Raw genomic sequence first — 57,000 nt, forward strand, 5'->3', positions numbered from 1 at the left:
AGGTCGTCGGCGACATCTTCGCCTGATGCCTGGCATCTCTTTGTCTCTGATTCAGTCAGTTAGTTAGTCAGTCATAGTTAATTGGGGTTCAGTACGACACCCGGTCGCAAGACCGGGTGTCTTTTTGTTTGGAGCGGGGCCGCGATGCTTTGCGGAAGGGCCGAGCAAGGAGGCCAGATTTCCGCGTCCGCCCGGGGTTTCAGGAAAGTTGGGGGATGGCCGCAGGGGGGGCGTGTCGCCCGCCAGTGCCGGGCATTGAAACTTTGATCCGTGAATCTTGAATCCCCATTGCGGACGCTTGAGCTTGATGCCATGGACGTTGTCATGAAGAAAAAAGCACCGGCCAAGCCTGCAAAGCAAAAGCTCGTCTATCAATTCAGGGTGTCGCTGGATGAATCCAAACCGGCAATCTGGAGAAGAATTCAGTTGTCGGAAGCCTCCACGTTTTGGGAGCTTCACGTGGCCATCCAGGATTCCATGGGGTGGATGGACTGCCACTTGCACGAGTTTGAACTGGAACAGGCCAAGGGAGGTCGCTTGCGGATTGGGGTGCCCTCGGAAGAGGTCGAAGACGATGTCCAGCCAGGGTGGAAAGTGAGCGTGGCGGATCATTTGAGCCGCCCTGGAGATACGGTGAGCTACCTGTATGACTTCGGCGACGACTGGAGGCATACGATCCTGCTGGAAGGCATCCTGCTGGAAGAGGCAAAGGTCGAGTACCCCGTGTGCCTCGACGGAAAACGGGCATGTCCGCCAGAAGACTGTGGGGGTGTGTTTGGCTATGAGAATTTGCTGGAAGCTCTGGCGGATGAAGACCACCCTGACCATGAAGAATTGACAGAGTGGATGGCGGAGAACGTGGAGAGCGCCAAAGCTTTCGATCCGGAAGCCTTCAATCCTGCCAAGATCAAGTTCGGCAATCCTGCCAAGCGATTGAAACTGGCGACTGGCGGAAAGTAGAAATTCCCGGTTTTTTTGAGAGCGGTCGTCCGCCCGCTCTCTGCATCACACCCCATGGGACAAAGTTGTTGCCTCGTCCTCATGGGGTCTGGGTTGGAAGGTGGAATGGGACGCTTGTCCAGCTGATGCCCGTCCCTTTGAAAGGCATTCTTGATCCAGCCGGCCGTTTGCTTAGCGCCGTCTGCGACGCATCAGCAGAGCCATCGAGGTGATGGCGAGGAGGATGAGGCGGGAAGGCTCAGGGACGACCACGATGCTGATGATGCCCTGCGTATAGAGTTCGCTGGTGTCCCATTTGAGCATGTCGTTGAGTGTGGGCAGGATGAAGTTGTCGAAGGCGGAGATCGTGTGATCGGGGTAGTTGACCAGGGTCCAGTCAATGAGCTGCCAGGAGTCGCCGAGCTGCCAGGTCGAGGATGTTCCTGTGACGTCTCGAACCTCCAGTGTGCCGCTCAAAATGACCTCGTACACGCTGACCAGTACGAGTCGATCATTGTTGGACGTGGAGTTCAGGCCAGCGGTGCGATCAAAGATGTCGAACTGGATCGTGCCGTTCAACGAAATGAATCCGCTGATGGACTGCCCATCCCCACCAGCTTGGAGCGCCAGGGTAGAAGCGACACCGCCGGAGGTTGCATTGGCATTGTGGGTGGTGCCGATGATGAGTCGTGCCCCGGTCTCAACCGTGATGTTGACAGGAGCGAAATGCGGTTCAGCAGGACTGGGGGCAAGTCCAACGAATCCGGTGCCCCCCAGAGCGGCACCACTTTTGACGAGCACGGATCCGCTGCCTGTTGCGGAGCCAACGGTATTAGTGGCAAGCAGGGTCCCGGTCTCGACGGTGGTATTGCCGATGTAGGTGTTGGCGGCAGCGAGGGTGGTGGTTCCGGAGCCTGTCTTGGTAAGGCCATGGCTGCCTGAGATAGCTGTGTCCACGATGATGTTGCCAGTGCCTCCTATCCCAGTATCGGCGGCGAGCTGTATGCTCGTGACATGTGCTGTCGCGGTGGCGCTGCCACCGTTGAAGGTGACGCCAGGGGCTTCAGTGTAGCCGCTGCCGTGGTCTGTGATGATGAATCCGTTAAGGATGAAATTTCCATCCACGGCGGTGGCGGTGGCTCCGGTGCCGCCGGTGATCGTGACGGTGGGTAGCGAAGTATAGCCGGTGCCCGGATTCACCACGTTAATGCCGGTGACGGTGAAGTTACTGGCGTTTCCGGTGCCAGTAGGGTTCGTGCCTGCAACCAGTACAGTGCCGCCGGTGAAGGAGATGCTGGGGGTGTCTGTAAAGCCGCTGCCGGGATTGGTGATGGTGATGCTGATGACGCGTCCAGCACCATCGAGGTTGGCGACGGCGGTGGCTCCGCCATTGAGAGTGACGGTCGGAGCGACGCTGTAGGTGGTGGTGCCAGCGGTGATGGTGTACGAAGCGGTGGTGACGCCGAGAATGGGCACGACTACGGCTCCTGTGCCACCGCCGTCAGTGACCGTAGCGGCGCGGTTCGTGAGGCTGAATCCCGTGCCGCCACTGGTGAGGGCAAAGCTTTTGTTGCTAAGTCCCAAGCTCGCCGCGGCGGTGGCAGTGGTTCCACCAGCTGAAGGTGGCGTGATTGACACGGTGGTGCTGGCAGACCAGCCAGTGGTGGTGACGTTGGACAGACTGAGTGCGGCCACGCCGCTGCCGATGTGGACGGCGGTGGTACTATTGTTCACCAGCGCGCCGTTGTTGTTGACTCCGGAACCAGAAATCGTGAGTACCTCTTGGATGACGGACTGGCCATTGAGGTCCAGGGTGGCACCCGACTGGATGGTCGTACCTGCGTGGTCGCGGCCCAGTGAGGCGCCGCCACCGCCAAGGGCATGTGCATTGCCCAGCGTGAGCGTCCCACGATTGATGGAGGTCTGCCCGGTATAAGTATTGGCTTGGGTGAGAAGGAGAAGGCCGGTGCCGTCTTTGATCAACGAGAGGTTGTTGTTGGTCCCATTGTCAGAGGTGCCGGTCGCGGAGCCGGTGCCACCCAGAAAGCCGCTGTAGGTCTGGGAATCCTCGTTGTTGATCTGAAGAATGCTGGTCGTGGAGGTGCTGCCGCCTATGACAGCGTTGCGTGTGCCTGTGCCCAGGGTGCTCAGGCCCGCGATGGTCTGGGAGAAGCCGTTGAGTTGGAGGGCGCCCGAATTGGCTCCTGATCCGAGGACGACGCTGGTCCCGGTGGGCAGGCGGTCGTTGCCGGCATCGGTCCTGAGAATTCCGTTTTCGATGCGGGTGATGCCGCTGTAGGTGTTGCTCCGAGAGCTGACCGCGAGGACTCCGTTTCCGGTCTTCACGAGGGACCCTGTACCACTGATGTTCCCAGTGATCCGCAGGGTGGAGAGACTGCCGATGGCGGTGCCATTGTCCACCTGGATGCGGGAGGTGGTCTGAAGCACGATTTCGTTGGAAAGCGTTGAGGTTGGGTCTTTGCCGTAGTTGGTGGTGGACTGGTCGCTCAGGCGGATGGCACCATTGTTTCCAAAACCGTCACCGTTGATGATAATGCGTCCGCCTGCGATGTTGGGGAATGAGTCGGCACCGTCGTCGTCGATATTATAGGTGCCTCCAGCCTGTACGGTGATAGACGATACGCTGTCAAACTGCGGGCTGTTCATTCTCAACGTGCCGTTCTTGATAACGATATCTCCGGTAAACGGGCTCTCAGAGCTGCCAACAGTGAGCATGCCGGGGCCGGTTAATGTCAGGGTGCCGGTGCCTGCGAGGCCGCTGCCTTCCATGGATTGATTGACCGCCAGGTGGAGGGTGCCGCCTGCTGAACCGATAGTGATGACACGGTTGGCGGCGTTGAGTGTCCCAAGCGAGCCTGCGGAGAGAGTGAGCGTGCCTCCGTTTAGGAAGACATCGGCGGTGGCGGCACCCAAGTTGCCAGTGGCTGACACGGAGACGTTGCCGCCGTTGATGTAAGTGGCACCCGTGTAGGTGTTGGTGCCGGTCAGGATTAGAGTGCCGTTGCCGGATTTTGTCAGGCTGGCCACATTGGCCGCCAGGAGTGTGGAGTGAATAGTGAGTGTGCCAGTGGTGCTGTGCTGATGCACAAAGAGCTCGCCCCCCATCGCGGACAGCGTTCCTCGATTGGAGGTGGTGCCGATGCTGGAATTTCCGGCGCTGGATGTCATGAGCAGGCCGCCACTCTCAAGGACGAGAGCTCCGGGGGAAGATGCGTTGAACGTCAAGGCGGACGCGCCAGTGATACGCAAGGTATGGGCGGTTGTTCCGCCGCTTGCAAGGGTGGCGCTGGAACTGATGCTTGCATGCGGGCCGGCACCAAAGTCTGAAGTGTAATAACCTGAACCAAGCCGGGTGATGCTGCCGTTTTCATCTACGAGGGCCCAATCGCTGCCCTGAAAGGTGGCGTAGCCACCAAGAATGCCATATTCGTTGTTCAGGCTGGCGGAAGTGATGTTTGCCCGCCCGCTGCCGCTGCCAACAGTGACGAAATCAATCGTGCTGCCAGCGCTGCGGGAAATTTCGCCGATGTTCAGCGTCGTTTCCTGGTTCAGGCCGGAAGTTACCGTGAGCCGCGCACCGCCACCGGAGAGCCGTGCGGCGCTGCCTAAAACTAGTCCGCCGACGGTCTGGGTAGTGGCAGCATCATTGCTGCCCAGAATGCTGAAGGAGCCACCGCTTAGGGTCAGGGTGGTGGTAGCGCTTATTTTGTCAGAGTTTGTTGTGGTGTAGTCGAGGGCGAGAGTGCCACCGTTGACAGTGGTGGAGCCAGCGAAGGTATTGCTGCCGCTGAGGACTACGGTCCCGGCACCATTCACGGTGAGGGTGTCACCGCTTCCTGTGCCATCCGTGGCACGAACAATGTTGCCAATGATGGCAACGGTGCCACCTGCGGCGGAGGAAACGACAAGCCCCTTCGCAACTCCAGCGTTGGTCCCGAGTATGATGTTTCCACTGTAGGTGACGGTGCCAGTGGTGTTGAGCCCGCCTATGACGGCGTTGCCTGTATTGCCTGATTGGAGGCGGATGTTGCGCCCCATGGTGACGCCTGCACCGTCGATGAGGAAAGCGGCATTGCCGCTGCCAGAGGTTCCCCCTACAAGAACGTCACTGGAAGCGTTTCCCAATGCACTGGCGGTGCCGCTGAGCGCGGTGGCACTGATCACCAAGCGGCCGGTGGAGACGCTGGTGGTGCCGGTGTAGGTGTTGTTGGATCCGGCCACGACGAAGGTGGTGTTGGCTCCTCCGACTGCCAAGGTGCCAACGCCACTCATGACGCCGGAATACTGGTAGTAGCCAGCCAGAGTGGAGGTGATGCCGGAGCCGTTTTTGATGTTGCCTTCTCCAGAAATGGCTCCCATGGTTTCCCCGTTGGTGCCGAAGTCAAACGTGGCACCTGCCAGTACATTGAGTACGGCGGAACCGGAGAAAAGGTCCCCGCCGCTGGAGCCGTTGAAGCGCACGGTGCCGGTGCCACCAATGTTTATGGTGACATTGTTCAGGGCGCCGACGTTGCCAAGGTTCAGGAAAGTGGTGGAACTGTTGTTGATCAGGTTGAGGACGACCCCAGTACCGGTGCCAGTGGACGCGTAGGTGATGTTGTCTGCCAAGGTGAGAGTGCCGGCACCGTTGTTGACATAAGTCACCTTCGTGCCGTTGGTATAGGTCTGAGCTCCCGAAAAGAGCAGCGTGCCGGTACTGTTGCGTGTTACAAGTCCGTTGGTTCGCCAGATGACGGGAGCGGAAATGGTGGCATTGCCTCCACCCGAGACGTTGATGGAAGGGAGGGCCGGAGTGGTGTCTGCGACGAATTCCAGAGCGTCTGTAATGGGAGATGCGTTGAGAGTGACAGTGCCGGAGGAGTTTAAGAAGTTGAGCTGATTCAGAGCGAAGCTACCCAGATCATTCGTGGTTGTGAAGTTGGAGGATCCCAGGAATGTCAACGTAGTGGATGAACTGCTCGTGGGGCTGATGCCGCTGCCCCAGCGATAGCCCTGGCTCCATGTGCCGGTGGTATTGCTCCATGTGATGCTTTCGGCCTTGGCACTGCAAGGTTGCAGCAGCTGCAGAACCAAAGCAATCAAGCAGACCCAAGTCAGCGCATGTGACATTGTAGTCACACACGAAGTGGCAGGCGTGAATGAAAGGCTGAGTGTGAAACGACGATCTGATGGGGTGGTGCCTCTGAATTGCGGCCGGCAGGTAGGGGGAACAAGCATTGCCCTTCCGCAAATAGGGAGCGCTCGGGCGCACGCATCCGACGAAAATGTCACCGCCCTGTTAAGGAATGGAGGAAAACAAAATGTGTGAAAACTCGAGGAAGCAAGTGAGGTCGAGCTTGTAGCGCTATTTTGGTGCGTGAATGTGGTTAAAGAGGCGAGCTTGAAGCTGCTTGTGAAATTGTGTCTTGAAATGACGTTATTGTGATCCGGCGTCTCTCCGAGGTGCGATGGTCTCTGAAACCGATCTGGTGCCAGTAGCGGTGTCGGTCTTCCGAGAAGGTGTCGTTATTCACTGATTTCTCATGCTCATTTCACAGCGTGTTCATGCTCGTGTGACTTCATTGTCACATGAGCAGCTGCCATGAACATTCATCGACTATGAACTCAGTTCGAGAGGTCACGCGCCGGTTGATGGCTGCAATGGGATTGATGGCGTCGATGACGGCGGTTGCCGGTCATTCAGTGCTGCTTGTGGGCGCTGATGCGGTGATGCGGGGCCTTGGATACAAGGGAAGCTCGCAAACGGGGTGCGAAGAAAAGCGCTACTCGCCGGATTTGGCCATGGGGGGAGGAGACAGTGTCATGAAGCGGCTCTTCGGCTTTCTTGCCGCCGCAGTTGCCATTGCTACGGTTGGCGTATTGATCGTGGGGGGCACGTTGAGCATGGCATTCCTCAGTGGCAGGACACTTGTTTTCAGCAATAGAAGGGGGGAAGATCGCTGATGTGATCTTGAAGCCCTGGCAAAAAGAGGCTGCTATCCAATGGTCTGGAGATAACAAAAAAGGCATCTCCGGTGATCCGGAGATGCCTTGATCAATGAAAACGGCTGAGCTCGGAGTGCCGTTAGAACGGAAACTCGAATCCGTTGACGAAGAAGCTACCCGTGATGCCGAAGTTCAGCTGGATATCGCTGGTGAACGGGTTGGTCACGATGTTGTCCTGAGTGCCGAATACCGAGAAGGTGGCGGCCGCATCCTTGAAGAAGTCGAACCCGTAGTCCACATCACCAAAGATCAGGTTGTTGTCGAGTTGGGTGACCGCAACCGTGGCCGCGCCTTCTGTGGAGATCTGAAGGAAGGTCGAGTCAATGTAGGCGTCTTCTGCTACGGTGTTGTTGTACACCTTGATGTTTGCAGTGGCACCGTCCCCGACAAAGACGTCGATGGCGGAGTCACCGATGTAGTCGGTAAACTGGTTGCCAGCGACAGTGAGATCCAGAATGCCGTTTGAACTTTCGCTGCTCACATGGGCGTCGATGACGTCGTCTGAGAAGTCGCCACTGAAGAGGTTGTTCTCGAACTTGGCGATCAGTTTTCCGGCAGAGGTCCCGTAGACGTTGAGAGCGATGGCATCTTCGTCGAATTCAGCCTCTACAATGTTTTGGGCAAAATGGATGCTGAGCGTGGAGTCGTCATACTGCTCGACATACATCAACTGATCGATCTCATTCGAGAAGAGGTTGTTTTGGATGTCCGCAGTGAGCGTGGATTGGTCGTAGGAGTAGAGATCGAATTGAGTTTCCCAGACCTCGCCGAGGAACTGGTTGTTCTTCACGGTGAGGTTGAACTTGGTATCGTCCGATATTTCAGCTCCGAACATGTATTCCACATCACTTGAGGAGGTGAAGACGTTGTTCGCGAAGGTGGAATTCAGCGTGACGTCGCCCTCTGTCCAGGAGATGAAGGGGATGTAGAAGTTGCCGGTGATCTCGTTGTTTGTGAAGTTGGTCGTAACCAGGCCGGATCCGTAGGCACCTGTGGTAAAGATGGCGTAGCCCTCTCCCGCGAACAGGTTGTTTCGTACGTCGAGGGTGACGTTCAGCGTGTCGGAGAGCGAGTCGGCATCTGCAATGAGGCCGATGGAGTTGAACACGTCGCGGAATTCGTTGTTCTCCACTGCGAAGTGATGCGGCTGGTCGTCTTGCACGTAGAAGGTGACGGCACCTGCTCCCTCCTCAAGATCGAATTCTCCCATGTCGGAGAAGAGGTTGTGACGGATGAGGGCGTTGGAAGTGTTGATGCCGAAAACGGCCACACCGAATTCTTCGATGCCGCTGCGGAAGTCATAGCCTTCCACGATGAGGGTCGGGCCAAAGAAGGAGAGGATGCCGCCGTACAGCACGGGGCGGTCTGTATTGCCGCCGAAGGTGCGGCCGTCGACCCCGACGATGGGCAGGTAGCTGCTGGTGAAGCGGGTCATTCCGGCGGTTATGGCATTGTCGTTATAGTCAATGCCTGTACCACCCTGGGTGTACACGCTCCAGAGGCGGGAGGTGCCAAAGCTGTTTTGAGCAGCGAGGCCAGTACCTTCCGTTACGGTATCGAAGGGCTTCTCAGCCGTGCCGTCGGCGCCGTTTGTGGAGGTGTCGCCAGCCTGGATGCCGTTGCCCACGGGGCTTCCGTTGTTCACGAAGACGATATCATCAGCCAGGACGAGCTTGCCCGGGGTCTGGGAGACCACCTTGGTGACCTTCTGCACACTGGTGAAGGTTTTCGTGTCCACATCCACGGTGTTGGCCACCTTGATGGCGGCATTCTGACGATGTACCGGCTCAGCCAGACGCTCGGCCAGATGGCGGCGGCGGGGCTTGAAGGAGTCGCCAATGCGGCCCCAGAAGCCTTTGCCATCGCCCAGATCCCCAGCTCGAAGGGAAGCTGAAGTTGGACACCTGCGGTCCAGTCGCTGCCGGTGAGGCGGTCGTCCTCGTACCAAGTACCCGTGAGGATCACGGCGGGCACGGGGCGGACTTCCACGCCGGCCTTCCAGCCTTCCACATTGCCGGTGCCGCCGGTCTGCGGGCCGAAGGGCTGGTTGTCAAAGCTGTAGTAGCCGCCGATGAGGCGGAGGTCGAAGTATTTGTCGAGCCCGGGTACCAGTACGGCTACCTCGGTGTCCCAGCCCTCCATGCCTTCTTCGTAGCGGCTGAAGAGACGCTCGATGGTGGTGGTGGTCGTCGTCGTCGTGCGCTGCGTCCGGTAGGAGACATCCTGAGACACGGTGTTGCCGGTCGCGTAGGGGTCGCTCAGAGCACTGACGGAGGTGGTATCGCGACTGGAGGAATTGCGCAGGATCTCACGGGTGCGGGTCTGCTCGGCCAGCTGCTTGTCGGAGAGGGGGATGTAGTAGTTGCCGCGAACTTCGACGTAGCGGGTGCCAGCCTCGACGCCCACGCCGAGCTGCCAGAACTGGTTGTTGGCCTCAGTGTCGAGCATGTCGATGAAGACATTGGCCCCGACGAAGAAGCCTTCTTCCAGGAAGCCGGCCTGGGGCGCATCTTTGCGGTTGAGTGCAGAGACGGGCTGGGAGCCAAAGAGGTGCCGCCAGCCGAGACCAAGAGAGGCGGCGATCTCGCCACCCTCACCCCAGGAGGTGTAGGGTTCAAGGTAGATGACGTCGCCGGAGAGGGTGGCGTCCGCACCCAGAGTGCTGAAGACGGGGGCGACGATGGAGAAATTGCCCTCAGTGTACACGTCGCTGGTCTTCACGCCGCCGGTGACCGTGCCCAGGTACATGGGGTGATTCTCCTGGACGGGGACCAGGTTCGGGTTCTTGACGGGATTCTTTTCCAGAGGACCGGCGAGCGCCAACAAGGGAGCAGCGGAAACCAGCGAGCCCAGGAGTTTCGCCCATGGGGCGAGCTTGGAGTTCTTTCGACGTGGGTGGGAGGGAGCCATCGGTGAGGGGAGTTGAGGTATGAACAAGCAATATCTGCCTGAAGCTGTGCTTCAGTGGTTCGCGCAGATTGCGGGAACTAAATGTCTCAGCACCAAGCACCCATCTTGAGTGGGCACAGAGGCAAACGCTTGCACTGGCGTTATTCTGCATAAAACCAGCGAATGCATCAAAAATGTGCCCCAGCCATCAAATTAATTAGTGAGGCTGTTCGAGAAACTAGATGCTTGAATCAAAAGTGAGTAGCATGGGGGAGAATGAACTGCCTGAAGGAGAGTTCTAGGAAGCAGAGACAGGGGGCAGGCCACGTCTCAAACCTTGGATAGTTGATGATCGAAAATATCTTGGCGACGCCTATCAAAGGGTACGGGGCGGAGGCTGCCTTCATGCCATTGCCAAAGCTTGCGATGATCTCTTTGCAGGGTAGTTTCTCGAATGAACTCCACCTCTACAGGCGAAGCGCCCCTTATCATTGCTAGACGGATGTCGCTGATGGATGTTTGTCCGTGGGCAATGTGGACGATGCTGGGGCTGACGGTGGTTTTGTTGGCGATGCTACTATGGCGGTTGACCAAGGATCGGACGACGGCTCCCGGGGCGTTTTATTTCGGTTTTTGCGCTCTGCTCTTCCTGCTGCCTTGTGCGGGTGTGTTGTATGAGTTGGGAGCCTATATTGCTCGCTTTCGTTGGACCGAGGAAGGGGTGGTGGATCCAGATGTCGCCCGCCACTGGGAGGTGTTCCTCTCCACAGCTTATTACTTTGTCGCCTTCGCGGCGGTAGCTGCGTCCTTGTTTGTCGTGCTGGGCTTGGTCGTGACTGGGGTGCACCGGCTGGTAAGGAAAGCCAAGACTGCTGAAGCGACATGAGTGCGGGCTGTCTGCGTATCCGGGTGTTAAGTGATCTGCACCGCGAGTTTGGTCCGACGGAGATCCCGCCGATGGGGGAGGGCGAGGATCTGGTGGTGCTGGCGGGCGATGTTGCCACCAAGCAGAATGCCCTGCCATGGATTCGTGAGTTCTGCGGAAGCACTCCTGCGGCGTATGTGTGCGGGAATCACGAGTTTTACGGCGACAAGTACCCGCGTGTGATTGAGCGGCTGCAAGAGGCGACGCGGGGGACGAATGTGCACGTGCTGGAGGACGGCTTCTTTGAAATGGACGGGTGGTTCATCTATGGCTGCACCCTCTGGACGGACCTGGCATTGATGGGGCCCTGGCAGGAGGGCGCGGCCCTGGCGGCGGAACAGATGAACGACTACAAACGGGTGCGAAACTCTCAAAAGGGGTATAGGAAATTGGCGCCAACGGACACCCGGGCGGCGCATCTGGCCAGTGTGGCAAAGTTGGGGGCGTTTTTTGAAACGCATGATCCGCGACGGACGGTGGTCGTGACGCATCATGCCCCTTCGATCCTTTCACTGCCGGAGCGACGCCGTGCGGAGTTGATCAGTTGCGCCTATGCTTCGCACCTGGACGACTTGATCCAGCGCCACCAACCTGCGCTGTGGGTTCACGGACACGTCCATCACAGCAACGACTACTTGATCGGAAGGACACGGGTTGTGGCGAATCCACAGGGCTACCCGGAGAAGGTCAATCCCGGATTTCAGCCCTGGATAATGGTGAACCTCGAACCCGGGACGGAAAGCGGACGGTCCTGTTAAGCGCGTGCCCGCAGCTGAGCTGGGGGCCCTTGCCTCAACTGACAGCGATGCTGCAGAGCTTGGGCCCGAGGTCGGGCAGGCGTTGGGAAGCTGTGTTCCAGGAGGGCAGGGTGCTGGGCGAGGGAGGGGTGGGAGGGCACTCGCTGGTGACCTCTTCGATCATCTTCGCGAAGACGGTGATGGCTCCCATCTCCTCGGCGGAGGTCTCCTCAAGCCCGTTAAACATCGCCTCATGGGCATAGCGGGTGAGGAGCATGCGGGCGATGGCGAGGTAGGTATCGGCCAGGCGCTCGAGCTTGCGGGGCTCTGCGGAAAAGCCGAGGTCGGCCCACAGGTGGTCCAGGAGGGCCCGGGTGACCTCGCGGGCCATGCGCATGAGGCCGCTGGTGGCATCTGGGATGCCCGTGACGGGATCATAGCCCAAGTGCTGGTGCTTGTGCTCGAAGTTGCTGCCCAGGTCCACCTGGCAGAAGCGCTGGGCGGGCGCGTGGCGGAAGACATCGCAGAGCATGCCGATCTCAAGGCCCCAATCGGCAGCCAGGGGGATCTTGCGGAGAAACTCGGAGTCTGCGGCGAACTCACCGGAGAGCGGGTACCGGCACATGGCGAGGAAGCGCAGCAAGGGCGTGGATCCGAAGATTTCCCGGAGAGCCTGGATGAGGGGGAAGACGAGGAGCCGGGTGACCCGGCCATACATGCGCTCCCGCACTCGGCCGTAGTAGCTCTTGGCAAAAACGTAGCCCATGCCGGGGTGAACGACGGGCAGGCACAGGCGCCAGAGCATCTCCCGGTCGTAGTTCAGGATGTCACTGTCGTGGCAGGCAATGACCCCGCGGTGGCCAGTGGCGTGGAGGGCGGCGACGCCCATCCAGACATTGCCCCCTTGCCCGGACCACTGCGGCGGGTGCCGAGGGTGTCCACCTCACGGTGCAGGCTGGTGAGTTCCGGACCATCATTCCAGAGAACAGTGTGACGGAGGTTCGGGAGGCTCTTGGCGTAGAAGGCGCGGGCGCGGTCATACCCACGACGGTTCATGCCGTTCATGGTGAAAATGACCTGACTGATGTAGGGCACCCCGGTGAGCTGCTTCAGCATGCGAGGCAGCGCGGGACGCTGTAGCTCGGCGTAGAGGGCGGGAATAACCAGCGCGACAGGTTTCTCCACCGAGAGCTCCTTCAACAGGGCCTCACGCTCTTCCAAAGCCGTCTCGGCAAGGTGATGCAGCGTGGGGAGCAGGATGGGCTGGTGGAAGTCGGGCACGGGGAGCGCAGTGAAAAGTAAAAAGTGGTAAGTGAAAAGTAGGGGAAGTTTCCAGTAGTCAGTTCAAAAGGTGGAAGCAAAGGATCGTCGATCGTCTTCTGGCGCAGCCAGCTCCACCACTTTTCACTTTTGACTTTCTACTTTTCACTAGGAGGAAGGCTGTGCCCCTCGCTGCTGAACGCTGATCCCTCGCCGTCTGCGTCTGTTTCCCCCTCGTTCGTATCCTCGATCTCACGACGCCATTTGCGGGAAACCCACGGGCGTACCAGACCGTAGAGGAGGTAGGAGACAAAGAGGACGGTGGGCATCCACTGCCAGGCCTTCACGGTGAAAGCCAGCACGATGATGCTGATGAGCACCCAGTGGAAAGAGCGGCGGGTGCGCCAGTTGATGGACTTGAAGCTGGGGTACTCCAGGCTGCTGACCATGAGGTAGGAGAGCAGAACCATGAGGGCGGGCAGGGTGTACTTCCACCGTCCGATCTCGCGGTCCATACCGTCCAGCCACATCAAGGTCATGGTGAGGGAGACGATGACGCCAGCCGCTGCGGGAATAGGGCACCCTCGGAAGGAGGTGGAGGACTTCTTCCCGGTCTCTGTCTCGATTGCCGCCAGGCAGTTGAACCGGGCAAGGCGCATGGCTCCGCAGACGAGGTAAATGCAAGCGATGAGCCAGCCAAGGCCGCCGACTGTCTTTTCAAACTCGGCCAGCACGATATCATGCACAAGCAGGGCGGGGGCCATGCCAAACGAGACGATATCCGCCAGCGAGTCGAATTCACGGCCGAAGTCAGAGCTCTGACCGCTCATCCGGGCCAGGCGGCCATCAAGAAGATCAAACAAACACGCGACGAGGATGAAACCGATGGCCCACATGTAACGCTGATGGCCCGTGTCTGGCTGGAAGCGGCCGACGATGTGGAGGATCGCCATGAATCCACACAGCAGGTTCCCAGCCGTCATGAGGTTCGGCAGGACGTAGATGCGGGGCTCGCGGTCGCGGTCGTCGGTGGGGGACGTGGACATGGTGGCCGTGACTGTAGCGCGTTTTTTGGACAGGATTGACAAGATTTTTAAGAGATTAACAAGATCAGGACGGGATTGGAGGGGGGAGGCGGAAAAAGTGCCTGTTCAGGAGCTGTCTTAAACTAGCGAAGCGTCTCAAATTCCCTTGCTCGTTGCCTCTTTGGCATGACGGGCGTAAGGTCAGTCTATAATGAGCACCGCGACTGTCGCCGATCCTGTTTCCTCTGATGTTGTAGCCGACCTGCCGCCGCTGAGCGGGGCGACCAAAATGGGCTCGTTGCTGGAATCCTACCCGGGGGCTCAGCGGGCGCTGTTTGCCAAATATCACATCGGCGGGTGCCGGAGTTGCGGTTTCCAGCCTGGGGAGACCCTGGCAGAGGTGTGCGCCCGGAACGAGAACATCCCGGTCGAGGAAGCGATTGCCTTCATCCAAGAGAGCTACCAGAGCGATGCGAGCCTGCAAATTTCCCCCGAGGCGCTGGTGAAACTTCTGGAGACGAACCCGAATACGAAGGTGCTAGACGTGCGCTCTCGCGAGGAGCACGAGGCTGTGGCCATCCCTGGATCCCATCTGGTGTCACAAGAGTTGATTCAGGTGATTTTCGACCAGTGGAACAAGACTGACCCCGTGGTGATCTATGATCATCAGGGCAATAGTGCCATGGACGCGGCCGCGTACTTCCTGGGCCATGGATTTGTGGAGACGAAGTGTCTGAAGGGCGGGATTGATGCCTACAGCCTGGAAGTGGATCCTAGCATTCCGCGTTACCGTTTGGAGATCGAGGACTGAGCCTGTTGCGCAGGAGGCTCCAGATTGCCAGACGCCAGAGATCAGACTGAGCCGATCGGCAGCCAAGCAAGCTCTGGGTTTTTCCTGCGGTTGGAACTGCCAGTTATTACAAATCTTCCATGATGCTGCTGCCGGTCAGGTCTGATGTCTGGTAGTCTGCCTCTGGTGTCTTTTTTACTATGAACGAAGAAGTTTTGCAGGATGCCCTGGCGAACCCCCAGAATGTGGGGGAGATCCCGGATGCGGATGCGGTGGGTACGGTGGGGAGCCCGGACTGCGGGGACATGGTGCGCATGTGGATCAAGTACAAGGAGCAGGACGGGAAAAAGGTCATCGACAAGGCGACCTTTCAGAGCTTTGGCTGCCAGACCGCGATCGCCGTGGCGAGCCTGGCGACGCAGCTCATCAAGGGCAAAACACGGGAGGAGGCACTGGATCTGAGTGCCGAGGAGCTCTCGAAACCGCTGGGACCGTTGCCGCCGATGAAGATTCATTGCGGGCAGATGGTGGAAGGGGCTCTGAAGGCGGCCCTGGAGGCTGAATCTGCGGAGAAAGCCAGTGCGCCAGCGCCGATAACTTCCGCTCCCGTGGAGCAGGCTCCGACGCTTCATGATGCCCTGGCGGCAGCTGGGAAGAAGCAGGGGGCAAAGATCAAGATCGTGAAGATCTAGCTGGGGCGCTTTCCGCTACGGCCGCCCGGTTCCGGGCCACGTACCCCCAATACGGTGCCGAAGTGCGCGGTCAGGCGGCTCCAGCAAGCCCGCGGCCTAAGCTGTGCGACCACTTTTCACCTTTTACTTTTTACTTTTCACTGGTTCGCAGCTTCTTAGGGATTCTCGCAGCCTGACATCACCCCCTTTCCCTTTCCCACACTGCCATGCACACTGACATAGACCTGAATCGAGAAGTTGAAGCCATCCAGATCCCGAGCGGGGATGCCATCCGCCTGCCAGCTGGGACCCGGGTGATCATCACGCAGTCCCTGGGGGGTACCTACACGGTGGCGACGGATCACGGATTGGCCCGCATTTCCTCCAAGGATGCAGATGCTCTGGGCATCAATCCTGAGGAAGACAAAAAACAGGAGACGCAGAGCTCCTCGAACATCCCTGGTGATGCGAGCGATCTGGAGATGCAGGTGTGGCAGCAGCTCCGCGGGGTCTATGACCCGGAAATCCCGGTGAACATCGTGGATCTGGGGCTGGTGTACGACTGCTCCGTGAGCAACGAAGATGACGGCAAGACCAAGGCGCTCGTGAAGATGACCCTCACGGCTCCCGGCTGCGGCATGGGCCCCACCATCGCAGCCGACGCCCAAGCCCGCATCATGACCATTGAGAACATGGACGATGCCGCCGTGGAACTCGTCTGGGATCCGCCATGGAACCAGAGCATGATCTCCGAAGAGGGGAAGATGAAGCTGGGGATGATCTGAGGCGCAGAGCGCCAGATCAGTAAAAAGTAGCTAGTAAAAAGTGAAAAGTGGGGAGCTTGAGTCGCAGGCTCCCCTTTTTCATTTTTTGGTGTCAGCGACGGGACGGTTGAACCCCGGATGGTCGCGATCTCCCCAGCCTTCGAGCACCTTCACAGGATGATCTCGACTTTTTACTTTTCACTTTTTACTTTTCACTCATCGTTCTGTCCCGCTCAACACTCTCTCCAGTCACCTCATGTCATCCCCGACCATTGGTACCCCCTTCACCTCTTCCGCAACTCGTGTTCTCATGCTTGGCTCTGGGGAGCTGGGCAAGGAGGTGGTGATCGAGCTGCAGCGGTTCGGGTGTGAGGTGATTGCGGTGGATTCCTATGAGAATGCCCCTGCCATGCAGGTGGCGGACCGGGCGCATGTGGTCTCCATGTTGGATGCAGAGGCGCTGCGGGCGGTGTTGGTGGCGGAGAAGCCGAATTTGATCGTGCCTGAGGTCGAGGCGATCGCTACCGACGTCCTCGTGGAACTGGAGGCAGAGGGCTACAAGGTGGTGCCCACGGCACGGGCGGCGAAGCTGACGATGAATCGTGAAGGCATCCGCCGTCTGGCGACGGAGGAGCTGGGGCTGCGGTCTTCACCCTACAAGTTCGCTGCCACAGAAGATGAGTTCCGCGCGGCGGTGGCGGAGATCGGCATGCCCTGCGTGGTGAAGCCCATTATGAGCAGCTCCGGCAAGGGGCAGAGCGTGGTTCGCAGCGAGGCCGATCTGGCCTATTCCTGGAAGTATGCCCAGGAGGGCGGCAGGGCTGGCAAGGGCAAGGTCATCGTGGAAGGCTTTGTGGACTTTGACTATGAAATCACCATGCTGACGGTGCGCCATGCCGGTGGCACGTCCTTCTGCGAGCCGATCGGGCACCTGCAGATAGATGGCGACTATCGCGAGAGCTGGCAGCCGCAGCCCATGACCGGGGCCGCGTTGGCGGAGTCCAAGCGCATCGCCGAGGCCATTACGACCGCCCTGGGCGGGTGGGGCATCTTTGGCGTGGAGCTCTTTGTGAAGGATGACGTGGTGTGGTTCAGCGAGGTTTCCCCGCGGCCGCATGACACTGGCCTGGTCACGATTATTTCTCAGGACCTGAGTGAGTTTGCCCTGCATGCTCGCGCCATCTTGGGGCTGCCCATCCCGAACATCACCCAACACGGCCCAAGCGCCTCCGCGGTGATCCTCGTGGAAGGGCATTCCAAAGACGTGCAGTTTGGCAATCTCACTGCAGCGCTGAGCGAACCCGACACGGCTCTGCGCCTCTTCGGCAAACCAGAAGTGAAGGGCAAACGCCGCATGGGCGTGCTGGCCGCCCGGGCGGCGAGCATCGAGGCGGCGCGCGAGAAGGCTCGCAATGCGGCTGCGGCCGTGGATGTGCGGCTCTAAGTGGGGGGGGCACTGCGCGTTGCGATTGTAGACTCCGCAATGGGTGTTGAGAGGCTTCGCTGGTTGAGTTGGCGCGTGCGACGACAGAAAGTAACTTCAAACATCGTGTTGATGGGGCGGTGCAAACAGCTATGTCGCAGCAATATCCAGACACAATCACGGTACAAAAGTCACTGACGGTGACGGTCCGACCTGCGTCGGCCTCCCTGGAATTGGAGGTTCGAGGTGAGTCCTATTACTCTGGAAGAGAGGCCTTTGCCAAGGCAAAGGAATTACGGTTGTTGGTTGAGGAACTGAAGTCTGCCGGGGTGCCGGAGGACAAGGTGACGCTGCAATCAGTGAGCCTCTCCTCAAAGAGCGGGAAACTGCTGAGCTCGTCTGAGGTGTCGTATCTGCTCAAGATCGTTGACGTGACGATGGACAAGCTCAGTGTGGTGATCTCGGTAGTTGCCCGGCAGAAGAATGTGATGCTGGACTGCGTGCAGTGGGACTATTCTGGCCTGGAGGCACTTAAGGACCGGCTCTATGGAGAGGCGGCTGTGCAAGCCAAGGCGCAAGCGGTTGACGTCGCCGCGAAACTGAACGTGGCGCTCTTGGGAGTCTATGAAATGACGGCGACGTGGCAAGAGCCCGCGGGCAGCAGTCATACGCAAGGCATCTCAGGGATGAGGCTGAGCAAGACGACGCGCGTTCGAGAGCCGGAGGATCTGGGGTTGTCACTCAATCATGAGGAATCGCTGTCCCTCACATTGAAATGCAAATTCCGACTCGGGAGTTTCCGAGACTGAATGGAAGAGCCTGGATAAAGGCGGCAAGAGTGGAGGCCATGCGTTAAGTGCGGTGGGTGTTGGGATTCATTGTAACTGCCTTGAGTGCCGGATCATCGAAAGTGGAGTGATTCAGAGTTCAGATTTTTCACCTTTTGAATCTCATGATTGCTCTCAGTGAATACTCTCCTCAGTTGCCTGATAGCGCGAGCTTGAGGGACCTGTAGCGGGCCACGGAAGCTCCCATTCACATGCTGTGGGCAGGGTTGGTAGGTTGAGGGTTCCTGGACTGCCTTCCCTGGGCTACCTGTTAGAGTCGGTCGGTTTTAGGAAATGACCTCGGCAGGTGAGAGTGGCGTCGAGCCGCCAGCACTCCAAGACGCTTCGCGCCGGAGAGTGCGATGAGTGGATCGAACTTCCGGATAGAGTGGAGGTTCAGATTTCTAACAACCAAGAGCCGTGCTACTTCGCCACCTTGCAATAGGCCCGCACCTTGGCACGGCAGAGCAACGCGAATTGCACGATGGTCCACACCACTGCGACGAGGAACCCGACAAACAGCGAGACGGTCATCGCCACCTCCATGATTTTTTGTGCCGTCGCATCGCTTCCGGTGTTTTTCATCGCTTCGGCCATGGCTGGGCCAGACAGGTGGGTGTGGCTGATCCAACCGTTCACTCCGGCCACCACTACTCCAACCAGGGCCATGGCCAGCGTAAGTTTGCGCGCCCACTCGCGTCCGCGGATGAGGCCGATGGCGGCTGCCAGGTTCGCGGGAACGAGGAGGAACGAGAAGCCCAGGAGACCTTTGTAGTAGGTGGCGTAGGCGACGTCATTCTGCATGATGGTGACCACGGGATTCGCGGCGTACATTTCCGGCTTCACCAGCATCATGACGCTGGTGATCAGCCCGTAGATGCCAAAGGCGGCGAACGCGAGATTGAGAATGCCGAGAACGAGGAGTGTCTTTGGCTTCTCGATGGGAAGGGTGGGAGGTTGCATGGGGAACGTGAGTAATGGGGTTGCGGGGTTGTGGGGTGAAAGCGGCTGCTGCCTGGTTGTTCTAAAGGCAGGCCTGGCGAACGCGGGGACGGGTGAGGAGGATGATCTGCAGGAGACTGTAAATGAGCGATAGAGCAAAGAGCGTGATCAGCACGACCTTGAAAATGGTGCCCAAGGTGCCGAAGACCGCGTTGAGGAACTCCAGCTTTCCCTGGATGGAAGGATCTGTGGAGGTCACGGGCGCGGGGGTGTCTGGGGCTCCAGGCAGGGGCAGAATGCCGGTGATCACGGCCATGCCGCCGATGCAGATGAGCGACTGCAAACCCGCGAGAATGACGGTGGTCTGCCGTGCCCATTCCCGCAACCGGATGAGCCCGATGGAGGCGACGATCTGTAGCGCGACGACGAGACTGCCGATGCCCAAGAGCCATGTTGTGGCGGCTGATCCAGAGGACCCGGACAGAGGATTTTGACCCGAACTGATGAGGGGAAAGAGACTGGAGCCAATGCCGGAGACCGCGAAGCACAGATTCATGATCCCGAATGCCAGGGGCGCTTTTGGGGAACGGGGGGCGGCAGCCAGCGGCGTGGCTGTCGCCTGGACGGTGTGGAGAATGGGCAGTTGCGGAGGCGACTTTGGCTGGGGGAGCGGAGGGGGCGCGTCTGGGGACATCGGGCGTTTTTTTAAGGGGGGAACCTTTTTGGGGAAGGCGGGGGACTTAGGAATGATGGGTGTGAAATGGAGAAAAGCAACGGGGGCGTGAAGGCAGAGGGGAGTGGGTGAGGGTCCAATAGCCCCGGAAAGGCGCACGATGGAGGAGCTGTATTATTTCTCTTGTTCGATCAAGGAAGGGGATTAGCTTGGAAAGCATGAAAGTGCTCCTCCCACGTGTGTTGATGAGTTTTTTCCTGGCCGCTGCAAACTTAATCCCGGTCTGGGCGGAGGGGCCGCCGACGGTATCCCGCGAGTCGAACGCGGAGGGGGTGAGGGAGGTGCAGATAGGCGGAGCACGCTGGAAGCTGGAGTACCGGGGTGTGAACGCGGACGGAAGCCTGGTCGATGTGACGGGCGTCAGGCTAAGTGGAGGCGAACCAGCAGGCGACATGTCCTTTCATGCAGGCCGGGTGTCGGTGCTGGGGGATCGGATTGAGATAGGAAATAACTTCAAGCTGCAAATGGGCTCGGCGCTGATCCAGAACACTGAAGACCAGGCGGGCGAGGTGCTGATCTACGACCGGCAGTTCAAGGTCAAAGGTCGCACCAAGACTCGGGTGGGGGCCGGTGGCGGGCGTGAATAATGGATGGAGCGCCAGTCAAGGTGCAAACTTCAAACTTCAAACTTCAAACTCCAGCCGCCCGAAGAACTAAGAACCTTTCCCGCCCCACATCTTCTTCTCCCACGCCTTCTGTTTGCCTTTGGCTTCACGAAGGAAGGGGGCGAGTGGGGCGAGATTCATGATGAGGTGGTTGAGCCAGCTCAGCGGCCACTTGAGGGGGCGCTCGAAGTCAATGAAGAGGACGACGCGATACCCGTTGGTGTCGTTCCAGACTTCGTGGTTCCAAGTGTCGTCAAAGATGAGGCACTTGCCTTCCTCCCAGGTATGGATCTGATTGGCGATGCGGATGCGGCACTGCTCGCGAGGCTCGGGCACGAGCAGGCCGACGTGTAGGCGCAGGACTCCGGCCCAGGCACCGCGGTGGGAGGGGATGTGTTTGCCCGGGGAAAGGATGCTGAAGAAGGCGGTGGTGAGCCCGGGAATCTTGTCCAGTAGCTTCATCGTCTCCGGGCAGCGGGCGGAGTTCTCCCCGCAGTCCATGCCCACCGCCTTGAGGAAAAAGGTCTTCCAGTTGTCGTCTGCCTGGATGTCGCCTACTTCCTTCATGATGTCCTGGAAGCTGGGCATGGCGTCACGGTACTTCATGACCTGATCGAGCTCGGTACGGACGCTTTGCCAGTCCGCCTCCACGTCGTCCACCCAGGGGAAGTGCTTGTTGCTGTACACCGGGGGATCTCCCAAGGGCGAGAATCGGGCAATAACGTCCTCTAACCAGTCCTGTAGGGCCTCCAGCTTCTGGCCCAACGGAGTCGCCGCGGGCTTGATGCGGTGGGTGCGGTCGTACGCCTGCAAGGGGAGGCTGCCGAGCGCGTGCTGCTTTTTGTGATCGGCGACTGCGGTATCAGCGGTGCTGGCTACGGTTGGCAGAGAGGCGGGAGCAGGAGCGGACATGGGAAGATGCAGACTGGGGAATTAGGAATTCGGAATGAAGAATTGCAAATGAGAATGGATGAACGGTCGGAGGGAGGGAGTAAGCAGCTTTGCAAACCGATAATACGGTGGATGAACCTTGGAGGGATGGATCCCAAATTGAGCCGGGCCTTGCGGAATCCTCCCATCGGCTGCTTGTCCCCTTCTTTTGGTTTGACAATTCCAGCCCGGAGGGCAGAATCCCTCCCACGCAGGTCCCCAAAAAGGGCCTGAAGTGAATGCGGGCGTAGTTCAATGGTAGAACACGAGCTTCCCAAGCTTGATACGTGAGTTCGATTCTCATCGCCCGCTCCACAAAACTCTGTGGGCAAAGAATCAGATTGGGAACGGAATGCCCCTCAGTCCCATGCATTCAGCCGCCGCCTTGCGGTGATGTTCATGCGGTGAACAAAGTTGGCGACTTCTCGCCGGTTCGTGCCGTTTCCTGTGCAGGTGGGCATGGGGCCAGTTTTGAAGACGGCTTCTGTCAGTCGTTCCAAGAGATCGAGACTGACGGTGGCGTGGAGTTTCGGGGGATCGGAGTCGCCCGCGGAATTTTCAGCGGGGGTGGCGCAGAGGCTATCCCACATCACGGCACTTTCCCACTCATGTGCCAGTGGGGTGTTGCGCAGGATTTCGCGAATGAAGAGGGCGATCGGTCGGTTGATCGCGTAGGTGACGGATTGCATTGAATGACTGAGCAAGGGAGTCGGATCGGTCAGGCGCGTGCCAACATGGATTGGCGGCCACGACGGGAGCCACGGAAATGATCGAACAAGAGCGAGGCGCGAATGTTCGATACGCTTAGTCGACGGCTTCCCAACAGACGAGGGAACTGGCGGGGATGACGAGCGGCTCCTGGCCATCCGTCTCAAAGCGCAGTTTCTCATGGAGCACCTTCACGCGGTGGGCGAGAACCACGCGGAGCGTCCCATCTGTGAGTGTCAGTTCGTAACGAGTGAGTTCTGGAGTGGAGTCAGGTTGAATCCCATCACTGGACATAGACCGTCGGACGCCGGAGGTTCAGCGGTGTATGTAAGATACCCTGTGCGCTGGGCCTCCTAGGCCGGGCGCAATAGTAATGCAGGGACCGAGCAAGGGAAGGGGATTTTTGGTATGGTTTCTAGAACCAAGGGGGGAGGGTGGCGACGATCTCCCAAGACTGCAGTCCCAGTGAATCACCGGTCCGACCAGCCCCACCAGTACCAAGCAGGCGACTGCGGGTCACGACGCATCTGAGCACCGGGGTGCAGAATGAGAGAGTGGCTGAGGTGGTAGTCCCGGGGGGAAGTGCCGGGCAGATAGGTGACGGGAACGGTGAGATACCAAGGGCTGGCAAAGGCTGGGATGTTGGGAAGCTCAGCCGGGTAGGGATAAGTGCCGTGGTGGGTGATTTCCTCGAGCTCAGCGGCAAGGCGATCGCCATGGACACGGGCCAAGTGTTCCTGTAACCGGCCTAGGCCGAGTGTCGCGGCGATGGCAAATGCGAGTGTGAGAACGCTCGGGGCGGCTACTTGCAAGGTGGGCGAGAGCCTGTGCCAGAGTGTGGACGGCCAAGTGGACGGGATGGCGAGATCCGCGGAAGCCGGCGGCGGTGGCAGAAAGTCGCGGGCAGCAAAAATAGTGGCGACCAAGACGACGATGGCGGCCCAGATGGCCACGGGGATGTTGACAAACGGGTGGCGGTGAAACAACAGGGCGGCACCCACCGCAATGGCAAAAAGGGCAGCCCAGGCCTTATAACGGGACATCCGCTCTGGAGAGTTGGCGGGCGCCAAGGATGGCTGCAACTTGGAGGCTTTGCGGCAAAGGATGTGGCAGCTGAAAATGAGGAGGAGGGAGACCGTGGCAGTGGTAAGGTGCGAATGCGTCCAAAGGAGGTGGCTGCGCAAGTCATCATAGATGGTGTAGCCCTGTAGGAACATTGAGAACTCGATCATGACGATGCCTGAAATGGCGAAGCCAAGCGCATAGTAGCACCAACGTCTGGCGAAGTGTATGAACTCAATGGCGCGAGCTGAAAGGGCTGTAGGCTGAAGGAGCGCTGAGAGCAGACAGGCAGCGGGAAAGACCAGGATAAGTGCCGCAATCCCGAGAGCCACTTGATCAGGGATGCCCGTGGGCACACCGCCGGCAAAGAAGGGTTGCATGGCAATTGGGGCGCTGGGTTAGGCGGCTTTCCGCCTGAGGGAATCGGGATGGTGGAGATAAAACAAGAAGAACAACCCGGCGACGGTGATGGGGTAGTACCAGCCCAGATAGCTATTCAAGAGGATGAAAAGAAAGCTCAGAGAATCCAGATAGGACCAGATGGAGAGAACAAGCGCCGCGGTGAGGAAGAGGGTGATGAGGACAAGCGGGCGGGATGGGCGATTCTGAGACCGGTGGGCGAGGAAACAAGCCAGGCCGGCAGCGAGGACGTTGGTGCCGGAGAAGATGCGCAGGTCGAGCAGCAGTGCCTGGAGGGTGTTTTGGTAGTGGCTGTGGATGTGTTCCTTGATGGCAGCAATCTTGTCGGAGAGGGGAAGGGTTTTCTTTTTGATCGCCGCAAGGGCCCGGTCAGCCGTGGACCTAAGCGTCGGAGTGGAATCTTCTGGTGTTGGTACGGGTGGGGTTGCGGTGACGTTGAGGATGTAGTCCTTGGGGTTGGTACGGAAGCTGGCGATCTCGGTTTCGATCATGACAACCTGAGTCGGGGTGAGGAGCTTTTGGGCCAGGTCCGTCTGGAGGGCTTTCTCGGTCGCGTCAATGGCGGGCGTGACGAGTTGCTCAGTCCTTAAGGAGACGTAGTCTTGCGCATACGCCTCGATGCGCTGTTGCCCGATGAAAGTGTATGCGAAACAACTGGCAAACAGAACGGCGAGAGCCAAATGCAGGGTCTTCAGAACAGGCATGTGGCGAGGGGTTGGAGCTAGGGCTGGGCCTTCGGCTGAACCGGCGGGGCTACGGTGCCGGCAGGAGCGGCGGGACGGTTGCGTTGTTCCTTGAACTTGGCGGCGTCAGCCGGAGGCATGGCCATCACGACGGCTTTGTTTTTGAGCGCAATGCGTTCGGGCTCGGTGAGTTTCTGACCGAGCTTCTGTGCGGCGGCGGCTTCGAGCGCGGAGAGTTCCGGAACGAAGACCAGTTCGTACCCCCGCGGGTTGGGGAGCTTGCTAAGATCTTGATAAGCCCCCACTTGGGCGAGGCGAAGCGTGCCGTCGTGGGGCTCGTCGAGCTTCGGGGACGAGAATCTGGCCTTGGGGGCCTGGGAGACCGTGGTGACAAACGCTCCGACTGTGAGCCGGGCGGGTAGGGGCGGAGTCCCCGGCGGAGGTTTGATGGGACCGAGGGCTTCGTCAGGGATGGTGATGTCCAGCGCTTCCTCAGTGGCCATCACGATCTCGACAACATCAAGATCATCAGCGCCGAGGGCGGCGAAGGTTGACTCGGGTTTGATGCTCTCAGGGCGAAGGCCGAGTTGCCGGGCAACGATGGCTTGCACCGCAGAGAAGGGGGCGGTCGATGCAGGCTCGGACTGGGCAGGTGTTGCCGAATGTGTCGGAGGAGGGGGCCTTTGATCGCAAGAAGCCAGACTGGCGGCGAGGATGACCAAGGGCAGAGCGATGGGGGAACTTCGTGACATTTGAACTGGGGCAAATTTTTGGACCATTAAGGATCCATCCTTTTTGCATCAGTTTACCTTGAGCGGGACGGCGTTTGAAACACAAAAAGTGGGACGCGTTTTTGCCATGCCGCGCTGGGGGGGGCAGCCTTCCGGCGAACGCTTCGCGGTCGGATTGATGCCATTTTGATGCATCAAGCATATCCAGGTAGAGAGAGTCGTCCAGAATACAGCGTTCTGATGCCTGCTGTCCCGCCTAGTTGAAATCAGCGCTGCCTCCGATTCCGGCGCAGAATCAATCCCAGGGCTGCCACCAAAAGCAGCAGCCCACGCGTTGGCTCGGGAGTCACCACGAGGATGCCGTATTGGTTGAAGAGGTCAAAGTTCCATTCCCAGTTTGCATCGGCCAGCGTTGGCAGGAGCCACATCTGTTCAGCCGTCAGCACGCCGGCGTTTAGGACGCCAAAATCCAGCAGGTGGAAGGCGTCGCCCCAGGTGGGCAAGTAGCCGTTGAGTGGGTTGAATTGCAGGCTCTGTGCGACAGACAGGTTCAAGGCGCCAGTGATCTCCAGATGGTCGTGATTGCCCACTTGTTCCAGCTGCGCGGCAAACTGCGTGGGGATGGCCTCCACGGCTGTGCCGCCCACGTTGAAGGTGGCACCGGCCACGTCAAACACCAGTTTGGCCCCGGCATTCACATACACCGTGCCCGCCACTTCCAGGGCTCCCACAGGGGAAGCTGCGCCTCCGCCCGCGGAGAGTTCAGCACCTGGGGCGCCGCCATACAGAAAGACGTCCCCTGTGATCCTGCCTGTGCCACCTGCCCGGGCCCCCGCGTACACATCCACGTTGCCGTAGAAGTTCGATGTATTAACCAGCAGTGTCCCTCGCAGGACTTCAGCCACCCCGATGGAACCGGTGCCGGTGGTGGTGGAGGCCACGTGTGAGGTGCCATCCAGGATCACCGTGCCTGTGGGGGCTGCTTCGTAGTACTTGATGGTGCCTCCGCTGGTGGTGGGATTGACCAGTTGATTCACATCCATGCCCTGCTCGCCCGCGATCGCGATGCTACCTTGAAATGTTACGCTGCCTCCGCTTTCTGAAACCAAGTTAACGGAGCGGTAATCGCTCTCCAGGATCCGGATGTCTCCGGTGAAGGTGGCGTCATACGCATTGCCGTTGTGATTGATCTGGCCCACGCTCAACTTGTCAGTGTAGTCGGACACGGTGTTCATCACTGACACATCGCCATTGAAGGTGAAGTCACCCCGCAGGAGGAAGCCTGACTGGTGCGTGCCTGCCAGCAGCGTCTCACTCCAGGAGATTTCTGAGACATTTTCCCAGGCCACTCCGCTGGAGTTGGCTGCGGCGAGCACGATCTCAGATCCGTAGCGTGCGGTCACTTTCCCACCAAAGGACATGTCTGCCCCTTCAAAGATCATCTGCTGGTTGGTCTGAGCAATCAGCCAGAGTGATACGACGGTAGGAACTGCAGAGCCTCCTGTCAGATTGCCAGTGAACCGCAACTGCCGCTGCGCGGTGCCGCCGTGCAGGAGCAGGGCCCGTGCTCCGCTGAGAGCGGACAGGGCGATGTTGTAGCTGATGGTGGTGCCTCCGTTGGCGGCGCTGATCGTGCTGGCCGTCAGGTCCCATGTCACCGCTCCCGTGTCGGCAAAGTACAGAGTCTTGTTTCCGACGCCGAGGCTGTCTGCATAGGCTTGGGCTACGTAACCCGCTATGATGTAGACATCGCCTGTGAACGTGTTGTGCCGGTTGAAAAGGATGCGGCCGCCGCTGGAAGTGGTGTTGCTGGTAACGGTCAGGTCTCCGTCTCCGCTGATCAAGCCATCCAGCGTCACCCGGCGGAACGTGCTGGTGGAACCCCCTCCGACGCGGGTGAGCGTGAGGTTGTCCTCCAGCACCAGGTCTGCCCCCAGGGTCAAACTGCGGTGATCTGTCACCGTGCCAGTGCCCAGCATGTTCAGCGTGAGAACCGGGTTCGTTCCGCCTGCAGTTGCTTGAAACACCAGTTTGGACCCCGCCGTTCCCGCAGCCGCCAGTTGTTTATCTGTGACCCCGTAGTCCGCGCCCGAAACAATGAGGCTGTTGATGTAGTAGGTGCCATCCAGCGTCAGTATGTCTCCGTTGCGGTCGAAGCCTCCCATGCTGATGCCTGACGGGTTGCCGGACGTCGTGCTCGGTGGGCCGCCTGACCAGTTTCCCGCCGTGGCCCATGAGTCATTGACCGTGCCCTGCCAGACGGACTGGTCGTGCGTGAAACCCACCGCCACGGAAAAACTGAGGGTGTTGAGAAGCAGTTGCGCAATCGACAGGTTTGAAACCTTGCGCTGAAGAAAAGCTATGAGCCGGCGGGAGTGGGTTCTAGGCATCATGTTATTTTTCCGGGTTGATGATGCTGTTGTCTGTAAGCTGGATGCGTGCCCCGGGCCAGTGATGGGCGCCGTGACTGGGGGCCAAATTGTGGACTTTTGTCAGATCATTTTCATACCATTAAGTGCGTTTATAGGATGTGCGGGACAGGGCAGGGATGCTCCGACGCCCGCCGCAGGGGGATCGTGCGCAACAGGAGATGGTTATTAGTTGACGGAAAAACAGGGCCTTGTGGGATAAAAACAGGTTTCTGGTGGCTCCTGAGCACCGTTTGCGTGTGGTGGGCGGGATGGAGCTGTGTGTTATGGGTGGGAACCTGTTTTGGCCCATGATTTGGCCGGATGGTGGCTGAAAATGAGCTGAAAATGCTGTGTGGAATGCATGGCATCTGGGTGCCTGACGTCACATTTGCATCATTCTGGGTCCAGATTGGATAGGTAAATATTATTCATTTCGGCACGCGTCCAGCTATGATGGAACGCGGTTTCAAACTTCACCCTCATATGAAACTGAAGATCCACGAATCCCGCTGTGCTGCGCCAGGCCTTGAGCCGGTAGCCGCCCCGTCGCCACCCTTCATCATGAAGGTCACTGAGTCCGCCACCCCTGTTGCGTCTGGTGCGGGGTTCCGCCCCTTTGCTGGACTGCGGAGAAACCGTGCTGCCGGTTCCACTCTGGTGGAGATGGTCGTCACCGTGGGGCTCGTGGTCTCTGTGATGCTGCCTCTCGTAGGCATGCTGACCATGGGCATGGAGACGAGCCTCAAGGCCGGCGTCAACACCATCGGCTCCCGCATTACCAACCACCTTTTGGGTGAGATGCAGCAGGCCCGGTGGAAGGATCTGGACAACTGGGGGAGAGACACCCTCTACTTCAACGATCAAGGCCATCTCGTGAAGGATGGGGAGAACAGCACGGAAGTTGCCTTTGTGGCCAAGGTGCACATCGCGCCGCCTGGACTCACTCTCACCACCGGCAATGCTCCTGTGAGCAATGGGATGCAGCGCAAGGTGACCACACTCATCTCACCCGCCGGTGTCCGCCACGGGGAGCGCCTGCTAACGGAGGCGCTCACTGCGCTGGAGCAGGGGAAACCTACTCCAGCCTCCGTGAGGGTGGGGCACGGGCTCATCATCAATACCGGCAAGGACGCCTGACCTCCACCCCACATGATGCCCCCGAATCTCACCTCCCGGGGCCCGCAGCCCCCTCTCTGTCCCCATATGCACCGCCTGCCCGCACGGGGATTCAGCCTGGTGGAGCTTCTCACCAGTCTGGCCATCTTCTCCATCGTCCTCGTTGCCATGGGCGAGATGGTGGGCGCCGTGCTCAATCAGTTGCGCATTGGGGAAGCCCGTTTTGGTCAGTTTCAGGAGTCACAGGCCGCCTTTGACAGCATCACCCGGCGGCTTTCCACCTGTGAGCTGAATCCCTACTATGATTTCCAGTACCCAGGCTCTCCGCCGGACACGAGTGCCGTGCCCACCCGATATGATCTGGAGTCTGACCTGCATTTCGTGAGTGGCCCCGCGGCGAGCGGTCCCAATGCTCTGCTGCCCACGGGTCCTCATCCAGGACATGCCATCTTTTTCCACGGGACCTTTGGTCTTACGGACAATCCCGCCTGGAGCGAGTTGGGAACGCTGTTGAACAGCTGGGGATATTATGTGGAGTTTGGCGATGACGATGGGCAGAGAGCGGCCTTTCTGAATGCTGGCTCCACATCGCCGCGCCGCCATCGCTTCCGGCTCAAGGAACTGCAGGTGCCTGCTGAAGCCTTGCGGACCTATGCCGCCGGACTGAACGTCCAGACCAATGCTGCGGGACTTTACTCCTGGTTCCGTATGGCAGCTGCCGCCGGACAATCCCACACCCTGGCAGAGAATGTGGTGGCGCTCGTCATCAGTCCGCTGAGCCCGGTGCCGGAGACTGGCACTACGGAAAAAGAGACGGACGTGGCGCCAGATTACTTTTATGACACGCGAGCCTATCAACATGCCGCCACGAGCAGCGCCTTGATGCAACGAACCCGCCATCAGCTTCCGCCCCTGTTGCGCGTGACTCTTGTTGCCCTTGATGAGCCCTCCGCTCAAAAGCTGGCTGAGGCCAGCGGCAGTGACATGCCCGAGCTCCTTTCGACTGGAGCCTTTCATGATGCGACGAAATTCGATGCCGATCTTCAGCAGTTCGAAAGCGCCCTCACGGAGCGGAACCTTCGTTTCCGCACCTTCTCCACGACCATCCGGCTGCGCAATGCGCGGTGGAATGACCTCCCGTGAGCTTCGTGGTTTTCCCAATCCTCTTCTCCAAAAAATCATGAACTCCGATCTGACCGCCAGGGCTGGCTTGAGGCTTGACAGGAGGCGGTGTTCTGCGCGCCGGTCGGCCGCATTCACCCTCATCGAGCTGCTGCTCGTGGTCACCATCATGGCGCTCATGCTCTCCCTCACTGCAGGTGTCTCTCAGGGGGTGGTGAACTCCATGAACTTCCGTCAGGCCATCCAGAACGTGAAGACCCAACTGGATACGGCCAGACAGACCGCGATGACGAAGAATCGCCCCGTCATGGTTCGCCTCACTGAGGAGCGGGATGATCTGGGGGTGCTCTCCTGGCGAGGCATCCAGATCGGGATGGTGGAGGCTGTCACAGACCCTTCCGCCAGCGGCTACCAGCGTCCTGTGCCCGGCAGCTATGAGCCTGAATTCAAAGCCGTCTCGCCGCCTGAGCGCCTGCCTTCTGGCTTTGTGTTTCATCCTTCAGATGCCTACTCCACCCTGCTGGGGGATCATTCCGCAGTGGCCAGCGGCACGGTGACGGGGCCAGATGGAGGATCAAGGAAATATCAAGAGTTTGTCTTTCTGCCGGACGGGCGTTGTGCCCTGCCCGCCAGCCAGTCGTGGACGTTGACCCTGGTGCGTGAAAGGGATGTGAGCGATTCGGCAAATGATTTGCCGGCCGACTTTGCCACGATCCAGATCGACACCCGCACGGCGCGTGCCCGCATTTACCGTCGCTAGGGACGGCCTGTCATTTCCTACAGACCAACCACTCGAACCCCGCCATTGCAAAAACCCCCCTCACACCTGCTGCCGATGACCCCCCGTCCATCAGGAATGACCCTCCTTCCGGTCCTCTTCATCATCGCCCTCATTACCATTGTAGTGGTGATGTTCTTTGGTCTCTCGACAGTGCAGTATCAATCCTCCACCCAGCAGGCCGCCGCGCAGGACGTGGGGAGCCTGCGGGACATGGCGGTGAACCTGGCCATCGGCCAGCTCCGCCAGGGGACCACAGAGAGCAATGCGGTCTGGATCTCGCAGCCTGGCGCCGTGCGTACTTATGCCTCCAATTCCGGGGCTCCCTCACGCATCTACAAGCTCTACAGCGCAGGGGAGATGGTGACCTCCGCATCAGGGCTCACGGCGGCCGCGCTCAATCTGGAGACAGACGTCCCTCCCTCCTGGCAGAGTCTGCCGGAAGTCTACGCCGACCTCAATGAGCCAGCGATACGAGATACCGGTGAGCTGGCGTTTCCTGTGCTCGACCCACGCGCCATGGAGAGCAATGGTGCCGTGCCGCCACCCGGAGCAACCACCCCGGAGGGGTTTCGTTACACCGCGAGCCTGGCTGTGGGCGGATCCGCCGTGGATGGGGTGCATCTGCCCGGCACATTCCCGGAGGATCAGCGGGTTCCCATGCCGGTGCGGTGGATCTATCAGCTGGCCAATGGCACTTATGGGGTGCTGGATCCGGCAACGAAAGAGTTTGTTCCCTTCCTGGATCAGGGAAGCGGCACCACACCCAGTGTGGACAATCCCATTATTGGCCGCATTGCCTTCTGGACGGATGACGAGACGAGCAAGGTGAATGTCAACACCGCCAGTGAGGGCATCCACTGGGACACGCCTCGTGCCGCCACTCCGGAGGACGTGGCCTATGCTTCACAGACGCCGGTTCGCAACGAGGTACAGCGTTTTGGCGGGCACCCCGCATCCACCAGCCTGAGCAGCGTATTCTTTCCCCATGAGCGCCTGGTCCCCGGTGTGGGGCAGGGGAGTGCGCGGCTGCAGCAGATCTATGACATGGCGCCGCGGGTGAACTACCGCAGTGGTACGGGAGTGGGTGCATCTGCCACCGGCATTCTTGGGGGGAGCGCCAGTCCGGTTGCGTTTGACAAGGACCGCCTCTACGCGAGCATTGACGAGTTTATTCTACAGGCTCCTGGAGCCAGTCCACCCGCCCAGAGGACCATGCAGCCGCTCCTGGCTGCAGATCCCTCCAGACTCGCCCGTTTGCGTTTTTTCCTCACTGCTGAGAGTCGTGCGCCGGAGACCACTGCTGCGGGCACACCACGAATCTCCCTGTGGCCCACCAGCTGGGATCCTGACACGAGCTCGAGCCGGTACACTTCGTTTGACCGTCTCGGCATGTTCGCCGCCACCCTCGGCGGCAAGCCTTACTACTACCGGCGCTACCTCAATCCCAACAGTGCGCTCACAGAGTACGGATCTTCCAACAGCACAGGGGCCAACTTGGAGAATCTGCGTGGCAACGCTGATTTGTCACGCTATCTCATTGCCCTCAGCACCCTGACCAAGCAGGGCTACACCGGCTCGCTCAAGGACAAGTATGGTCAGGCCAACATGGCCGCCGGCCTGATCTCGATGCTGGAGTACGTCCGCCAGACCAACATACACGACACCACGCTCTCCACCACTGGCACAAAGGTGCAGCCATATGATCAGGGGGTTTGGGGGTCAACGTCCTTTCCTGGAACCGAGACGCACGGGCAAATCATCAATGTGGCCTACACTGCTTTGCCTGCGCCCGTGGTGGATCATCTCAACGAAGATTCCCAGATTCGGGCCAATGCGCTGAACCGCATCTACACACTTTCCGAGTTTGGTCTCGTGCTGAGTCTCGCGGCAGAGAACCCCAGCTCGGGGCCCAAGTACAATGAAACACTCTGCACGCAGCTGAAGGTGCCTGCGGGATACAAGGCCATCCAGATTGGCACGGCATTTGAGGGCTTCTGCCCCAGCCAGGGATATTCCATGATCGCCCCGTCCGCAGGGATTCGCGTGGTGGGACTGGACACCCTGCGCATGGTGACCAGCCAGTCTGGGACTGCTGGCCGTGCCGCCGGTGGAGACGTCACGGGCCCGCAGCCTACCTACACGCAAACGGCCTTCAACACTTGGGGGAGATGGAATCACAGCGTGCCTCACCTTTGCTACCTCACCGGCATGGCCATGCCGGGTGCTGCGGCCAAGGTGTCGAAGGGGGTCGACTGGTGGATCGGCTGGGGCGGGTCCGGCGGACGTAGCCTGTATGTGGATGCCCCCACCAAGGCGGGCATCGGCACCACCGGCGCCTATGTCACGAACATCACCTCCATTGGCGAGGCGAATTTTTACTTGCCGCAGTTTGGCGAGACTGTTTCGAACCAGACGCAGGCCAGTTTTTACAGCCGGGGTTATTTTCTCGTACCCAGCGCGGACACCCACGTCACTCTGAAGTCCGCCACAGCTCTCCAGCTCTACAGCGGCTATGTGAACTACGGTCCCAGTCATGCGTTGATCCGGCACTACATCACCATCCCCACGGGCATGGTGGTGCCTGTGCCCAAGGCACCGGTGGCATTGCTGCCCACCTGGCGGGAGCGCATCGCCGCCGCCAGTGCCAATCGTGCGCGTGCGCCGGAAGTCATTGACCGTGGCGATGTCGTCCGGACCTGGACGGTTCGCCACGGCGACTATCGGCTGGTTTCCATGCGGGAGAATGAGAAAAGTCACAACGAGACCCACAAGCTCTTCCTGCCTCATCCGGAGTGGAATCCGGGCGAGGCTGGTGGTGAAGCGCAGAACAAGCTGCAGATCCATTCCTTCACCAAAGCTGGCGGCGAGTGGGAGCGTCAGCAGCAAGGGGATCCGCGAAGCACAAATTCAGCAGTGGCCCAGCCGGTGGATGCTCGGCCGGCCCGTGGTCTGGCCGCTGGCGTCACGTATGCGGAAAAGACCCAGCCCGACTTCACCCGGCTGCCTTCGTCGCCTTTGTACTTTGCCGGGAGGCCTGCGAGCTACCCCTACAGCCTGGATCCCAGTGACACACGGGATTGGGACAACGGCACCGGTATCGCGCCTGATGGAGCCTACTGGAACAAGCCAGATGACGTGGCCAAGATCGCCGATGGCACGATCCCGCCCTATTTTTCCTCCCGGCCTTGGGATGGAGTGCGTCCGGAGGAGCTCAATCAAACCAGTGCGCCCAACCAGCTTATTCCCTCCGCCGTCATGTTTGGCTCCATCTCCTCAGGGGTGGTCACTGGTTTGCCTTGGACCACTTACCTCTTCCGGCCGAACCTCTCTCCCACTGGGCACGTGGGGGAGAAAGGCCAGTCTGTGGCGGGCAGCGATCCGAACGCGCCGCCGGATCACACAATCTTGGACTGGTTTTGGATGCCGGTGTTGCAGCCCTATGCCATCAGCGAGCCCTTCTCCACCGCGGGGAAGATCAACATGAACTACCGGATCGTGCCCTTCACGAACATCCGTCGTGCCACCGGCCTTCATGCAGTGCTGAAGAGCGAACGGCTGCTGGCCATCCCCAATGATGCCGGGGCCACCTACAAGGATTATGCCAGCGCTTCCGCCAACACTGGCTGGCGGCACTATCTGGATGTGGACAAGACGCTCCTCCAGTGGGACCTCAAGTTCAACAGCGGCGGCTTCTTCAAAAATGCCAGCGAGATCTGTGAGCAATTCCTCGTACCCGAAGGGCAGGGCATCTCAGCCACCAGCACCAATGCCTTGCGGGTGGAGATGACGCAGTACTGGGACAATCACCGCCTCACCGGTGACAACACGCTGGAAAGACCCTATGCCAATCTCTATCCACGCCTTACCACCCGGTCAAACACCTTCCGCGTGCACTATCTGGTTCAAAGCCTGAGGAAAGCCCGAACGAGTGATCCGCTCACCTTTGATCCTGCCAAAGATGTTGTGACGGGGGCAGCTCAAGGGGACGCGCTGGTGGAGCGCGCCATTGATCCCAGTGATCCTGCGCTCTCCACCAGCCAGTATGACTACATGGCCAAGCTCAATGCAGGAACCTTCACCACGGATCTTGATTCGGGCGCGCTCAAGTCCCTGGATAGACTCTATACCTGGCGCGTCCGGCAATTCCGGAACTTCGCGAAGTGAGGCTCGGCCCGCTTCGCGGGAGACAGAAGACTTTAAGACTCAAGACTCAAGACCTGATGTGACGCCTTTTTTGGTTGTGGTGGATCGTGTGTCTCTTTTGGAGGGGAGTCCAGATCGCCGCTCCTTGGATCCTTAGGCGTGATCACAGTGAACCGGCGACTGGGTGCAGCAGACTCTTAACCTGACTCTCCAATCGCGGGCTCATAGCCAAATTCTACTCCAGCGGCGGCAACTTCGCGCTGTAGTGCACAGCCCGGTGACGGTTGTCGTCGTAGGCAAAGTGCAACCACTGCTTGTCCTTGCTCACGAAGCCGTCCGGGTAGTTGATGTTGCCCTTTGGTCCATCGCTGGATTCAGGCACCAGCACGCGCTGGTAGGGCCAGGTCTTCAATCCGTCAAAGCTGATCCACAGGGCCAGCGGGGTGCGGCGCTTGGGATTGGGATTGTGCACCATCGCGACGGTGTCGCCGCCCAGGGGATAGAGCGTGGCCTTGCTGCCGGGATTGGGGACGTCCGTTTTTTCGGCGAACTCCGGCCAGGTCCGGCCCCCGTCTTTGGATTCGGCGTAGTAGAGGACTCCGCCCAGTTTGTCGCCACGGATGATCATGGCGATGCGTCCGTCGCTCAGTTCTGCCAGATTGTTCTCCGCCCAGCCAAAGTATTTGTCATCTGTGGTCAGGCGGATGTTGCCATGCTCGGTCCAGGTCTTGCCGCCATCGCTGCTCATGATCACACCGTTGCGGGGATTCGTGAAGGCGCGGTCAAGCGGGGCTTTGTCCTGCTCTGCCTCCGGCCCGACGTAGTGCTGGAAGGGGAGGAGGATGCGGCCGTCCTTGGTGATGATGTGATTGCGGATGAAAGTGCGCTCTTTCAGGCGGCCGGGCACCTCCTGAGGCTTGCTCCAGGTCTTGAAGGAGTCGTCGCTGGTCAAGAACCACGAACGCCAGTCATTCGCCCAGTGCTTGGAGTGGGTGGAGAAATAGAGGGTGGCCCGTCCATCGCGAATCATTAGCTCTGTCGGACCTTGACCGATGGTCTTTCCTTCGCGGGGAAAGCCCACGTCAAACGACTCCAGCGGCGTCCAAGTTTTACCTTGATCCTTGCTGCGGGTCACGCCGGTGTAGTTGAGCGGGGAGGGCTCGGTGTCGCCGCCGGCCAGGATGAAGAGAATCCAGGACCCGTCCGGCAGTTCCCGCAACGTGGTGTCACAGACCATGGAGTTCGGTTTGATCCCGTCATAGGGGATGGAGGAGCGGTCCTGCTTGGCGTCCTCAGCAGCCTGGACGGTCCAGTCCTTGGCCTGCAGGGGGCTCAGATGGGAAAGAGGAAACAAAGCAGCGGTCAGGGCCAGCCGCGCCAGGCTGTGGAGTGGGTGAGAGTGCGGTTGAGGATTCATGTGAGGCTGATACGGAGCGTGAGAACGTTTTGCGCAGCTGTTGGCGGGGTAAGTGGTGTTATGGTAACATTTTGGCTGCCGGTCCAGAATCAGAGGGGCCGGCATGGTGCTTCTATGTAATATTTTCACCTTCCGGGACTGGGGTTGTTTCGCTACGGTGGTGTGTTTGTAAAAAAATACCCCCTGATACATGAAGCGCCGCTCTCTCATTGCATTGGCCAGCACCTCGCTTGCACCTCTTTTGGGGACGCAGTCAGCCGCTGCTGAGGATAGACCCAAGAGTGGAGGAAACGACGGAGACACATCGCCGGTCCGTCTCTCCAGCATGGACTGGCTCAAGCGCGCTTTTGAACCTGGTGACTTCGTGGTGGCCTACTATCTGCGCGATCCGGAGGACGCAGACAGGCGCCCCAAAGTTCCAGGCGCGGATCCGTTCGACGGTGGGGATGCCGGGGCATGGGCAAATGAGCATGGTGCCAGCTCACCAGCACCCACTACGGCCCCGACTGTAGAGCCGACCCGGAACTTGGGTTATCGTATTCTGAACCATTCCGGTCCGGGACCGGTGATGGTTGATGTCGCCGCGCTGATCAGCCGCAAGGTGAAAGAGGCGCGAGTGCCTGGGCCGGAGATCGCTCCATTGGTGGCCGCGCTACTGGACAGCCAAGAGCTGCTCACCCTTAAAGACTGTTACTCGCCGCGGCATCTCGTCCTTTTCTACGATTCCCTGGGCAGCGTAAAGGCTGGCTTGGAGATCTGCTTTTCCTGCGAGAGTTTTCGAGTCGTGCCAGTTTTCCAAGAAGGCGTTTCGCAAACGGGTGATCTCCTTACGGTCGCCCGCCTCTTTGACAAACTCGGTCTTCCGTTGGGACATGAAGGGCTTACCTTGAAAGCTTATGAGGAATTCATCCTCGGTGAGCGTGCTGAAGCGAAGTCGTCTGCAACGCCCGAGGCAGAGGAGAATAGAGGGGGCGCGCGATGAATTTCAACGAACCGCGCAGCGCCACCGGCTTTGGCAACGTCTGGTCTCCGCTGGTTTCATTGGCTGGTGCGGCTGCGGTCTTGATCGTGGCAAGCATTCCCATCGTGCCCAAACCACTGTCCCAGCTAAGCGGTCGCAATGCCTGCGTAGCGGTCTTTGGCCCCGGATCTCAGTCCACGGGGCGCTTTGTGACGGCTTCTCACGAAGATTTGGCCGATATATTCCTCCAGGAGTTGCTGGCTCCAGGAAACTTCGTGATGGCCTATTCGATGCATGATCCAGTCGAGGAAAAGGGTTCCCGGTCGGACTATTCGATCCGGAACTCCAATGATGAACTCAACGTCCGTGATCTGGTGAGCCGTGTGGCACATCAGGTGCGACTTCGGAATGCTGTAGCCACCAGTGTCATGAAGTCGCTGTTGGTCAGTCGGCTGGAGTTGGATCCCGCAGCGTGCTTTTCTCCCCGGCAGCTAGTGGTGTTCTATGATCCTTATGGTTCGCCGGTAGGGGTCGTGGAGCTGTGCTTCACTTGCCGGAGGTACACCCTCGCCCGGCCCGGGGTGCGCACGCTATTCTTTGGGAGAGGGGACCTGCTGGCTGTGGCTACCACCCTCAAGGAGGCCGGATTGGCCATTGGGCAGGAAGTGCCTGATTTGGCGACTTACGCTGCGGGACTCCAGCGGAGCAGGGACAACTGGCTGAAATGGACGGATGAGGCCGCAGCTGAAGACGAGGCCAGCCATCAGCACTGGCGTTGACCCGTGCCCAAGCAGCCGCCCGTGTACGTATTAGACCGTCCATCCGGACGCTTGACCGCAGAAGATATAGTGAACTTTCTGGTTGAAGGTGGATGGCATTTTATCGTCCAATCTCGCGTGCCCGGTACATCCTTATCCTGAGGCCCTTTCTCTAAAACACCCATCTTGAACCTCTTGAGCAACTCTATGAAAAGAACCCAATATTCCTTGCTGGCCGCTCTCACAGTTGGCCTCGCTTCCTGCAGCAGCGGTCCCAACGCCCAGACCGGTACGGTGCTCGGCGCTCTCGGTGGCGCCGCGGCGGGCGGCATCATCGGTCACCAGAGCGGTCGCGGCCTGGAAGGTGCCGCTATCGGTGCAGGCCTCGGCGGCCTCGGCGGCAACATGATCGGCGGTGCGCAGGATCAGCGCAACTATGAGCGTCGCGAGTACTACCGCCGCGGCGGTGGCTACGGTGGATATGGTGGCGGCTACGGCGGGTACTGAGTTGCCCTCCAGGCTTTGCCGTGTCGACCTTGTGAGGTCGGAGTGCAGATGCCCTTTTGGTGGCCGTCCTCCCGAGGACGGCCACGTTTTGTTTATCATTCCGGTCTAGCCCTCCATCCAGCCTGCCACTTGATGGGCAGAGGGGCGTAGGGTGGACGAATGCCGGGTGATGTGGCATCAGTTCGGGCGCAGTCATGACGAGTTCCCCGGTTGAATCCCCGCCTCCATGCGATTTGCCAGCAGGGATGGCTGAGGCCGTGAATGAGACTGTGGAGGGGGTGGCAGAGGGGCACCCGGTTCCCGTCTTCCGCCAGCTTCGTCTTTTCGCGGCGGAGAATCCCATGCGCGCTCGTTTTCCGCGCGCTTTCATGCAGACAGTCCCTCGTGAGCCCGGGGTGTACTACTTTCGTGATGTCGCGGGGAAGTTGCTCTATGTCGGCCAGTCTCATGAGCTGCGCAAACGAGTGGGAAGCTACCGTCACATTCATCCCGATCGTCATCCGCGCCGGTTGGTGCGGCTGGTTCATCAGGTGAGGCAGATCGAGTGGGAAATATGCGAGAGTCCAGAAGCTGCCATTGAGCGCGAACGGGTGCTCTTGCTCGAACTCCGCCCGGGGTTTAATCGCGCCGGGGTGTGGAAGCCGCCGCCTTGGTGGTTGCGCGTGAGTTTGGATACCGGCGTGGAAGGGCAGGGGAATGACTTGTCGCCCCTGCTGCGGGTGGACCTCTGCACCGATGCATCGCTCATTGCCAATGCCGCTCCGGTTGCTGCTGCCATGGAAGATCTGGTCGGTGAAGGTTCAGGCAGCCCCTTGCGCGCGGAGCGCCAGAGCTTCTTACTGGGGCCATTTCCTTCCTCTTTCCGCTGGGTGCATGCCGCGATGCTGCGATGCCTGCATCGATGGTTGTTTCCAGAAATCCCGCTGCACGCCCTGCCGGCGGGGCTCATGAGGGAAAAAGCTCTGCGTCAGGTGGCGTGGGCGCTCCCAACCACGATGACGGCAGAGGAGGTGGCCCGGCAGATCTGTGAGTGCTTCCAGGTATCCTCCGGTGACGGCGATTCCACCGCGAGTTCGCTGCTCAGTGCCTTCACCTCGCTCGTTCACGACGACCTACCACCCATGGAGAAAGAGTTTTGGCACTCCCAGGTGGAAGCTGTGGTGAAGTTTGTGGAGAAGTTGGGCGGGCGCCCGTTAAAGGGGGAGGCTCAGTAAAAGAAGCGAGGGACATTCTTGTCCCGGTTCGAGCCGGGTGTCCCATAAGGAGGCCGCGGCGATGTCTGTCGGTCGGTATTGCCTGCCGCTGGATCGTGCGATGAGTCCGGGACTGGAAAGTCCCTGCCTCCTTTTACTGAGAGGCGCTGGGCGTACTCCTTCGCTTGACCCGTCCGCCGGGCCTGCTTAGGGAGAGCACAATCTCATGAGCTCCCCCACCAGCCCATCCACCGCCCCTGCCTTTGACTCCACCATCCCTGCCATCGGCATCATCGGTGGGAGTGGTCTGTACGACATTGAAGGTCTGACGGACCGCGAGGAGATTCGCGTGAGCACGCCCTTTGGTGATCCTTCGGACGTGATCGTCACCGGCGTCCTGGCGGGGCGGCGAGTCTATTTCCTGCCCCGACACGGTCGTGGCCATCGTCTCCTGCCCACGGAACTGCCGCACCGGGCCAACATCTACGCGCTGCGCTCCCTGGGAGTGCGCTTCATCATTGCGGTCACTGCCGTGGGCAGCCTGCGTCAGGAGTATCGGCCCCGGGACATCGTCCTCCCGCATCAGTTCTTTGACCGGCTTTCCCGCCGGGATCAGCACACTTTCTTTGGTCGTGGGATCGTGGCGCATGTCGCTTTTGCAGACCCGATCAGCACCGGCTTGCGCCTGCTCCTGGCCGAGGCGGCCCGCGAGGAGGGCGCGACCGTCCACGACGGTGGCACCTACGTCTGCATGGACGGCCCTGCCTTCTCGACCCGGGCGGAGTCCAATGCGAACCGTCAGCTCGGATTTGACGTCATCGGCATGACCAACCTCCCCGAGGCCAAGCTGGCCCGTGAGGCGGAGATTGCCCTCGCCACTCTCGCGATGGTGACTGACTACGACTGCTGGAAGATCGAGGAGGAGCCTGTCACGGCCGAGACCGTGGTGGGGCATCTGCACGCGAACGCTGCCCGGGCAAAAAACATCGTGGCCCGGGTCATTGCCCGTATTCCCACGGTCGCCAGCTGGCCCGAGCACTCCGCGTTGAACGGTGCCATGCTTACCCCCCGCAGCTTCTGGCCCTCAGAGACCGTGTCGTCTCTGGAGGCCATTCTCAGCCCGTATCTAGGCGAAGCCGCAACCGGGGAGTAGAGCTACGTGGCCCTGACCATGCACCTCGAGCATTTTCCGCCTTTTCAACCCGGAGGGATCGTTTACGGTGCTTAACCAATCCGCCCCCCCCATTTCACCTTAAAAGATTTTTTCATCACGTGACCAAACCTCGCATGCTATTCTCCCTCTGGCTCAGTGTCATCCTCGCAGGTGGGCAAACGGGTTGCTCCGTGCTGAAGAAGGAACCGCAGGTGGTCACGCCTGCACCCATCCAGAGTCGGCCCACGCCGCCGCCCAACACGGGAGGTGGTCTCAAACGTGGTCTGCAGAACCCGGATTTCTACCAGATCCCCAAGGTCCCGCCGCCGGGAGCCCGTTACTCGTACTCCTCGGTGCGCGTGAACGGCCCGTACATCGCGATGACGTTTGACGATGGCCCGCACCCCACGAATACGCCGCGGCTGCTGAACATGCTGAAGGAGCGCAACATCAAGGCGACCTTCTATGTGGTGGGGCAGCTGGCACGGGAATACCCCAACATCATCCGCCGCATCCTGGCGGAAGGGCACGAAATCGGTAACCACACCTACTCCCACCCCATCCTCACCAAGGTGTCTGACGACCGGATCCGCAAGGAACTGGGGGATACCCACAAGGCACTGGTGGACATCGCTGGCTATCATCCCCGCACCATGCGCCCTCCTGGTGGCGGCACCAATGCCCGCCTGAAGCAGTGGTTCCATGACGAGTACGGCTACAGCACCATCATGTGGAGTGTGGATCCCATGGACTGGAAGCGCCCGGGCGTGAGCGTCGTCACCAGCCGACTGGTGAACGGGGCCCATCCTGGTGCCATCCTCCTGGCACACGATCTGCATGCTCCTACCATCGACGCCATGCCCAACACGCTGGATGGCCTCCTCTCCAAAGGTTACCGCTTCGTCACCGTGAGCCAGCTCATCAACATGGAAGTGGCAGCGCCCGCCGGTGGTGCTGCTGTGACCGGCAACGCGGCCCCGGCAGGCAATGCCCCGGCACCGTTGCCAGGTCTGGGCTCTCCCATGAGCGCCCCGGCCCCGTCCGCAGCTCCTGGCGTGGGGTTCCCCCAGCAGCTGCCGTCAGAGGCACCTCTGGCCCCGGCGCCTGGCGGTTTCTAAGAAGTGATTTCTCCACCTTCCGCACCCTCCCGCCTCCGCTTCAGTTTTAACCTCACCCTCCCATCCCCAGAGGCCCCATGCAGAAAGGAGACGCAACGGAGCAGGATGATCGGTGAGGAGTATTTCGACCTGCGTTCCCGTCTCGGCGCCGCCCTCTATTCGCTCAAGGCCCTCGTGCCTGAGCTCGGGGCGGGGCCGGAGGAGGCGGGCATTCTGGAGAACCTGGTCAACAGCCTCAAGGACCCCTTCGTCTTCGTGGTGGTGGGGGAGGTGAATGTGGGCAAGTCCACTTTCCTGAATGCGCTCTTCGGTACCGATCTCACGAAGACCGGCATCGTCCCCACCACGGACAAGATTTTCTTCTTCAAGCATGGCCCGCAGCTCCGCCATGTGCCGGTGAGCCGCACGCTGGAGGAGGTGTACGCTCCGGTGGAGTTCCTCAAGGACTTCCACATTGTGGACACGCCGGGGACGAACTCGATTGAAAACGAGCATCAGGAAATAACGGAGCGCTTTGTCCCTCTGGCGGACATGGTGATCTTCGTGTTCTCCGCGATGAACCCCTGGGGGGCCTCCACCTGGCAGTTCCTGGACAAGGTGCACCGCCAGTGGATGCGGCACGTCATCTTCGTGCTCCAGCAGGCGGATCTGCGCACTCCTGAGGAGATTGTCTCCATCCAGCAGTACATGCTGCAGCTTTGCCGTCAGCGTTTTGGGCGGGAGTTTCCCGTGTTTCCTGTCTCGGCCAAGCGCGCCTATCTGGCCCGCAGTTCCGGGCTGGACCGGGAGAAGCTCATGGAGGAGAGCGGCTATCCCCGCCTGGAGCAGCACATCTCTGACTGCATCGGCGGCAGTGGTCCGCGCCTGGGGAAGCTGGGCAATGCCCTCCGTATCGCCCAGACCATGGTGGGCAAGCTGGCCACCCAGTCCGCCACCCGCATCGCTGCACGTGAGCGTAAGCAGGCTGGCCTGGCCACGATCGAGACGGAGCTCGCCACGCGTCAGGACCGTACGCTCACGAAGCTCAGCGCCGCCGTGGACGCTACAGAGCACGACTTCACCTGGCTGGCGGAAGAGCTGTTGAGGCACCTCGAAGTCCTCTTCGACCAGAAGCTGGCGTTTAAGTGCACGTTCAAGGAGCGCCGCTCCGTCGTGGGCGTGGAAAAGGTCCTGCGTGACAAACTGGACGTTCCCTCCAGCCAGCGGTGGGAGCAGAGCGCTTCCATCCTGGAGGATGATCTGAATGAGGCTGCCGATCACCTCGCCCGTCACATGACGGAGGAGCTACGGGTGCAGCTCCATGAAGACCTGCGTCAGTCTCCCGCCTTCTGGAAAAAGTACAAATCCACTTTCGCCACCAACACCGGTGCTCTGGTAAACCGCGTCATCAAGGCGGTGGGTATTGAGGCGGAACTCGCCCCCGCCCTGGCGAACTCCCGCCAGATGATGATCTGGATGGTGCTCGTTGGTGTTGTTTCCGCGATCTCTGCCGGCATCTTCACCGGACTGGGCCACTGGGGCGTAGGCCTCGGGGCGCTCGGTGCCGGTTCGCTCATGGCCTGGCTTCTCTGGCTGGCCTGTGGGCGCGTCTTTGCCACCACGAGGAAGGCCGCAACTTTCAAACTCAACGCCGCCCGCCCCGAGCTGCGCCACCAGCTTCACCTGCACACGCAGGAGGAGGTGAGGGAGCTCTACGCCGGTCTCCATCGCATCCTCGCCCCCACCCGCGAAAAGCTGTCTGATCAGCAGAAGCGCCAGACCTTCCAACACGAGAACCTCGGCAAACTGGACGTTAATTTCAAAGAACTCGACGCCAAGATGGCAGGGTTGGTGGCCCGGGGTGTTTGAGAGCGGGGGAGCGGTCGGGGAGCTATGGGGGGCTTGGGAGTGATTCGCTTCGGATTCCAGTGCGTCAGTGGGCAGTGGTCAGTGCGTCAAGGCTTTGGATGCGCCATGATGGGAGGAGGTGCTTCGGGCCTGCGGTTGTCGGAAGTTGGGTCCTTTATTTTGATTCTGCCCCCATCCTGTTAATCTCTTCTAAATCTTGTTAATCCTGTCTCTCTGAGCGTCCATCTTCCCCTGATCCGCTCTCCAGTTCGTGGTAGATGCCCTCGGCATAGCGCAACATTGAGGTGGCGGCCTCAGATTCATCCTGCACGACGGCGGTGGCACCGCGATCCAGCAGGCGTCCGCGGTCGGAGGCAAAGCGACTGCGGGCAAGGATGGGCACCTCCGCGTTGAACTCCTTCACGAGTTGAATGGCCTCGAAGGCGATGCGCGCATCAGGGAAGGTGAAGGCGACCAGGCTCGCGTCATTGAGCCGTGCTAGCTCCCAGGTCTCGCGCTGAGCAGCATCGGCATAAAGCACAGAGATGCCCTGGCGCTTCAGCGTGCGCACGGTGTCCACATTCAGCTCGATCACCAGCACCTCGATGCCGTATTTCGACAGGGACCTGTGTAGGGCCGTGCCGACGTGACCGTACCCGCACAGCACCGCATGGCCGCGCAGGGATTTGATCTTCTGCTTGTAGTCCGCATCCGCCAAGGAGGACTTCTTTGCTTTCACGTAGCCCTTGCGCTCCAGCCAGTCGGCGATGTTTGGCACCGCTCGCATCAGGGTGGGCACCAGAGCCATGGAGATGGCGCCGGAGGTGTTGAAGACCTGCACAAAGACATCATCCCACGGCATCAGTGCCTTGGACCGAGTCACGAGAATGAGTGAGAACTCTCCCGCGGAAGCCAGTGCCGCGGTGGTCATCAGGCCCGCGCGCCAGGTCAGATGCAGCGCCCGGCACGCCAGAGCGACGATGGCTGCCTTCACCACGATGAGCGCAAGCGTGAATGCCACCACTGACGGCAAGTTCTGGGAGAGAATACTCACATCAATAGTCAGGCCGATGGAGACAAAGAAAAGGGTCAGGAACAGGTCCTTGAAGGGGAGGATGTCTGCCATGACGCGGTGGCTATAGATGGATCCACTGGCCACCAGACCTGCCACAAAGGCTCCCAAGGCCGGGCTCAACCCGAGTGCGGCAGCCAGACAGGTGACGCCTGCGCAAAGCGCCACCACCATGAGGGTAAAGAGCTCCCGGCTCCGGGTGTTGGACACCGCCAGCATCACCCGCGGCACTACGTAGCGGCCCAGCAGCCAAACCGCGACGGCGAAGATGGCGCCGTTTCCGACTGTGCCCGCCAGAGATCCCCATAGATGCGAGTCCTCCCCGCCCCCTGAGGCGGACTTGCTCAGTGCGGGCAGCAGCACCATGAAGAAGATCACCAGCAGATCCTGGAACAGGGCGATCCCCAGCGTCGCCCGACTCGCCGGACCCGCCGGGATGCCCAGACTCTGAAAGGTCTTCATACTCACCGCCGTGGAGCTCACGGCCACTGCCACGGCCGCCACCAGGGCTTGCACGACGCTGAAGTCGCACAGTTTGAACACCGCGAAGGCCAGCAGCATCGTCAAACCGCACTGAATGCCGCCGCCGACAAAGGAGGTGTGTCGCAGGTGCTTCAACTCCGCCAGGGAGAACTCAATGCCAATGGTGAACATCAGCAGCACCACTCCCACCTCGGCGAAGCCCGACATGCTGTGGTGGAACTCCGGTCCTGCCAATTCCAGCAAGCCTGAATTCGCCGCCGCGACCCCGCACAGGAAGTACCCGATGAGCAGCGACTGCTGAAATCTCACCAGCGCAAGCGACACCAACACCAGCGAGGTGAGGAGTAGCGCCAGGATGATCAGCATGGGGGACACCCCCTCCGCGATGGCCAGCAGGCCCCCGTTCATGAGTTGAGCAAGCGAATTGAGAAACTCCATGGTACGTCCCTGCACAAACAACGGAAAAGGGAGAGGCGCAAGCTGGAGGTTGAGACGCTGCGCTGGTTGAGACGCTGGCGCTGGTTGAGACGCTGCGCTGGTTGAGGCGCTGCGCTGGTTGAGACGCTGGCGCTGGTTGAGACGGCTGCGCTGGTTGAGACGGCTGCGCTGGTTGAGACGGCTGCGCTGGTTGAGACGGCTGCGCCTGGTTGAGATGGCTGCGCCTGGTTCATACGCCGACGCTTTCTTCCCTGACCTCCTCCCAATCCAGCGAAGCGCCTCAACAGGCCGCTTGCGGCCCCCTCAACCAGCGTAGCGTCTCAACCAGCGCAGCGTCTCAACTAAAAAAGGGTTGTTCGAGAGCCCTCTTTCAGCTTGGTTTAGGCTTCAATGCCCGCTTCTCCCTCTGCCTCCGATTCCGCCAGCCCAGCCCCCAGCAAAGCTCAGGTGTTTCGGGTCCGGCTCACCAGCACACTTATCCTGTGGGCGCTCATCAGCGTGGCCCTGTGGTTGCAGCTGGACTCCGTACTCGTAGGCATCGTGGGGCTGCTGGGAATTCTCGGCACTTGGGAGTACTTCAGGCTGCAGAATGCCGATGCCCAGTCCCGGGACTTCACCCGTCTGGCAGTCTCCGTTTCCTTTGTTTATTGGGTGGCTACCGGCCTGCTGACCGTGCCCGGGCACCGGGAGCCGCCGTGGTGGCTGGATGCTGCCATGCTGGTGGTCACTTTGCACGGTGCCTTTTACTTGAGCTTCCGCACAGCACTGGATGGGGCCAATACGCTCCGCCGCATTCAGAATCTCGTGTTTGGCATGGTGTACACCACTTTCCTGGCGGGGTTCATGACGCGGTTGCTCTTCTTTGAAGGGGCCGCGAGCGGTCGCCACCTGCTGCTGCTGTTCGTCATGACGACCAAGTTCGGCGATATGGGGGCGTACGCGATCGGCTCTTTGATCGGAAAGCACAAGATGATCCCTCACATCAGTCCGGCCAAGACCTGGCAAGGCTTTGGGGGAGCCATCGCTGGCAGTTACATCGCGATGGTGATCATGATGCTGATCGTGCCGGAAAAGCTGGCCCCGCTTACCTGGGGACACGCCCTCATCCTGGCTCCGCTCCTCAGCATCTCAGGCGTGGCAGGGGATCTTGCCGAGTCTGTGTTGAAGCGGTGTCATTCCATCAAAGACTCCGGGCACAAGCTTCCTGGGATCGGTGGGATTCTGGACCTCACGGACAGCCTCATCTTCACCGCCCCCGTGGCCTACTGCTACCTGAAGTCCATTTCCTGACGCGGACTTTCCATTTCGTCCCTCCCGGAATCAAGCACCCGTCTTCCGCTTCCAGTCTCCTGCATGACCGTTTCCAGCGCCTCCTTCTCCGCCTCCGCACCTGTTCCTGCCCGTCCTCGTCCTCATCGTCGGAAGGTGCTTGTGCTGGGCTCGACAGGTTCTATCGGACACAGTGCGTTGAAGGTCGCCCAAGACATTCCGGATCGCATGGAGATCGTGGGGCTTGCCGCCCAGCGCAGCGTGGAAGCCCTGGTCCGCCAGGTCGCAGAGACCGGTGTGAAGCAAGTGGCCGTGACCGACTCTCAGGCGGCTGAGCAAGCCCGCCAACTTCTGCCGGCAGATGTTCAGATTTTCAATGGCGCACGAGGACTCGTGGATCTGGTAAAGGCGACCGAGGCTGACCTCGTGCTGGTTGCTATCGTCGGCACCGCCGGGCTTGAGCCCGCGCTTGAAGCCATCAGCCTGGGCAAAGACCTTGCTGTCGCCAGCAAGGAAATCCTCGTCATGGCGGGTGAGGCCGTCATGGGGGCTGCCAAGGCCCAGGGCGTGTGGGTGCTGCCCGTGGACAGCGAGCACAACGCGATCTACCAGTGCCTGGAGGGACGCAATCCTGCCCACGTACGCCGGCTGCTCCTTACCGCCAGTGGCGGACCGTTCCGCAAAGCGGATGCCGCCGACCTTGAGCACGTGACGGTGGCTCAAGCCCTGAAGCACCCCACCTGGAACATGGGGCGCAAGATCACCATTGATTCCGCTACGCTCTTCAACAAGGGGCTGGAGATGATCGAGGCCCGCTGGCTCTTCGACGTGCCGATGGGGCGCGTGGACGTGGTGGTGCACCCCCAGAGCATCGTGCACAGCATGGTGGAGTTTGTGGATAGCTCCGTGCTGGCCCAGCTCAGCCACTCAGACATGTGCTTCCCCATTCAGTATGCGGTCACCTGGCCGGATCGCGTGCCCAACACGTTGCCACCGCTTGATTTTGCCCGTCTGGCGGCATTGCATTTTGAAGCTCCTCGCGTGGATGTGTTTCCCGCTCTCCGCCTCGCTCGTGAGGCTGGCGAAGCTGGCGGCACGCTGCCGGCGGTATTGAACGCAGCCAACGAGGTGGCGGTGGACGCCTTCCTCAACGAGCGACTCAAGTTCCCTGCCATCTGGGCCACGGTGGAGGAGGTGATGCTAAAGCACACCAATGTGGAACATCCGTCCTTGGAATCCATCATCGAAGCCGATGCCTGGGCGAGAAGAGAGGCGGAGGGGCTGGTGTAGGGCATCCTGCGTGGTTTCCTCGAACCGGCTGGCAAAGTCTTTCCTTGATTGCGCCTGCTTTAGCCAGGCGAAAGCGGCGTCGAGCCGCCAGCACTCCAAGACACTGTCGTGAGGTTGGGAGGGCCTTGCCCAATTTGTTCAATCAACTCTGCATGTCCGTCCGGTCAGCGTGTGTATGCTTCGCGAAGCGTCTTGGAGTACGGTGGCTTGACACCGTTTTCGCCTGCCGGTTTTGCGTGAGGAACTCCAAACCAGTCACCGGGCTGGCGTGGTGCAGATGAGGATGCGGGTGCACGATGTTCCCGCGGGCAGTGCCGTCAGGCTCTCTCCATGCCTGCCCGGGTTCAGTGGAGTTATTACCTTTAATCCTGTTTGTCTGTCTAGCTAGCTAGCTTCGCTCTGGTCCCCTCCACGTTCACATGCCGTACACTTCCCGATCATCATAGAAGACCTTCTTCTCGACCTTGGCTGGAACTGGGGCGGAACTGATCGTGCTGTTATCCGTCGCGCGGGAGCTGGGCGCGGCAGCTGAAATGGGGACGCTGGCGGTGGCGCGATCAGCTTCAGTTTTTTGCTGATCCGCAGAGGAAGCGTCCGCCTTTGCAAAGATTGGCTGCGCATTCATGGCGGCATCATACCGTTTTTCCTCATCGGAAGACAGGGTTAATCCACTGCAGTTGAAAGTTGCAGTGATGAAAATTATGGAAATGGCGGCGAGTTGGTCTTTTTGCTTCCCGCTGCTTGATGTTTTGAAGGTGTGAATCAGTTTATCAGTTCGCCGTGGTTGATGTCTTCCCGGTCTCTCTAGGCATGCTCTCTATCGTGAGATGGTAGCGCTGGTATCCATCCTGCCAACTTAGCGTATTGCCCTCCGCCTTGAGATCACGAGCCACGGGCGAGCCTTCTTGAAAGTCCCGTCTGGCTTTGTAAAGCGTGATGTCATTCAGTTGAATGATCGAGGTGTCCGTGTCGAGGAACCCGAGGCCGATGGTTTCCATCACTTGAAGACGCTTCAAGGTCCCCAACGTGGACTCCACACGCTCTTCCTTCAACACCTCCAGCTTGTAGCCGCTCTTCATGCTCTGGTAGCCTCGACCGCAGAAGAAGGTGATGAGGCTCAACAGGCAACTGGCGGAGAGCCAAATGAGGAATGATTTCATGCCGTGTGGATTTCCGAGGGCGGCGGGTTGTGACCGTGCAGACGATGGATAGCAAAGGTTTCTGAGAAGCCTCCGCACGATCTGCACGGTGTTTTCCTTGCGCTACCCGAGTTGACATCCGGAGGCTCAGCTTGCTTGCGGCTTTTTCTTGGGTGCAGGCTTCTTCGGTTCCATCCGCTCCGGGATCAGTGGGTAGGGGGAGGGCTCGATGGCCTTGCGGCCATTGACCTCGTCCATGCTCAGTGCCCGGCGCTCCAGCAGCCCGCCTCCGGCCTGCCAGATCTCATAGTGCAGCGTGGGTGGGGTCGCACTGGTGTCGAGATCCAGCACCGTCCAGAGCTTGCCGTCGTCCGCGCCCGTGAAGCGCTCCGGATTTTCCTGGAGGGTTCCATTCGTGCTGCCAAACGGTCCGCTGGTGAACTCCAGGAACCGGCCCTGTATCTGGTAACCTGCCGTGAAGTGTCGGTCGCCGGAGAGCAGTACCACGCCCTCGATCTTGTTGTTGATGATGTGGTCGAAAATCTCCTTCCGCTCACGGGCGAAGGAGGACCAGCAATCTGGCTGCGTCATCGTCTGCCACTCGCTGCCGCAGGCCACCACCTTGAATGTTGCCGTGGAGGCGGAGAGTTTGTCCTTTAACCACTGAAGCTGGCGGGCTCCCAGCATGGTCTTGGTGCCGTCCTCCGCGACCTTGTTGGGCGTGCGGTGGTAGCGGCTGTCCAGCATGATGAAATCCACCCCGCTGCGGGAGAAGCTGTGGTAGCAGCCGGGATTGCCTTCCTCGCCATAGCCTGGATTGGCCCACCATTCCTGAAACACGCGCAAGGAATCCTCCTTGCCCTTCGAGGTGCCGTCGGAATTGTTGGGGCCAAAGTCGTGGTCATCCCAGATGGCGTAGGTGGGTTTCTGTCGGATCACTTTCTCAAAGCCGTCCACGGTGCGGCTCATGTGGTAGAAGTCGCGAAGCAGCGCGGGATCGGTGGTGTCGCCATAGTGGTTGTCACCCAGCATGAGGAGCAGGTCGAAGTTGTCGCGCGCGGCCATCTCGCCAAAGGCAGCGGCCGAGACATAGCCGCGTCTCCCTACGCAGGAGCCAAAGGCAAAGCGGAGCCGCCCGTGATGTTCGGCTGCCGGGGCCGTGGTGAAGCTGGGGTAGGGGCGGGACAGGGCCGGGACACCATCCAGCAGAGGAGAGTAGAAGTAAGTGGACGCGGGCTCCAGCCCCGGCACTTCCGCCTGACCGGTGAAGGAGGACTGCTCCGAGAGAGCCGCCGCGGGCACGGTACGACCGTCGGTTAGATCAGGCGACTTGCCCACCTTGAAGGCGAGTTGACCTTGATTGGAACCCTTAGCCCAAAGCCGGGTGGTGGTGGGCGTCACGTGACCGATCATTGGGCCCGCGTGCAGAAATGCCGGGCCGGGCACAGGCGTGACGGTGGGTACCGGGCCGTGCTCCTCCTTGGATACGGTCGGCTTTGGTTTCGCCTTGGGCGCAGGCTCGAGTGGCTCCGCAGATGCTCCCAGTGCCACGGACGTGGAGGTTAGGGACGTGGCCAGCAGGAAGTCGCGGCGGGTCGTCTTGGTGGTGGTGATCGACGAGGGCAGGGGAGTGGGGCTGGACATGGAAGGTTGGCCTGAGGTGGCAGGAAGGGCTATTCAACGCTGATTGGGGACTGTTTTTCGCAGGGGAGTGGGAGAGACGTTAGGAGTTAAGAGTTAGGGGGCTAGGGGGGAGGACTTGGACTGCAGGGGAGTCGATGGGCGATGTTTCTCCTGCTGGCTATGTGATTGCATCGAACCGGTTGCTATGGGCAGGCGAAAGCGGCGTCGAGCCGCACGCACTCCAAGACGCTGCCGCGCGGTTGTGGCTGCCAGGTGCGAAGAACGCCAATCTTATTTGGTTGTCCGTCTTTCCAGCATTCGCAAATTTCGCGAAGCGTCTTGGAGTAGGGTGGCTTGACACCGTTTTCGCCAGCGGATTGAGTGAGCCTCTGACTGCTCTCGTCCAACGGGTTTGTTACAGCCAATCTCCCCCCCAACAAAACAGCGCGGCCGATCATTCCAGATCAACCGCGCTGCTGCTTCGAAATTCACCTCACTTGTTCTGGCAATTCACCATCCATTGCACCCCGAACTTGTCGGTCAGGCTACCGAAGTAGGCACCCCAGAACATGTCTTGAATCGGCATCTCGATCTTGCCACCCTCGCTCAGGGAGTTGAAGAGGCGGTCTGCGTCTTCGCGGGTGTCGGGTTCGAGGTTGATGTAGACGTTGTTGCCGGGGTTCACCTTGAACCCCATGGACTCGGGTGCGTCCGTGCCCATGAGCACGTGCTCACCCAGAGTGGGCAATTCCACGTGCATGATCAGATTCTGGTCTTCTTCCGGGAGCGGCGGTTGGCCGGGCTGCGGTGGCACGTCCTTGAACCGGGCGATGTGGCAGGAGTACTCCGTGCCGAACACGGTCTTGTAGAAGGCAAAGGCTTCCTCGGTGTTGCGCGGGAAGTTCAGGTAAGTGCTGACGCGGGCCATAAGATGGAAGGTTGGGTGGGTGGTTTGGGTTAGGACATCCGCCGGATGTGCAGGCCCCGGAGCTTGTAAGGCTATCGGTACGTCCCTGTGCTGCCAAGCCTCAATACGAAACCTTTTTGTGCGATCTCCATCTCACGCCTCGGTTCGGGACGGACGGAGGAGGCAGTAAAAGGAGCGAGAGACATTCCTGTCCTGGTTCGCCACAAGCGTCCCATGATGGTGCCTCTGCCATCCCAGTCGATCTGCCACGCAACTGGCGACTGTCAGCGTTCGGCATCGCTTGGGTTGCAAACCGCTGGATCGTTCAACGGCTCCGGGACTGGAAAGTCCCTGCCTCCTTATACTGACGGGGCGTGAGCTGGGGATGCGTGCCGATTGGCACGGTGTGAAGCCTTGTGACTCCCTAGCCGCCTGCGGTGATTTGAACCACTTCCAACGCATCGCCATCGTGCAGTGCGGTTTCTCCCAGCTCCCGCGGGAAGAGGGCGCGCTGATTCAGCTCCACCACCACCGGCTTGCCTTCAAACCCGAGCACGTCGAGCAGGGCCTGCACGGTGAGTGGCTCCACGTGTTCCTGCGCAATCCCGTTGATGGTGAGTGTCATGACGATGTCCGCTATTCCATTCTAGTTCGTGGGGAGTCCTTCTACCGGTCCTCTAGTTCTGAATCTTGGCTTTGGTCGCAAACTTTTCAAATCGCGACGCCAGCCGCTTGGGCACCACACACTGGACCACGGCCACATCTTCCTCGTACTCTTCGCTGAGCACCTTGCCTTCTTCGTGTGCCAGAGCCAGGAGGTCCAGGCGGTTCATCGGCAGACGCAGGGTGAGGCGCAGCACGCGGTCGAAGACCATTTCGTGCAGCTTGTGCAGCAGTTCGTCGAAGCCCTGGCCCGTCTGCAGGGACATCTGGACGGCATCCGGGAACTGGTTCTTCAGTTCATGCAGGCGGGACTCCTCGGTGACAAGATCCATCTTGTTCAGCACCAGAATGACGCGTTTGTCGCCAGCACCGATCTCCTTGAGCACCTCCGTGGTCGTTTCATAAAAGGTGTGAGCGCTCGGGTGGCTGGCATCCACCACGTGGATCAGGAAGTCAGCCAGCGTCGTTTCCTCCAGCGTGGCGCGGAAGCTCTGCACCAGATCGTGCGGCAGGCGGCGCACAAAGCCCACCGTGTCCGTCAGCAGGAGTTGCTGACCGTCGGGCAGTTCCATGCGGCGGGTGCTGGTGTCCAGCGTGGCAAAGAGTTTGTTCTCGGCCAGAACATCGCTTGCTGTGAGCTTGTTCAGCAGAGAAGACTTGCCTGCGTTCGTGTAGCCCACGATCGCGCCGTGTGGCACGGGCACGCGGCTGCGCTCCTTGCGCTGGGTGTCGCGTTGCTTCCGCACCTCGATCAGGTCTGCCTTCAGCTTGTCGATCCGTTTGTTCGCGAGCCGGCGGTCAATTTCGAGCTGTAGCTCACCTTCACCACGGGCTGAGCCGCCTGCACCGCCGCCACCAGCTCCGCGCTGACGGTCAAGGTGGGCCCACATGCGGGTCAGCCGGGGCATTGAGTACTCCATACGCGCCAGAGCCACCTGGAGGCGGGCCTCCCGGGTGCGGGCGCGGAGGTTGAAGATGTCCAAAATGACTTCCTGGCGGTCGATCACACACAGCCCGGACTCCTCTTCCCAAGCCCGTTGCTGGGCAGGGGAGATCTCGTTGTCGAAGATGATGCTGTCACAGCCCAACTCCTTGGCCCGGGCCATGAGTTCAGCGGCCTTGCCGCTGCCGGTCAGGTATCGCGGAGTGATTTCCCGCACATGCACGCAGAGTGCCTCACCAATACCGATGCCCAGGGTGCTCACCAACTCCTTGAGTTCGTCGAGCAGGTCCTTGGATTCCGCCGCTTCTTCCTTGCGGAAATAGACACTGATCAGCAACGCGCTCTCGACCAGATTGGGTTTTTCACGAATATCGAACATGGAACTAGACGGAGGAGCAGGGGCCGATGGCTCTGCAAGGGGGACGAAGACTGAGGGGTGGGCAACTTGCCACAGATAAGGCGGGAAGCAAGCTGGGCGGAAATCCGCAGGCTCACTCAGGAGGTCTATACGCCTGAAAACGACACTCAGGCTGGCGGACTGAAATCTCCTGAGCGGTTGACATGGCCCGGCTTTGCCGGGATGAACGCCCTGCCGCAACCCATTCCCCGCCACTCATTTCGCCCTCCCCCCGAATGAACATCCTCGCCGTCACCGTGCAGCTTCCAGATCTTCTGGCCACGACGGTCGCAGGAGCGGCCGGGGCGGTGGCTCCTGCGGCGTTCAGGGTGACGGCCGTTTCAGTGCTTAACTTTCTCACCCAGACCGTCCTGGTGGTCGCAGCCGGGGTTGCCGTCTATCGCTGGCGGTGGTCGGCTTTGGGACTGGTGTTGTTTCTCTTCAAACCGTATCTGCCCATCGTGCTGGACTATTGGGTGGACGCCTTTTTCCCCATCCAGGGAAATGCCGCCCTGGAGAGATGGCACCTGTTCATCCAGATCTCCAACCTCATCACCGCCATCGCCCTGCTCATCAGCCTGCGTCTCATCATCCGGCGGGAAATGTTAGGTGGATTCCTTGAACCCAAGGGGCGGACGAAGGCAGTGAAAAAGCGGACGGGGCTCAGGAGACGGCGGGTGCCCACGAGACAGGATTAACAAGATTTGGGGGAAGATTTACAAGATGGGATCTTGAACTCGGTGGCTGGTCGATTCGGGGCTCGCTTTTCTACCGCGCGGCCCCTTCACTCTGCGGCTTTTCCGCATTTGCGTGAGCATTCGTGTTCACAGTCGGAGGACTCGCCGCATGGACAGGTGCCTGTCTTTTCGGATGGAGGCGCACTTCGGTCACCCCTGCATGCATGATGTGACCCAGGTAGAAGGCGTCGCCCAGTGGCACGGCCACGCTCGGCGCATGAGTGTCGCCATCGAGGTCCTTCACCCACTCGGCATCGTGCCGGAGCTTGAAATGCCCGGCGTCCCAGTGAAGCCGCGCTACTCCGCCGCGTGAGGGCAGGCGCGCTCCGCTGAGCAGGTGCAGAAAGGTAGGGACGGGCGAACGCTGACCGGTGCACCAGAGATCCCCGTTGGGTGGGCACTTCAAGTTGTCCGGCCGGAAAGGAAGGCCGCGATAGACAACACCGTGACATTTCTTGAGTTCACCACCCGGTTGCTCATAGCGTTCGAAGGCCAGGATCTGCCGGCCGTGGTAGGCGTTGCAGTAGAGCAGCGTTTCGCCCGGGCTCAGCGCCAGGCCGTTGGCTCCGTTGATCCCTGACGCGACCACGCCCCAAGTTCCCTTGGTCGCATCGGCCTTGTCAGGGGTGAAGCAAACGACCGAGTTGATGGTTCGCGTCTGGCCAGCGGGGGAGTTGGGTTCGAGGAGCTCTGCTTCCCCGGTTTTGGCCGGGAACGTGCCAAACGTGGTGGCGTACACCGTGCCGTCCCGGCTGGCGGTGATGCCATTGATCTTGTGGAGCAGCTTGCTGCGTCCACCACCCAGGGTGCCCAGATGCTTCACCTGCCCAGCGTCATCATCCACCTCGAACACCTCTACTGCTCCACCCCGTGCCAGCAGTCCCTTGCCAGGGTAGGCGTTCGTGACATAAGCCAGTTGCTTGCCTTCCAGGCCGGGTGCCAGAGAGTTTCTCACCACGCTGAGACCCACGGGGGCGAAGTGTTCCGGCGGTGTTGAGGCCATGGGGGCAGGTTGGAACCGATCCTCACCCGGGAGATAAATCTCCAGTGCACCAACGCGCGGTTTTGGGTGCGGCTCCCTCGGAAACCGGGCTCGTGAGTAGGTGGCGGTGAGCAGGGCGGTGCGCCCCTTCCATTCGATGAGGTCCAGATCCTCCGGGCCGGGACCTGAAGCCAGCGTGCGCAAGGTGGGAGTCGTCATGAGTGGGAAGGAGGGTGCAGGGTCGGCGGCATCAAGCATCACTTGCCCCATCCCCGCAAAGAGACACGCCATGCCAGAGATCATGCCGGGCCACCAGCCGGGTTGGTGCATGGGGTAAGGGAACGATATGCCGTGCCGACTGGCAAGGATTTTGAGGCATGGATCGGATGATTGCCGGGTCAGGGTAGCAGTCCTGGACCTATTTTGGGTTGGACGTTTGTGCCGATGCTGACACATGCGGCCGTCAAGCCATTCAGTTGCGCTAATGGATGCTCCTAAACCCGACTCCCTTTTCTCCTGGGAAGCCTTTTGGCAGCAGGGGGCAGGAAATTTTTCCCGTGATGACGCGCGCCAGAAACTGCATGGCACTCATCTCAAACACATGGTGTTCGCCTTGGGCGGCTCTCAGAACGACAACGTGCCAGTTGTCCACCAGTTCTCCCCGTACCTGCCAACAGAGGTCGATCTGGTTGCCCGCCGTCGCCCAGGGCAACAATCCTCCGGGTTCCCAGTAGAGGGGCAGAGGAACGGATTTCGGGCGTTTTTCCTTCTGCACCCGCAGGTCCGAGAGCCGCCTTGGCACAAAGTTGAGATACTGCATGCTCATCGTCCCGGCGCACAAGGAGAGGTACGCTGATGTCTTGTGGCTGTGGGAGAAGAAGTGCCCCTCTCCGTAGCGCTCGTATGCTGCCGCAAAGTCACCCGGCAACCGGGTGCCCATATGAGTGAAGATCTGCATCCAGTCCGCTTGCGTCATTCTGACGTTTGGCGTGGACGGAGGCGGAACGACGGCGACCAGTTCATCAATTCCAAACATGGCGGAGCAGGAGGGCTGATTGATCTTCGCTGCACTGCCTCACAACGGAGTGACCAGGCTCTCCCATGCGATAAGTTGGTGCATGAGGTGAGGGAACGACATGCCGCGTCGACTGGCAAGAATTTTGAGGCAGGGATCGGATGATTGCTGGGTCTGGGGGCTACTCCAACTCTGCCTCCCAATCCCTCCAACCAAGTCGCACGGCTGAACTCTCAACGTTCCGGTCGTAGGGGCGTCCCATGGGGATGCCGGCGTACACGACAGACAGCGTCACCTCCAGATTTTCAAGAGCACGCTGTAGATCCACCTCCATCTTCATGACATCGATCTCCCCTGCCACTTGGATGCCGTAGTGCTTGATGCGCTCTTCCAGGTTGGCTACGGCGTCCAACACCAAAGCTCCCAATGGGTCTGCGGTGCATGCTGCGGCCTCCGCCACCAACC

At 60.0% G+C, this 57,000-nt stretch carries 50 protein-coding genes, 1 tRNA gene and 1 pseudogene (2 of these 52 running past the window's edge); 26 read left to right on the top strand and 26 right to left on the bottom strand.

The genetic code is table 11. The features are described from left to right. Positions 1 to 26, top strand: partial view of a DUF1501 domain-containing protein gene (locus tag BV106_RS16350; RefSeq protein WP_038166459.1) — the end only. It extends 1,252 nt beyond the left edge of the window; only the last 26 of its 1,278 coding nucleotides appear in the window; its start codon lies beyond the left edge, outside the window; it ends in the stop codon at positions 24 to 26. Positions 27 to 324: 298 nt separating this feature from the next. After that, positions 325 to 960: a plasmid pRiA4b ORF-3 family protein gene (locus BV106_RS16355; protein WP_063767948.1), complete on the top strand. Its 636-nt coding sequence runs from the start codon at positions 325 to 327 to the stop codon at positions 958 to 960. A gap of 171 nt (positions 961 to 1,131) precedes the next feature. On the opposite strand, the gene BV106_RS16360 is transcribed toward BV106_RS16355, so the two are convergent. Beyond that, positions 1,132 to 6,042: an autotransporter-associated beta strand repeat-containing protein gene (locus BV106_RS16360; protein ID WP_265595753.1), complete on the bottom strand. Its 4,911-nt coding sequence runs from the start codon at positions 6,040 to 6,042 to the stop codon at positions 1,132 to 1,134. Between the two features lie 516 nt (positions 6,043 to 6,558). On the opposite strand from BV106_RS16360, the gene BV106_RS16365 reads away from it, so the two are divergent. After that, on the top strand, positions 6,559 to 6,903 hold the full coding sequence (locus BV106_RS16365) for a hypothetical protein (protein ID WP_038166463.1): 345 nt from the start codon (positions 6,559 to 6,561) through the stop codon (positions 6,901 to 6,903). Between the two features lie 121 nt (positions 6,904 to 7,024). On the opposite strand, the gene BV106_RS16370 is transcribed toward BV106_RS16365, so the two are convergent. Then, complete coding sequence (locus BV106_RS16370; RefSeq protein ID WP_265595754.1) at positions 7,025 to 8,701, bottom strand: hypothetical protein; 1,677 nt, start codon at positions 8,699 to 8,701, stop codon at positions 7,025 to 7,027. Beyond that, a complete protein-coding gene (locus BV106_RS16375; protein ID WP_038166467.1) occupies positions 8,587 to 9,855 on the bottom strand; it encodes an inverse autotransporter beta-barrel domain-containing protein in 1,269 nt (422 codons plus the stop codon). Before BV106_RS16375 ends, BV106_RS16370 begins: the two co-directional genes overlap by 115 nt. 433 nt (positions 9,856 to 10,288) lie before the next feature. Between BV106_RS16375 and BV106_RS16380 the strand changes: the two genes are divergently transcribed. Both BV106_RS16380 and BV106_RS16385 read left to right on the top strand, forming a co-directional pair. Then, complete coding sequence (locus tag BV106_RS16380) at positions 10,289 to 10,720, top strand: hypothetical protein (RefSeq protein ID WP_038166469.1); 432 nt, start codon at positions 10,289 to 10,291, stop codon at positions 10,718 to 10,720. Beyond that, positions 10,717 to 11,517: a metallophosphoesterase family protein gene (locus BV106_RS16385; RefSeq protein ID WP_081891811.1), complete on the top strand. Its 801-nt coding sequence runs from the start codon at positions 10,717 to 10,719 to the stop codon at positions 11,515 to 11,517. The genes BV106_RS16380 and BV106_RS16385 overlap by 4 nt, the downstream gene beginning before the upstream one ends. A 34-nt stretch (positions 11,518 to 11,551) precedes the next feature. On the opposite strand, the gene BV106_RS35720 is transcribed toward BV106_RS16385, so the two are convergent. The 3 genes from BV106_RS35720 to pssA all read right to left on the bottom strand — a co-directional run bounded on the left by BV106_RS35720 (position 11,552) and on the right by pssA (position 13,802). Next, positions 11,552 to 12,385 (bottom strand): hypothetical protein, encoded by an 834-nt coding sequence (locus BV106_RS35720; RefSeq protein ID WP_265595755.1) that lies wholly within the window; start codon positions 12,383 to 12,385, stop codon positions 11,552 to 11,554. Beyond that, a complete protein-coding gene (locus tag BV106_RS35725) occupies positions 12,316 to 12,777 on the bottom strand; it encodes a hypothetical protein (protein WP_051945954.1) in 462 nt (153 codons plus the stop codon). The genes BV106_RS35720 and BV106_RS35725 overlap by 70 nt, the downstream gene beginning before the upstream one ends. A 137-nt stretch (positions 12,778 to 12,914) precedes the next feature. Further along, the gene (gene pssA, locus BV106_RS16395) at positions 12,915 to 13,802 is read right to left on the bottom strand and encodes a CDP-diacylglycerol--serine O-phosphatidyltransferase (protein ID WP_265595756.1); all 888 of its coding nucleotides are present in this window, start codon (positions 13,800 to 13,802) and stop codon (positions 12,915 to 12,917) included. Positions 13,803 to 13,992: 190 nt separating this feature from the next. Here pssA and BV106_RS16400 point away from each other — a divergent pair, with 190 nt between their 5' ends. From BV106_RS16400 to BV106_RS16420, 5 genes are all read left to right on the top strand, one after another. Beyond that, positions 13,993 to 14,592: a rhodanese-like domain-containing protein gene (locus tag BV106_RS16400; RefSeq protein ID WP_051945955.1), complete on the top strand. Its 600-nt coding sequence runs from the start codon at positions 13,993 to 13,995 to the stop codon at positions 14,590 to 14,592. A 179-nt stretch (positions 14,593 to 14,771) separates the two neighbouring features. Further along, a complete protein-coding gene (locus BV106_RS16405; RefSeq protein ID WP_038166470.1) occupies positions 14,772 to 15,263 on the top strand; it encodes an iron-sulfur cluster scaffold-like protein in 492 nt (163 codons plus the stop codon). A 206-nt stretch (positions 15,264 to 15,469) separates the two neighbouring features. After that, complete coding sequence (sufT, locus tag BV106_RS16410; RefSeq protein WP_038166471.1) at positions 15,470 to 16,027, top strand: putative Fe-S cluster assembly protein SufT; 558 nt, start codon at positions 15,470 to 15,472, stop codon at positions 16,025 to 16,027. A 235-nt stretch (positions 16,028 to 16,262) separates the two neighbouring features. Beyond that, positions 16,263 to 17,450, top strand: a complete 1,188-nt coding sequence (gene purT / locus BV106_RS16415; RefSeq protein WP_038166473.1) for a formate-dependent phosphoribosylglycinamide formyltransferase — start codon at positions 16,263 to 16,265, stop codon at positions 17,448 to 17,450. A gap of 131 nt (positions 17,451 to 17,581) precedes the next feature. After that, positions 17,582 to 18,238, top strand: a complete 657-nt coding sequence (locus BV106_RS16420) for an SIMPL domain-containing protein (protein WP_038166475.1) — start codon at positions 17,582 to 17,584, stop codon at positions 18,236 to 18,238. Positions 18,239 to 18,679: 441 nt separating this feature from the next. Here BV106_RS16420 and BV106_RS16425 read toward each other — a convergent pair whose 3' ends face one another. Together BV106_RS16425 and BV106_RS16430 are read right to left on the bottom strand one after the other, a co-directional pair. Then, the gene (locus BV106_RS16425) at positions 18,680 to 19,219 is read right to left on the bottom strand and encodes a hypothetical protein (protein ID WP_038166478.1); all 540 of its coding nucleotides are present in this window, start codon (positions 19,217 to 19,219) and stop codon (positions 18,680 to 18,682) included. 61 nt (positions 19,220 to 19,280) lie between these two features. Beyond that, positions 19,281 to 19,754 carry a hypothetical protein gene (locus BV106_RS16430; protein WP_265595757.1) on the bottom strand — a complete coding sequence of 158 codons (474 nt, stop codon included), beginning with the start codon at positions 19,752 to 19,754 and terminating at the stop codon, positions 19,281 to 19,283. A gap of 335 nt (positions 19,755 to 20,089) precedes the next feature. On the opposite strand from BV106_RS16430, the gene BV106_RS16435 reads away from it, so the two are divergent. Continuing rightward, a complete protein-coding gene (locus BV106_RS16435; RefSeq protein ID WP_038166482.1) occupies positions 20,090 to 20,518 on the top strand; it encodes a hypothetical protein in 429 nt (142 codons plus the stop codon). 66 nt (positions 20,519 to 20,584) lie between these two features. On the opposite strand, the gene BV106_RS16440 is transcribed toward BV106_RS16435, so the two are convergent. Then, the gene (locus BV106_RS16440) at positions 20,585 to 21,448 is read right to left on the bottom strand and encodes an aspartyl/asparaginyl beta-hydroxylase domain-containing protein (protein WP_081891812.1); all 864 of its coding nucleotides are present in this window, start codon (positions 21,446 to 21,448) and stop codon (positions 20,585 to 20,587) included. A gap of 259 nt (positions 21,449 to 21,707) precedes the next feature. Between BV106_RS16440 and BV106_RS16445 the strand changes: the two genes are divergently transcribed. Continuing rightward, a tRNA-Gly gene (locus tag BV106_RS16445) sits at positions 21,708 to 21,781 on the top strand. Positions 21,782 to 21,825: 44 nt separating this feature from the next. On the opposite strand, the gene BV106_RS16450 is transcribed toward BV106_RS16445, so the two are convergent. The 6 genes and pseudogenes from BV106_RS16450 to BV106_RS16475 form a co-directional block, all read right to left on the bottom strand. Further along, entirely contained in the window at positions 21,826 to 22,155 is a 330-nt protein-coding gene (locus BV106_RS16450) for a hypothetical protein (RefSeq protein ID WP_038166484.1), read from the bottom strand. 115 nt (positions 22,156 to 22,270) lie between these two features. Then, positions 22,271 to 22,468 carry a hypothetical protein gene (locus BV106_RS16455; protein WP_038166486.1) on the bottom strand — a complete coding sequence of 66 codons (198 nt, stop codon included), beginning with the start codon at positions 22,466 to 22,468 and terminating at the stop codon, positions 22,271 to 22,273. Between the two features lie 176 nt (positions 22,469 to 22,644). Further along, positions 22,645 to 23,616, bottom strand: a complete 972-nt coding sequence (locus BV106_RS16460) for a hypothetical protein (protein ID WP_038166488.1) — start codon at positions 23,614 to 23,616, stop codon at positions 22,645 to 22,647. Between the two features lie 18 nt (positions 23,617 to 23,634). Next, on the bottom strand, positions 23,635 to 24,360 hold the full coding sequence (locus BV106_RS16465) for a hypothetical protein (protein ID WP_038166489.1): 726 nt from the start codon (positions 24,358 to 24,360) through the stop codon (positions 23,635 to 23,637). A 437-nt stretch (positions 24,361 to 24,797) separates the two neighbouring features. Beyond that, positions 24,798 to 24,950 (bottom strand): annotated as a pseudogene (locus tag BV106_RS39280) (phosphopantetheine-binding protein); the annotation flags it as partial. Positions 24,951 to 25,336: 386 nt separating this feature from the next. Then, the gene (locus BV106_RS16475) at positions 25,337 to 27,463 is read right to left on the bottom strand and encodes a PEP-CTERM sorting domain-containing protein (RefSeq protein WP_265595758.1); all 2,127 of its coding nucleotides are present in this window, start codon (positions 27,461 to 27,463) and stop codon (positions 25,337 to 25,339) included. Between the two features lie 501 nt (positions 27,464 to 27,964). Here BV106_RS16475 and BV106_RS16480 point away from each other — a divergent pair. The 4 genes from BV106_RS16480 (at position 27,965) to vccA (ending at position 34,664) form a co-directional block, all read left to right on the top strand. Further along, entirely contained in the window at positions 27,965 to 28,618 is a 654-nt protein-coding gene (locus tag BV106_RS16480) for a hypothetical protein (RefSeq protein WP_265595759.1), read from the top strand. A 66-nt stretch (positions 28,619 to 28,684) separates the two neighbouring features. After that, entirely contained in the window at positions 28,685 to 29,740 is a 1,056-nt protein-coding gene (gene vccC / locus BV106_RS16485; RefSeq protein ID WP_038166493.1) for a Verru_Chthon cassette protein C, read from the top strand. A gap of 37 nt (positions 29,741 to 29,777) precedes the next feature. Next, a complete protein-coding gene (gene vccD, locus BV106_RS16490) occupies positions 29,778 to 30,479 on the top strand; it encodes a Verru_Chthon cassette protein D (RefSeq protein WP_265595760.1) in 702 nt (233 codons plus the stop codon). 96 nt (positions 30,480 to 30,575) lie between these two features. After that, positions 30,576 to 34,664: a Verru_Chthon cassette protein A gene (gene vccA / locus BV106_RS16495; RefSeq protein ID WP_038166497.1), complete on the top strand. Its 4,089-nt coding sequence runs from the start codon at positions 30,576 to 30,578 to the stop codon at positions 34,662 to 34,664. A gap of 214 nt (positions 34,665 to 34,878) precedes the next feature. Here the strand turns inward: vccA and BV106_RS16500 are convergent, their stop codons facing one another. Next, complete coding sequence (locus tag BV106_RS16500; RefSeq protein ID WP_265595761.1) at positions 34,879 to 36,060, bottom strand: sialidase family protein; 1,182 nt, start codon at positions 36,058 to 36,060, stop codon at positions 34,879 to 34,881. A gap of 190 nt (positions 36,061 to 36,250) precedes the next feature. On the opposite strand from BV106_RS16500, the gene BV106_RS16505 reads away from it, so the two are divergent. The 7 genes from BV106_RS16505 to BV106_RS35735 all read left to right on the top strand — a co-directional run bounded on the left by BV106_RS16505 (position 36,251) and on the right by BV106_RS35735 (position 43,598). Continuing rightward, positions 36,251 to 37,042, top strand: a complete 792-nt coding sequence (locus BV106_RS16505; RefSeq protein WP_265595762.1) for a hypothetical protein — start codon at positions 36,251 to 36,253, stop codon at positions 37,040 to 37,042. After that, positions 37,039 to 37,800 (top strand): hypothetical protein, encoded by a 762-nt coding sequence (locus tag BV106_RS16510; protein WP_038166502.1) that lies wholly within the window; start codon positions 37,039 to 37,041, stop codon positions 37,798 to 37,800. The genes BV106_RS16505 and BV106_RS16510 overlap by 4 nt, the downstream gene beginning before the upstream one ends. A gap of 186 nt (positions 37,801 to 37,986) precedes the next feature. Then, a complete protein-coding gene (locus BV106_RS16515; RefSeq protein WP_038166504.1) occupies positions 37,987 to 38,286 on the top strand; it encodes a glycine zipper domain-containing protein in 300 nt (99 codons plus the stop codon). Between the two features lie 368 nt (positions 38,287 to 38,654). Then, positions 38,655 to 39,500 carry a nucleotide excision repair endonuclease gene (locus BV106_RS16520; RefSeq protein WP_265595763.1) on the top strand — a complete coding sequence of 282 codons (846 nt, stop codon included), beginning with the start codon at positions 38,655 to 38,657 and terminating at the stop codon, positions 39,498 to 39,500. Between the two features lie 205 nt (positions 39,501 to 39,705). Continuing rightward, positions 39,706 to 40,632, top strand: coding sequence for an S-methyl-5'-thioadenosine phosphorylase (gene mtnP / locus BV106_RS16525; RefSeq protein ID WP_051945956.1), 927 nt, complete (start codon positions 39,706 to 39,708; stop codon positions 40,630 to 40,632). Between the two features lie 119 nt (positions 40,633 to 40,751). Then, positions 40,752 to 41,750 carry a polysaccharide deacetylase family protein gene (locus BV106_RS35730; protein WP_265595764.1) on the top strand — a complete coding sequence of 333 codons (999 nt, stop codon included), beginning with the start codon at positions 40,752 to 40,754 and terminating at the stop codon, positions 41,748 to 41,750. A gap of 105 nt (positions 41,751 to 41,855) precedes the next feature. Further along, entirely contained in the window at positions 41,856 to 43,598 is a 1,743-nt protein-coding gene (locus tag BV106_RS35735; protein WP_051945958.1) for a dynamin family protein, read from the top strand. Positions 43,599 to 43,797: 199 nt separating this feature from the next. On the opposite strand, the gene BV106_RS16540 is transcribed toward BV106_RS35735, so the two are convergent. Beyond that, positions 43,798 to 45,570: a cation:proton antiporter gene (locus BV106_RS16540; protein WP_038166507.1), complete on the bottom strand. Its 1,773-nt coding sequence runs from the start codon at positions 45,568 to 45,570 to the stop codon at positions 43,798 to 43,800. A 390-nt stretch (positions 45,571 to 45,960) separates the two neighbouring features. Here BV106_RS16540 and BV106_RS35740 point away from each other — a divergent pair, with 390 nt between their 5' ends. Next, entirely contained in the window at positions 45,961 to 46,860 is a 900-nt protein-coding gene (locus BV106_RS35740) for a phosphatidate cytidylyltransferase (protein ID WP_051945959.1), read from the top strand. 63 nt (positions 46,861 to 46,923) lie between these two features. Continuing rightward, complete coding sequence (locus tag BV106_RS16550) at positions 46,924 to 48,129, top strand: 1-deoxy-D-xylulose-5-phosphate reductoisomerase (protein WP_081891820.1); 1,206 nt, start codon at positions 46,924 to 46,926, stop codon at positions 48,127 to 48,129. 415 nt (positions 48,130 to 48,544) lie between these two features. Here the strand turns inward: BV106_RS16550 and BV106_RS16555 are convergent, their stop codons facing one another. From BV106_RS16555 to hflX, 6 genes are all read right to left on the bottom strand, one after another. Further along, positions 48,545 to 48,754, bottom strand: a complete 210-nt coding sequence (locus BV106_RS16555) for a hypothetical protein (RefSeq protein ID WP_038166509.1) — start codon at positions 48,752 to 48,754, stop codon at positions 48,545 to 48,547. 145 nt (positions 48,755 to 48,899) lie between these two features. Beyond that, entirely contained in the window at positions 48,900 to 49,289 is a 390-nt protein-coding gene (locus BV106_RS16560) for a hypothetical protein (RefSeq protein WP_038166510.1), read from the bottom strand. A 126-nt stretch (positions 49,290 to 49,415) separates the two neighbouring features. After that, on the bottom strand, positions 49,416 to 50,912 hold the full coding sequence (locus tag BV106_RS16565) for an alkaline phosphatase D family protein (protein WP_051945960.1): 1,497 nt from the start codon (positions 50,910 to 50,912) through the stop codon (positions 49,416 to 49,418). Between the two features lie 472 nt (positions 50,913 to 51,384). After that, positions 51,385 to 51,819, bottom strand: coding sequence for a VOC family protein (locus BV106_RS16570; protein ID WP_038166511.1), 435 nt, complete (start codon positions 51,817 to 51,819; stop codon positions 51,385 to 51,387). Positions 51,820 to 52,222: 403 nt separating this feature from the next. Beyond that, complete coding sequence (gene thiS, locus BV106_RS16575) at positions 52,223 to 52,423, bottom strand: sulfur carrier protein ThiS (RefSeq protein WP_038166512.1); 201 nt, start codon at positions 52,421 to 52,423, stop codon at positions 52,223 to 52,225. 52 nt (positions 52,424 to 52,475) lie between these two features. Next, positions 52,476 to 53,783, bottom strand: a complete 1,308-nt coding sequence (gene hflX, locus BV106_RS16580; protein WP_038166514.1) for a GTPase HflX — start codon at positions 53,781 to 53,783, stop codon at positions 52,476 to 52,478. Positions 53,784 to 54,037: 254 nt separating this feature from the next. Between hflX and BV106_RS16585 the strand changes: the two genes are divergently transcribed. After that, the gene (locus BV106_RS16585) at positions 54,038 to 54,499 is read left to right on the top strand and encodes a hypothetical protein (protein WP_038166515.1); all 462 of its coding nucleotides are present in this window, start codon (positions 54,038 to 54,040) and stop codon (positions 54,497 to 54,499) included. Between the two features lie 70 nt (positions 54,500 to 54,569). On the opposite strand, the gene BV106_RS16590 is transcribed toward BV106_RS16585, so the two are convergent. The 3 genes from BV106_RS16590 to BV106_RS16600 all read right to left on the bottom strand — a co-directional run. Beyond that, positions 54,570 to 55,850: an SMP-30/gluconolactonase/LRE family protein gene (locus tag BV106_RS16590; protein ID WP_038166517.1), complete on the bottom strand. Its 1,281-nt coding sequence runs from the start codon at positions 55,848 to 55,850 to the stop codon at positions 54,570 to 54,572. A gap of 151 nt (positions 55,851 to 56,001) precedes the next feature. Then, positions 56,002 to 56,556 (bottom strand): hypothetical protein, encoded by a 555-nt coding sequence (locus tag BV106_RS16595; RefSeq protein ID WP_265595765.1) that lies wholly within the window; start codon positions 56,554 to 56,556, stop codon positions 56,002 to 56,004. Between the two features lie 160 nt (positions 56,557 to 56,716). Beyond that, positions 56,717 to 57,000, bottom strand: partial view of a hypothetical protein gene (locus BV106_RS16600; RefSeq protein WP_038166522.1) — the 3' portion only. The gene runs 235 nt beyond the window's last position; the window shows 284 of its 519 coding nt (coding positions 236–519); the start codon falls outside the window, past its right edge; its stop codon occupies positions 56,717 to 56,719.

The organism is Verrucomicrobium sp. BvORR106 (assembly GCF_000739655.1).
Lineage (GTDB): Bacteria > Verrucomicrobiota > Verrucomicrobiia > Verrucomicrobiales > Verrucomicrobiaceae > Verrucomicrobium.

Coding starts and splice junctions, on each gene's coding strand:
- vccA (WP_038166497.1), top strand. CDS start 30,576: ATGACCCTCCTTCCGGTCCTCTTCATCATCGCCCTCATTACCATTGTA.
- BV106_RS16520 (WP_265595763.1), top strand. CDS start 38,655: ATGCAGACAGTCCCTCGTGAGCCCGGGGTGTACTACTTTCGTGATGTC.
- BV106_RS16455 (WP_038166486.1), bottom strand. CDS start 22,468: ATGTCCAGTGATGGGATTCAACCTGACTCCACTCCAGAACTCACTCGT.
- BV106_RS16590 (WP_038166517.1), bottom strand. CDS start 55,850: ATGCACCAACCCGGCTGGTGGCCCGGCATGATCTCTGGCATGGCGTGT.
- BV106_RS16385 (WP_081891811.1), top strand. CDS start 10,717: ATGAGTGCGGGCTGTCTGCGTATCCGGGTGTTAAGTGATCTGCACCGC.
- BV106_RS16425 (WP_038166478.1), bottom strand. CDS start 19,219: ATGCAACCTCCCACCCTTCCCATCGAGAAGCCAAAGACACTCCTCGTT.
- BV106_RS16585 (WP_038166515.1), top strand. CDS start 54,038: ATGAACATCCTCGCCGTCACCGTGCAGCTTCCAGATCTTCTGGCCACG.
- BV106_RS35740 (WP_051945959.1), top strand. CDS start 45,961: ATGCCCGCTTCTCCCTCTGCCTCCGATTCCGCCAGCCCAGCCCCCAGC.
- BV106_RS16505 (WP_265595762.1), top strand. CDS start 36,251: ATGAAGCGCCGCTCTCTCATTGCATTGGCCAGCACCTCGCTTGCACCT.
- mtnP (WP_051945956.1), top strand. CDS start 39,706: ATGAGCTCCCCCACCAGCCCATCCACCGCCCCTGCCTTTGACTCCACC.
- BV106_RS16440 (WP_081891812.1), bottom strand. CDS start 21,448: ATGTCCGCTCCTGCTCCCGCCTCTCTGCCAACCGTAGCCAGCACCGCT.
- BV106_RS16480 (WP_265595759.1), top strand. CDS start 27,965: ATGAAACTGAAGATCCACGAATCCCGCTGTGCTGCGCCAGGCCTTGAG.
- hflX (WP_038166514.1), bottom strand. CDS start 53,783: ATGTTCGATATTCGTGAAAAACCCAATCTGGTCGAGAGCGCGTTGCTG.
- BV106_RS16540 (WP_038166507.1), bottom strand. CDS start 45,570: ATGGAGTTTCTCAATTCGCTTGCTCAACTCATGAACGGGGGCCTGCTG.
- BV106_RS16560 (WP_038166510.1), bottom strand. CDS start 49,289: ATGAAATCATTCCTCATTTGGCTCTCCGCCAGTTGCCTGTTGAGCCTC.
- BV106_RS16500 (WP_265595761.1), bottom strand. CDS start 36,060: ATGAATCCTCAACCGCACTCTCACCCACTCCACAGCCTGGCGCGGCTG.
- BV106_RS16355 (WP_063767948.1), top strand. CDS start 325: ATGAAGAAAAAAGCACCGGCCAAGCCTGCAAAGCAAAAGCTCGTCTAT.
- BV106_RS16365 (WP_038166463.1), top strand. CDS start 6,559: ATGAACTCAGTTCGAGAGGTCACGCGCCGGTTGATGGCTGCAATGGGA.
- BV106_RS16550 (WP_081891820.1), top strand. CDS start 46,924: ATGACCGTTTCCAGCGCCTCCTTCTCCGCCTCCGCACCTGTTCCTGCC.
- vccD (WP_265595760.1), top strand. CDS start 29,778: ATGAACTCCGATCTGACCGCCAGGGCTGGCTTGAGGCTTGACAGGAGG.
- BV106_RS16460 (WP_038166488.1), bottom strand. CDS start 23,616: ATGCAACCCTTCTTTGCCGGCGGTGTGCCCACGGGCATCCCTGATCAA.
- BV106_RS16405 (WP_038166470.1), top strand. CDS start 14,772: ATGAACGAAGAAGTTTTGCAGGATGCCCTGGCGAACCCCCAGAATGTG.
- BV106_RS16475 (WP_265595758.1), bottom strand. CDS start 27,463: ATGATGCCTAGAACCCACTCCCGCCGGCTCATAGCTTTTCTTCAGCGC.
- BV106_RS16400 (WP_051945955.1), top strand. CDS start 13,993: ATGAGCACCGCGACTGTCGCCGATCCTGTTTCCTCTGATGTTGTAGCC.
- BV106_RS35735 (WP_051945958.1), top strand. CDS start 41,856: ATGATCGGTGAGGAGTATTTCGACCTGCGTTCCCGTCTCGGCGCCGCC.
- BV106_RS16565 (WP_051945960.1), bottom strand. CDS start 50,912: ATGTCCAGCCCCACTCCCCTGCCCTCGTCGATCACCACCACCAAGACG.
- BV106_RS16510 (WP_038166502.1), top strand. CDS start 37,039: ATGAATTTCAACGAACCGCGCAGCGCCACCGGCTTTGGCAACGTCTGG.
- BV106_RS16515 (WP_038166504.1), top strand. CDS start 37,987: ATGAAAAGAACCCAATATTCCTTGCTGGCCGCTCTCACAGTTGGCCTC.
- thiS (WP_038166512.1), bottom strand. CDS start 52,423: ATGACACTCACCATCAACGGGATTGCGCAGGAACACGTGGAGCCACTC.
- BV106_RS16380 (WP_038166469.1), top strand. CDS start 10,289: ATGAACTCCACCTCTACAGGCGAAGCGCCCCTTATCATTGCTAGACGG.
- BV106_RS35720 (WP_265595755.1), bottom strand. CDS start 12,385: ATGGGCGTCGCCGCCCTCCACGCCACTGGCCACCGCGGGGTCATTGCC.
- BV106_RS16450 (WP_038166484.1), bottom strand. CDS start 22,155: ATGCAATCCGTCACCTACGCGATCAACCGACCGATCGCCCTCTTCATT.
- BV106_RS16595 (WP_265595765.1), bottom strand. CDS start 56,556: ATGTTTGGAATTGATGAACTGGTCGCCGTCGTTCCGCCTCCGTCCACG.
- purT (WP_038166473.1), top strand. CDS start 16,263: ATGTCATCCCCGACCATTGGTACCCCCTTCACCTCTTCCGCAACTCGT.
- BV106_RS16430 (WP_265595757.1), bottom strand. CDS start 19,754: ATGAATCTGTGCTTCGCGGTCTCCGGCATTGGCTCCAGTCTCTTTCCC.
- sufT (WP_038166471.1), top strand. CDS start 15,470: ATGCACACTGACATAGACCTGAATCGAGAAGTTGAAGCCATCCAGATC.
- BV106_RS16465 (WP_038166489.1), bottom strand. CDS start 24,360: ATGCCTGTTCTGAAGACCCTGCATTTGGCTCTCGCCGTTCTGTTTGCC.
- vccC (WP_038166493.1), top strand. CDS start 28,685: ATGCACCGCCTGCCCGCACGGGGATTCAGCCTGGTGGAGCTTCTCACC.
- BV106_RS16570 (WP_038166511.1), bottom strand. CDS start 51,819: ATGGCCCGCGTCAGCACTTACCTGAACTTCCCGCGCAACACCGAGGAA.
- BV106_RS16375 (WP_038166467.1), bottom strand. CDS start 9,855: ATGGCTCCCTCCCACCCACGTCGAAAGAACTCCAAGCTCGCCCCATGG.
- BV106_RS16435 (WP_038166482.1), top strand. CDS start 20,090: ATGAAAGTGCTCCTCCCACGTGTGTTGATGAGTTTTTTCCTGGCCGCT.
- pssA (WP_265595756.1), bottom strand. CDS start 13,802: ATGTCCACGTCCCCCACCGACGACCGCGACCGCGAGCCCCGCATCTAC.
- BV106_RS16555 (WP_038166509.1), bottom strand. CDS start 48,754: ATGAATGCGCAGCCAATCTTTGCAAAGGCGGACGCTTCCTCTGCGGAT.
- BV106_RS16420 (WP_038166475.1), top strand. CDS start 17,582: ATGTCGCAGCAATATCCAGACACAATCACGGTACAAAAGTCACTGACG.